Below are 57,671 nucleotides of genomic sequence, written 5' to 3'. Positions count from 1 at the left end.
CCCAGAGCGTCCAGCCCCTTCGCCCCCTTGGCCACGACATTATCCTTCTGCAGCATTTTATACTGATCGGACGTAATCGGCGCGCCCGGTAAAAAGCCGGTCAACCGCGCCAGCATCTTTGCGGCAAAATCCGGCACGTCGACAAACATCGGCTCGCGGCGTGTCATGTCGGCAATCCGCCGGTTGAGATCACCCATGCTGATCTGCTCCGGCCCGCCCAGCTCGTAAATCTGTCCGCCATGCCGGGCCGGATCGCCGAGCACTGCGGCGACTGCATCGGCGACATCCCCGACAAATACCGGCTGAAACTTTGTATCTCCGCCAATCACCGGAATGACCGGAGACAGCGCCATCATTCCGGCAAAGCGATTGATAAACTGATCTTCGCGGCCAAACACGATTGACGGCCGCAGGATGACCGCGCCGGGAAACGCTTCCCGCACCGCCTGCTCGCCCTGTGCCTTGCTGCGCCCATAGTCGGACGGCGATTGCGCATCCGCACCAATGGCCGACATCTGGATCAGCGCGGTCGCCCCCGCTTCTGCAGCGGCCTCCGCCACATTGCGCGCGCCTGTCACATGCACCGCGTCAAAATCACCCTTCAGCACACCGACCAGATTGATCACCGCATCACAGCCATGCACCGCCCGCCGGGCGCTGTCCTTTTTCGTCACATCGGCACTGGCAAATTGCGTCTGGCCCAGATTGCCCAGCGGCTTGATATGCATCGCACTGCGCACATGGCGTTCCGCCACCCGTATCCGGGCGCCCTGCGCAAGCAGCTTCTGAGCGATATAGCGCCCCAAAAATCCGCCACCGCCAAAAATGCAAATCAATTGTCCGTCAAGCGCCATTGTCTGTTCCGTATCCTAACCAGAGCCTGCCCCGCCTTTGCCGCAACCAGCCCGCGCACGCAATATCCAAATCGCCCGCCGCGCGGGTATGATGCGGGCCTGATGTGGGCGGGCCCGATGCGCGAAACCCCTCTCCCCGTTCAGCTTTGTAGCGGCCAGCCTGAATATGTTCACAAAAGTCCCACGCAGCGTGTGCGGCGCGGGGCGGGTCAGGGTGGAGAAACGCGCGGGGGTTCATGGGCGGAGCTTAGCAGGCGCGCGGGGTGTAGGACAGGGGGGGGGGTGGAGTGTCTTCTTCCGGTGCTCGGTCCTTCTTGTGCAATTACCGGTATGGCTTCGCTGTCTAAGCTAATACAGATATTCAATTCCTTCAGGGAAACTAGTCGGGTGTGTTGGAATTCAAGAGAAATGACTGAACCACCAGCGCAATCTGGTACGCCAACAACGGCGGCACTGCATTTCCCACCTGTACATATTGCTGCGTCCGGTTTCCCTCGAAATAATAATCATCCGGGAATGTTTGCAACCTCGCCGCTTCCCGCACTGTCAGGCTCCGGCGCTGCTGCGGATCGGGGTGGATGAAATAGTGACCGTCTTTGGCGATATGGCTGGTGATCGTGGTGGAGGGGTGGTTCCAAGTCTGGACACGGAAACGGTCGGCGAAATTGCCGGTGGTCCAGCTCGCGTGTTTGGGTGCCAGCGCCTCTGGATAATCTTTGGCCTTTGGTGAGCACTGGTAAAGCTCGGCGAAGGTGGCAGCAAAAGCATAACGGGCGAGGTCGCTTTCCATGTGTCCGCGCGTCGCGTGGTTGGGCAGGGTTCGGTTGCGGTTGCCGGACAGCCAGTTTCGCAACACCGGATCGCTGGCGGCGACGAACTCTTCACTGGTGCGCTTTGTGATGGCGCCATGTGCCTGCCGTTCTTCGGCATGCGCATCCAGCCGGATGGCGACCGGTTCCAGCAAGCTGTCATGGCTGCGACACGCGCGTGCAGCAGTGCGGAAAGCTTCCGTAACTGCGGTCTGCCACTGTCTGCCGCCGTCCTCGGACTTGCTGAGACCGCTACGCAGCGGGGGCAGGCCTTCCAGGACATCGGCGACCACGGTCTGACGTTCCACCGGGACCAGGGATGGCGTGATCAAGCTTTCGGCTGGTAGCTTGTTCGCAATGTCCGTGCGAATGCCCAGGACAATGACGCGGTGGCGTTTTTGCGGGATGCCATATTGTTCGGCGCGGATGACAAATTCGCCGTGCCGGCTTTTGCTGCCAGCGACGAGCGGGATCAGGCGGTAGCTGTCGGGCGCGCCGCCTGCCGCGCGCATGTCAGCGAGGACGCGGTCGAATATCGGTGCGCCATTGACCTTTGAGGATAGAATGCCCTTCACATTCTCCATGACAAAGGCGGCAGCGCGCAGGTGCTCCACGATCCGGATATATTCCTGATAGAGGAAATGACGATGATCCTTCGCCGCCTCATAGCCTGCAATCCCTCGGTTGCGCGCGCGGCCGACCAGCGAATAAGCCTGACAGGGTGGCCCTCCGATCAGGATGGTTTCAGAGCCGTGAGTCTCCGCGCTGTCCCGGATCGCGTCGAGGCGCTGGTCGATATCCTTTTTGGCTTCATCGGTGCCGAGCTCCAGCTGCATAGTTTCCTGTTTCGCAGCTTCCCATTGTTCCGGAAAACGGCGGGTGAGCTCGTCCTTGCTGATATCTCCGGCGATATAGGCATAATAATCATCAGGGGCGCGACCGGCAAATTGACGGTAGAAACTGCGCAGGCGGAGCGTTTGAAATGTGGATGCTTCTTTCTCAACCGATAAAGCAATCTCGAATACCGGCTCGCCACTTTCATCGCGCAGGGTCGAGAAACCTTCGGCCAGGCCGCCCGGCCCGGCGAAAAGATCTACGGTTCTAAATCGATTGGACTTGTGTTTAGATGCCAAGGTTCAGAATGTTCCGACGGTTTTGGCGATAAGCTAAGAGAGATTGGGTGATTGCGCTATAAGTGCATGCCAAAATGGCCGATACTGTCGAAAGCATCAAATATGAAAGCCCCCCCATCATACTTAACCGATTCGCTTCTTTAACCATTCCCGTTTAAGCTGTTAGCGAACCGACTCACCCTGTCATCGGGCCAATTCATCCGGGGGGGAGGTCGGCCAGGATTCAACCGGGGACGAGAATCATGAAACAGCTCAGCGCACTTGATGCCATGTTTGCTTATACGGAAACGGCGAACACGCCGATGCACATCGGGCAGTTGCTGATCTATGATCCGTCCACGGCGCCCGGCGGCCATGTCGGGTTCAAGGATATATTGGGCTATATTAAAGGGCGTCTCGATGGCGCGCGGATTTTCCGGCAGAAACTGGTGCGGGTGCCGCTGGATCTCGATCATCCCTACTGGGTCGAGGACAAGGATTTCGATATCGAATTTCACGTCCGCCATATCGCTTTGCCAAAGCCGGGTGACTGGCGGCAATTGTGCATACAGGCGGCGCGCATCTATGCCCGGCCGCTCGACATGACCAAGCCGCTGTGGGAATTTACGGTCATCGAGGGACTGGACAATGTCGAGGGCGTGCCCAAGGGCAGCTTTGCGCTGGTCCACAAAATGCACCACGCCGCGATTGACGGCAAGTCGGGGCTGGAGATGACGCTGGCGCTGCATGATATTGATGCGCAGATGAGGCCGCGCGATTTCGGGCGGAGCTGGGAACCAGAGGATGCGCCCAATGCGCTGGGTCTGCTGGCCAAGGCACAGTTTAACAATGTCGCCAATCCGGTGCGCGGGCTGCAAAACTTGCAAAAGCTGGTGCCGATGCCGAAACGGCTGCTCGACGTGCGCAAGGAATTTGCCCAGCGCTCCGATGCAAAGACCAGCATTCCCAAGACACGGTTTAACAAGAAGCTCAGTCCGCACCGCGTGTTTGACGGGCGCGAATTTGCGCTGTCCGATATCAAGAAAATCCGCGAGGGTTTTCCCGGTGCGACCGTCAATGACGTGATGATCGCGGTGACCAGCGGCGCGCTGCGCGGCTATTTGCTGTCCAAGGATGATCTGCCCGACAAGACGCTCAAAATTGGCGCGCCGGTCTCCGTGCGTTCCGATGACGAAAAGAGCAGCGCCGGCAATCAGGTGACAATGATGACCGTGGGTGTCGGAACCCATCTCGCCGACGCCGGCGAGCGGCTGAAGTTCATCATGGACGAGACCCAGCGGTCCAAGGCAATGACCGAGGCAATTGGCGCGAAGACGCTGATGGAAGTATCCGGCGCGATGCCCGCCGGTCTGACCGCTGCGGGGACCAAGATGATGGTGCGCATGGGGCTGGTCGAAACGCTCAACCCCGCGATCAACACGGTGGTGTCCAATGTCCCCGGTCCAATGGTGCCGATGTATTTTGCCGGGGCCGAGATGGTCAAGGGATTTGGCATGGGTATCCTCGCTGAAGGACAGGGCCTGTTCCATGTTGTGACCAGCTATAATGGCAACGTTATCCTGTCCTTTCTTGGTGACCGCGAATTGCTGCCCGATCCGGATAATTATGCGACCTGCATTTCGCGCAGCTTCGCCGATCTGATGGCAGCGGCGGTGGATGCCAGGAAAGGCGACAAGAAAAAAGCGCAGAAGAAGGCTGGCAAAAAAACAGCTGCGAAAAAATCTGCCGCGAAGAAGCCAAAGAAGCGGGTGCGCTCTTCTGCCGCTACGGCAGGCAGGGTCAGGCGCAAGGCCGCGGCGAAATAACCACGCATAATTTGTTGCCAAAAACGGCATGAACGCTCGCATTTGCGGTCAGGAATCTGGCACGCTGGCTTGACTCGTGGCGATTGATTGCCCATCCCTCGGCGCAATCAATTCATCAACCAGTTAAACCAGCAAAAAGGTTCTTTTCCCATGAGCACAGTAGAATTTAACGACCGCGTCGCCATTGTCACCGGAGCCGGCGCCGGGCTCGGCAGAGAGCATGCCCTCGAACTGGCCCGTCGCGGCGTCAAGGTTGTCGTCAATGATTTCGGCGGTGCGCGGGACGGCACCGGCGGATCTGCTGGCCCTGCCGATGAAGTGGTCAATGAGATCAAGGCGGAAGGCGGCGAAGCCATGGCTGCCGCCTGCAGCGTTACCGACGTGGACGCCGTTGAAAAGATGGTCGCGGACGCAATCAGTGCCTGGGGTCATGTCGATATTCTCGTGAACAACGCGGGCGTGCTGCGCGACAAAAGCTTTCACAAAATGACCATGGAAGACTTTGACTTCGTGATGGATGTTCATCTGCGCGGATCGGCGATTTGCACCAAGGCCGTCTGGGACCACATGCGCGAGCGCGGTTACGGCCGGATCGTGATGACGACGTCTTCAACCGGGCTTTATGGCAATTTCGGCCAGGTCAATTACGGTGCGGCCAAGCTGGCGCTGGTCGGCATGATGAACAGCCTCCACCAGGAAGGTGCAGGCAAGGGCATTCACACCAATTGTATCTCACCCGTCGCCGCGACCCGCATGACCGAAGATCTGATGCCCGAAGAAGCACTGAAAATGCTGGTCCCCGAAGCGGTCACCCCGGCCGTTGTCTATCTGTGCAGCGATGGCGCACCATCCAAGACTATCCTGACTGCAGGCGCAGGCGGTTATGCTGCCGCGAAAGTTCTGGAAACCGAAGGCATTTGGCTGCCGGTTGAACAGCGCAGCGCCGAAGCAATTGCCGAGAATATCGACACAATTCTCGATGAAACCGGCATGCAGGAATATGCCAATGGCGGCGGACAGGGCGGGAAATTCTTCCGCCGGATGCAGGAAGTCATGAAAGGCTGAAGCAACACTCAGCAACTTAGCCCACAAGAGGAGAGAGAATATGCCAATTATCAAACCCGAAGAACTGGAAGACTGGAAAGGCAAGGAAGTCGGCGTGTCCGAATGGTTCGAAGCAAGCCAGGACCGGATCAACAAATTTGCCGACTGCACCGAGGATCATCAGTTCATCCATATTGATGAAGAAAAAGCCAAGGCCACTCCGTTCGGCGGCACCATCGCACATGGTCTGCTGACCCTCTCTTTGATGCCGGCCATGTCCTACGGCTGCACGCTCGGTCTCGAAGGCACGGTCATGGGCATCAACTATGGCTATGACAAAGTGCGCTTCCTCAACCCGGTTCGTGCCGGATCGAAAGTCCGTGCGCGCCACGTTTTGTTCGATGCGGTTGAAAAACAGCCCGGACGCTGGCTGATGACCTATGATGTCACAGTGGAAATTGACGGTATTGAAACACCGGCGCTGATTGCCCGTTCGCTGGCAATGATCGTGGTCGGCTGAACCGGAACTGTTCCAGATTTAGAAGGGACTCCGGACCGGGTTCGGAGTCCTTTTTTACGAATATCGCATGACCGAACTATTATTTGAAGGAATCTCGCCGATGCAAAACCCTCTTTTTTCCATGCAGGACAAAATCTGCGTTATCACCGGTGGTTCGCGGGGACTGGGCAAAGCCATGGCACGCGCCTTTCTGCATGCCGGAGCCAAAAGAGTATATGTAACTGCTCGCAAGCCCGAAGAATGTGAACAGACGGCTGCAGAATTGTCTGACCTTGTCGACAATGGGGAATGTATTGCCTTGCCGGGCGACATGAGCAGCGGCGAGGAAATTGCGCGGTTTGCACGATCACTGGCGGACAGGGAAAGTCATATCGACGTACTGGTCAACAATGCCGGTGCCGGCTGGATGGCCTCGGTGGAAGAATTTCCCGAAATCGGCTGGGACAAGGTGATGGACCTGAATGTCAAAACGCCGTTCTTCCTGACCCAGCAGCTTTTGCCCCTGCTCAAGGCCAACGCGACTCCCGAAAGCAGCGCGTCGGTCATCAATATTGGTTCGATCGCCGGCATCATGGGCAGCGCCGGCAGCGGTGTCAGCTATGGCACCTCGAAAGCCGCCATTCACCAGCTCACACGAAATCTGGCCAGCCTGCTGGCCGAAGATAATATCCGGGTGAACGCCATTGCACCCGGGCGGTTTCATTCCAAAATGACCAGTCATGTCGAGCAAGACAAACAGCAATATGATCACGAAATCAAAATGATACCGCTTCACCGCTGGGGGCATGATGCGGATATTATGGGTCCGGCATTATTGCTGGCAAGCCAGGCTGGCGCTTATATGACGGGTGAGATCATTGCGGTCGATGGCGGGTTTCTGGTTACCTAGAGTGAAGCGGAACAGTCGGGCGGGTTCGCGCGCGGTTCGCGATCAGGGCGTTCCGGCAATTCGGATACATTGTCCGGTCACCCATTCCGAAGCCGGCGCGCTGAGGTAAAGCGTCAACGCGCCAATATCCTGCGGCGTGCCCAGCCGGCCGGCGGGCAAGCCCAGCGTATCTTCGAAACCGATAAAATCCTCGTCCTTCATGCTGAGCGCTTCCTTCACGGTCTCGGTCGGAACAAAGCCCGGCAGAATCGCATTGACGCGGGTCTTGGGGCCAAGCTCATGGGCCAGCGTTTTGGTCAGCATCAACACGCCCGCCTTGGCTGCGCTGTAATGACCGCTGCCCGGAAACGGATCCTGGCCTGCCATTGAACTGGTGTTGATGATCCGGCTGCCTTCACCAAAATGTTTGCACGCCGCGCGCACGCCATAGAAAACCGACGTCAGATTGACTGCAAGCGTCTTGTCCCATTCCGCTTCGTCCAGTTCGGTCAGCGGAGCCGAGACCAGCGAGCCGCCGGCATTGTTGACCCAGATGTCGAGCTTTCCAAATTCATCGACCGCACGCTGGGCGAGCGCTTCCATATCCTCTTCGCTGGTTACATCCGTGGCCTGCGCAATCGCGCGGCCGCCACTGTTGCTGGCGTTGATTTCGTCAGCGACGGACTGGATCTGGTCGAGACTGCGCGCGGCGCAAACAACATTGCACCCGGCATCCGCCAGTGTCCTGGCCATGCCTTCGCCAATACCGCGGCCGGCGCCGGTGATAACGGCGACTTCGCCTGTGAGATCAAAAAGCGGATTGGTCATTTTTTTTCCTTTTTCTTCGTCATGTCGGCCGGTTTTTCGTCATTCCAGCAAAGGCCGGGATTTCCTTGTCCGATGCGCCATCTGGCCGGAGATTCCAGTCTTCGCTGGAATGACGCAATGTGGATTTGGGCCAATGTTGCTACTCCGCCGCTTCGAGGGATTCCTGTTTTGCCCGCACGCGGATCGGGATGCTGCTCATCAGGGGTATTCCCGTACGCCTGTCAAAGTCGCGATCGTTGAACGAGAGCCTGCCAGTGTTTCCACCTTCGCCGAGCGGGTCTTCCTTTTCGTCGGGATTGGTGCCCCAGCTATGGGGTAGCGATACACAGCCCGGTTTGACCGTCTTGTCGGCTTTGGCGACGCAGCTGATAAAGGCGCGCGCGGATTCCACTTCAATCGGTTGGTCCTCGCTCAAGCCGAGTGAATCCATATCCTCCGGATTCATGAAGGCGGGATGATGCGGCACGCGTTTGCGCTGGACCGGATCTTCATGCCAGTTGCTGTTGTGAATTTCCGTCATCCGCCGTCCGATCATCCGCATCGGGAAAGCGGTTTCTTCCACGGGTTGTCCAAGGCGTGCAGCATAGTCCCCGAGCTCATCCATCATCGCGGCATTTCCGACCGACAGCTTGCCATGCCAATCGGCAGGCTTGGGCTGGACCATCAACGCCTGTGCATCGACGATCTTGCCCTTGTGCGCTTCCGGATCAGCGAAGACCTCGGCCACGGAAACCGGGGAGCCATTGAGAGCCGCGCTCCATGCGGTAACCGGATCGGGTGTTGCACCGGGCGCAAAGGTCGTGGCTTTTTCTTCCCGTTCATCGGGATGTGATACCAAAGCCCAGCTCTTGATTTTCAACGGCTTGTCCATCTCGGTGGCAAGCGTGTGGAGAAATTCATATTCCTCGCAAAGGTCTGATCCTTCCGGTGAATCCATGATTGGCGGGCTGGCCTGGGCATAGTTATTTTCAAATCCCCAGCCAGCGCCAAATCCACCATAAAGTTCGGGCGCGGCGGTATTGCCGTGCACCTCATAATGCAGCTTGGGCGAGATGACATAGTCGGCCAGCTCGGCGGTCTTGGACATGCGCGGATCGAGGCATACGAGCAAGTCCAGCGCTTTCATCGCTTCAAATGTCTTGAGTTGATCCGGCCAGGCAAGCATCGGATTGCCACCGAGACAGATCAGCGCTTTCACCTGTTTGTCTCCGGGGGTCAGGATTTCGTCTGGCAGCGCAGCAGTCGGCATGCCCGATATGCTCTGTTCGAGATCGCGGCTGTGCAGCTTGCGGCCAAAGCCCCAGGCTTCCATTGGTCCGGGCGAGGCCGCAACCGGCGGCGCGGGTTTCATGAAGACCCCGCTGCGCCGGTTGAGATCACCCTCGCGCAGCCAGTGACCCATAATCGAAGTCAGCGAAAGATTGAGATATTCCGTAATATTGCCGCCGCCAGCCATATTGGGACCGGTACCGACGCTGATACTGCCTTTTTTCCAGCTGCCATACATGCGGGCCGCCTGGACGATTTCCTCGGCCGAGACATCGGCGCGCTGGGCAGCAAGGGCCGGTTCGAATGGTGCGGTTGCCTTTTTGAGGGCTTCGAAGCCGTCGACATCATTGGCGACAAATTCCTTGTCGTACAGGCCTTCATCAATCACCACCTTGGCAATCGCGCCAAGGATAATCGGATCTTCGCCGGGGCGGCATTGCAGGTGCAGGTCGGCCTGTTTCGCGCTGTCCGTCTTGCGCGGATCAATCACAATCAGCTGCATTCCGCGCTTTTTCGCATCATGGAGTTTCTTGGCCGGATTCATGCCGAGACCGCCGTTCATCGAGACGACCGGATTGGTCCCGACCAGCATCAGCCCGTCCCAGTCTCCGACCCGCGGTGCACCGGCGAGCCAGGGTCCGACCAGCGCGCGGGCAATGCCCTTGCCGGGCTGGTCAATGGTGACGCTGTCATAAACGGACGTCGAACCAATCGCATCCATCAGCGCGAGCATGAACGCATGACCGTTGAGATTATTATAGCCGAATGTCCCGACATAAGAGGCAACACTGTCCGGGCCATGCTCGGCAACAATCGCTTCGATCCGCTGTGCGATTTCGCTGGCCGCCGTCCGCCAGTGTATCGCTTCTTTCCGGCCGTGCTTCATGCCTTTATAGCTGGTGAGCAGGCGGGTATCGAAACTGTGATAATTGGCGAGCTGGCGTCCCTTGATGCAGCTATAACCTTCAAATTCCGGGTTATTCTTGTCCCCATGGGTCTTGACCGGGACGCCGTCCTCAAAGTCGACAATCAGTCCGCAATGCGCATGGCAGGCCCGGCACATGACATGTTTCTGTTCGATAGCCACTTCTCTCTCCCAATTGGCATTTCTGACCATTGCTTTTTGGTTTTTAATCGTTCAATTAACTGGTCATTGATTCCCAAATTAGGGGAGGGTCGCGGATGCTGCCACTGCCCCTATTGATAAGAGTTTTACAGGAGCGATATGATGGCCGAGAAGCCCAGTGCAGCCGAACTGAAGGAATTTGGCGACGCCGCCGATGCCTGGTTCAAGGAAAATACGGTCCGTGATCCCGGCTTCATGCTGCCGCTGACGTTCATGGAAGTATCGACCGATCAACAATTTGACTTCCTGCGCGACTGGCAGCGCAAGGTCTACGAAGCGGGTTATCTGGGCGCGAGCTGGCCCAAGGAATATGGCGGCGGCGGGTTGCATAGCGAATATCAGCGTGTCGCCACCCGGGCGATGAAAAAATATGATGCACCGATCATGCTCAACGCGATCGGCAATGGCTGGGCCGGACCACTGATCCTCGATCTGGGAACGGAAGATCAGAAGCAAAAATATATCAAGGGCATGCTCAGCGCCGAAGATATCTGGTGCCAGGGATTTTCGGAACCGGAACATGGCAGCGATCTGGGCAACGCACAGCTGAAAGCCGTGCGGGATGGTGATGATTATGTGCTCAACGGATCGAAAATCTGGACGTCTTTGGGTGACCGGGCAAAATATATGATCCTGCTCGCGCGGACGGATTTTGATGCGCCGAACAAATATGCCGGCTTGAGCTTCTTTCTCAACCCCATGAAAGTGGAGGGCATCACCACGACCCGGATCAAGAAACTCACTGGAGAATATGGCTTCGTCCAGTGTTTCTTCACCGATGCGCGCGTGCCCGCTGACAGTCTTTTTGGCGAAGAGGGCGAAGGCTGGAAAATGGCGATGAAAACGCTTGAATATGAGCGCGGTGCCAAGGTCAAACCGGTGGGCGGTTATTTCGTCAAGGAACTGGATGTCATGCAGATTGTCGAGCTGGCGAAAAACTCGACCCGAGGCGGCAAGCCCTTGCTCGATGATCCGGTGATGCGGGACAAGATGACGCAGTTCATGATCGATATTCAGGCGCTGAACCTCAACAATACTCGCAGGCGGATGCCGCAGCTGATGCAGGACCGGCCGATGGGACTGCCGCTCATGAACAAGCTGGCGCGCACCGATCTGATTCAACGGCTGACCGAATTCTCACTGGAGTTTCAAGGATCGAAAGCCGGCTATTATGTCGGCGATGACAACGCGGTTGACGATGGTTATTGGCATCGCAGCTACCTGAACAGCTTCTCCTCCACAATTGGCGGCGGGACATCGCAAATTCAGCGCAACATTGTCGGCGAGCATGCGCTTGGTCTGCCCAAGACAAGGTAATCAAACATACCGTTCGTCCTGAGCTTGTCGAAGGATAGATGGCAAAACTGCTTCGACAAGCTCAGCATGAGCGGGTTTGTGAAAGGAACAAGACAAACGATGGATAATCTTGGCACGCTCGGCACGACCGAGGAACAGATTGAACTGATGGACGTTGCGACAAATTTCTGTCGCGACAAAAGCCCGATCGAAAAAGTCCGCAAGCTGATTGATGATGATCTCGGCTATGATCCGGACATCTGGAAGGAAATCGGCGAACTTGGCTGGCTCGCCATTGCCATTCCCGAGGCGCAGGAAGGTGTCGGCTTGTCGATGGCGGAAGTCGTCCCGATTGCCGAGCAGATGGGCCGCAATCTGATGAACACCCCCTTTGCCGCGACCACACTCGCTGCGCAGGCGCTGCTGGCCGGGGGAAATGAACAGCAACAGGCGGCGTGGCTTCCGAAAATAGCGGCAGGGGCGGCGGCGACGCTCGCGCTTCAGGAAGATAATGGCGACTGGGACCGCAACAATATCGCGGCCACCGGAACGGTCAGCGGCGATATCGTGACACTGGCGGGCAAGAAACAATTTGTGATCTGGGCACAAAGCGCAGAGCTGATCATCGCCAGTATCAAAGTGGAAGGCGCTGTGCAATTTGCCCTGATTGAACGCAGCGCGATTGACGATGCCGCCTTGCGCCGGGAATCGGTAATTGATGAAACCGTCCGCAGTTACGAGCTGGACCTTGACGGCCTGACGATTTCAACTGCAGCGCTTTTTGATGCGGCGCGGACGCGCGAAACCATTGACCGGATTGATCTGGCAGGCGGGCTGATCCATGCTGCGGAAATGACCGGCGGGACGCAGGCGGTGATCGATTACACGATCGAATATCTCAAGACCCGCAAGCAGTTCGACAAGATTATCGGCAGCTTTCAGGCGCTGAAACATCCGACGGTCGACAATTATGTCGAATATGAAAAATCACGGACGCATTTATATAGTGCGGCCCATTGTTTCAATGATCAGGGTCGCGGCGAGGTTGCAGTACACATGGCGGCATCGCAGGCCCATGGCAGCTATTCCCATGCAGCCGACCGCGGCATTCAGTTTCACGGCGCCTTTGGCTTCACCCATGATTGTGATGCGCAGCTATACCGGCGTCACGCGATATTCAAAGGCGCGCTGATTGGCGACGCTGCTTATCACCGGTCGAAGCTGGCCGGATTACTGTTTGACTAGAATTTTGACCGTCTGCCTGGCGGAAGCCGAGAGTTCATGCGTGAGGGCGGAACATATGAAAAGAGATTCCAGCCTGTGCTGGAATGACCAATGAGGAGAGAACCGATGTCAGAAGTACTTACCGATATTCAGGACGGCGTTATCATCGTCACCGTCAATCGGCCCGAAGCGAAAAACGCCATGACCCGCGCAGCGGCAGAAGGCATTCATGCCGCGATGCAACAGCTAGATGAAGATGTCAGTCTCAATGCCGGGATCATCACCGGCGCAGGCGGAACCTTTTGTTCGGGCATGGACCTGAAAGGCTTTTTGAAAGGCGAATTGCCGTCGGTGAAGGGCTATGGTTTTGGCGGAATTACCGAAAAGGGCCCGGAGAAACCGATTATCGCAGCGGTCGAAGGCTATGCGTTGGCAGGCGGCCTGGAACTGGCACTGGCTTGTGATTTGTGCGTGGCCAATGACAAGGCGAAATTCGGCATTCCCGAAGTCAAGCGCAGCCTCGTGGCAGCGGCTGGCGGCGTGCTGAAACTGCAACAGCTGGTCGGCAAACGGATCGCCATGGAAATGGCTCTGACCGGCGATTTCTTTACCGCGCAGCGCGCTTATGAAGTTGGGTTTGTCAACCGCCTGACGGATGGCGCGGCTCTCGATGCGGCAATGGAACTGGCAGCGACCGTGGCGGCCAATGGCCCGCTGGCACTCAAGGCGACCAAGAAGATCATCAACGAAAGCTATGACTGGACCAGCGAGAATATGTGGGAGAAGCAGCAGGAAATTTCCGGCCATGTGTTCACCTCGGCTGATGCCCGTGAAGGGTCGATGGCATTCGCAGAGAAACGCAAGCCCAACTGGCAGGGGAAATAAGCATGCCCGATATCGAACGGATCAACCCCGATACGCTGCCCGATGCAGGCAAGATGGGTTATTCACAAGTCACCACCTGCACGCCCGGCAAGATGATTTTTATCTCCGGGCAGGTGGCCTGGACGCCCGGCGGAGATCCGCCGCCCGATAGTCTTGCAGATCAGGCGCTGATGGCCGCGGGCAATCTCGAAAAGGCTCTTGCTTCGGCTGGTGCCGGTCCGGAAAACATTGTCTCGTTGCGTGCTTTCATTGTCGACTATACCGAAGAAAAAGGCGGAGCGGCCTTTCCCCCGGTGATGGAATTTCTGGCAGGCAATCAGGTCGCCTTTACGGTGATCGGTTGTTCAGCTCTCGCTGATCCCCATCTGCAAATCGAGATAGAGGCGATAGCGGTTGTCTGACAATATGACGACGGGGAGCGCCGATATCGTCGATCTTTGGGCCACCGGTCAGGATTTGCCCGACTGGTTCACCGAAGCCATGGCGGTCCCGCGCGAAGAGGCCTTTGTCGAGGTCGGTGGCCAAAAGGTCCATTATTTCCGCTGGGGCAAGCGCGGCAATCCGCCGTTGCTGCTGACTCACGGTTTTCTTGCTCATGCCCGATGCTTTGCCTTTATCGCACCGTTTCTTGCCGAAGAATATGACATTGTCGCCTATGATCTGGCCGGCATGGGCGAAAGCGAAATTGGCGCCGAGTTTGAGGGTGATCAGCGGGCAGCGGACATGGTTGCGCTGGCTGATGCACTGGATCTGTTTTCCGGTTCGGTGAAACCGAAGATCATCGCCCACAGTTTTGGTTCTGGCGTCGCGTTGACTGCAATGGAACTGGCCGGAGAGCGGTTCGGCGGGCTGATCATTTGCGACCTGATGATCATGCGCCCCGAAAAGCTCATGCAACATTTCAAGGGCGGCGGCGGGCCTCCCGGATCTGGCAAATCCGACAAACCCAATAATATCTATGCCGATTATGAGACCGCGCGCGGCCGTTTTGTGCTGGCGCCGTCTCAGGGTGTGCAGACGCCGTTTCTGCTCGAATATATGGCCTATCATTCGATGCGCCGGGTTGAAGATGGCGATGAAAAAGGCTGGAGCTGGAAATTCAATCCCAAAGTCTTCCATCGCAGCGAGAATGATCAGGCCAAATGGCTGCAGGCGCCGCAACGGATTGCAGATTTGCAGCACCGGCTGGCGATAATTTACGGTGAGAACAGCAAATTATTTGATGGCGACAGTGCCGCCTATTTGCGGGAACTGGGGGGAACGCATATCCCGATGATCGCGGTGCCGCATGCGGAACATCATCTGATGCTCGATCAGCCGCTTGCATTTGTGACCGCGCTGCGCTCTGTTCTGGCTTTGTGGGATATCCCCTGAGCCAGCAAGAGGTGAAGCCGTGAGCAGCAATAGCAAAACCCGTATCGTTTCGGTGGTTCAGTCCGGTTCCGATCCGTTTGACACACCGGCGACTCTCGCCCGGTTCGCCGATTTGTTGTCCGATGCAAAAGCGGCGAAAAGCGAGCTGGCTGTGCTGCCCGAAGCCTTTGTCGGCGGCTATCCCAAGGGCATCGATTTCGGTGTGCGGGTCGGGTCGCGCGATGATGCGGGCCGCGAGCTGTTCCGGCTGTATTCGGACAATGCGATCGAACTGGGCTCGCCGGAATTTGAAGCATTGAGCGAAGCGGTCGCGGCCAATGATATTGCGGTCGTGGTCGGGGCCATCGAACGCAAGGGCGCGACGCTCTTTTGTTCGACATTTGGTTTTGAACATGACGGAACGTTGCTGGGCGTCCATCGCAAATTGGTGCCGACAGCCATGGAACGGCTGATCTGGGGACAGGGTGACGGCAGCGATCTGCCGGTCATGGACAGCAGCGCCGGACGACTGGTCAGCGCGATTTGCTGGGAAAATTACATGCCGCTGCTGCGGAGTTTTTACTATGACGCCCAACCCGATTTCTATTGCGTCTCCACCGTCGATGATCGCCCGGTCTGGGTGCCGACCATGCAGATGATTGCGCTGGAAAGCCGCGCTTTTGTGCTATCTGCCTGCCAGTATCTCGAACGCGGAATGATCGGACTGGATGCCGGACAATTTGATGCGATGCAGGGCAATGCGAATGACACGGTCCTGATCAGCGGCGGCAGCTGCATAATTGCACCTTCGGGAAAAGTCGTGGCCGGGCCGGTCTTTGGCGAAGAAACAATCCTGACCGCAGAGATTGATCTCAACGACCGCACCAGAGCCAAGTTCGATCTGGACGTCGCCGGTCATTATGCACGGCCGGATGTGTTTGAACTGCAAGCGCATGTCGAGCCGCAGAAGAACGTGAAGACGGGCTAGAATCGTCTCGTTGACAAGTCTGTGCTAATATCTGCTTCACAACCGGATCGATTCAGGAGGGACCCATGGCAGAGTCAGCGCAACCAGAGATTGTCACGCAGGAAGAATGGCAGGCGGCGATCGACGAGATCCGCGTGAAAGAGAAAGAACTGACGCGAACAACGGATGCCATCAACGCCATGCGGCGGCAATTGCCGATGGTGAAGATCGAGAAAAATTACACGTTTGATAGCGACAAGGGCACGGTCAGTTTGCTCGACCTGTTCGACGGTCGCAAACAGCTGATTGTCTATCATTTCATGTTTGCGCCCGAGGCTGATGCCGGTTGTCCGGGCTGTTCATGGGTCACCGACGCAATGTCCCATCCCGCGCATCTCAATGCGCGCGACACGTCGCTTGTTCTGGTTTCACGCGCGCCACTGGAAAAGCTCGACCGGTATAAAAAGCGCATGGGCTGGACCTTGCCGTGGGTGTCTTCGTTCGGCAGTGATTTCAATCATGATTTCAACGCCACCAATGCCGAAGGCGAAAACCATGTCGCCAGCGTCTTCCTGCGCGACGGCGACGATATTTACCGAACCTATTATACCGACAATCGCGGCGTCGAACATCTGGGCAGCCACTGGACGTGGCTGGACCTCACACCTTATGGCCGGCAGGAACCCTGGGAGGTTACCCCCGATGGCTGGCCCAAGGGAGAAATGTTCTGGGACAAGCGGCACGATGAATATGAAGCGTGACGGCAAATGATTTTTCTACTGGATACCGAATTCAATGGTTTTGGCGGTGAACTGATCTCAATAGCGTTGGTTCCATTGGAAAAAGATTATCCACCGTTCTACGAAGCACTGGTTTGTGAATCGCCAACGGAATGGGTTGCGCAAAACGTTTTACCCGTTCTTCAAACAAACCCTGTTGCGAGGAAAGTGCTGACGGACCGAATTTGCGAGTATCTGGATGATGGCGACGATATTACTCTTGTTGCGGACTGGCCTGAAGATATAGCCCACGCAGCCGCACTGTTATCGTACAAAGGCAAGCGACATATATTCAAACAGCGAATTCGTTTTGAATTGATAGACGGTACCGGTTTTGATTGTTCGAAGGAAAGCGAAGTGCCGCATAATGCCTACTATGATGCTTTGGCACTTCGCGAATTTTTCGAAAAGCAAATCGCGCGTTCTTGATCAGAAGGAAAATACCATCGTTTCGCGCCCATCTTTTTTCATTGCGGCCTGATAGGATGGCGTTGCTTCCATCTGTTCCAGCCAGCGCAGGCAGCCGGGGCGGCTGTCGTCGACAAAGCCTTTTTGTTTTGCTGATGCCATGCAGTAGCTCATCGTAATATCTGCGGCGGTCAGCTCGTCACCGGCGAGCCACTTATGCTGCGCCAGGTCATGTTCCAGCCGGTCCAGTATCGTCTTCATGCGGGGCTGGACGAGCAATTGATTGGCCTGTCCGAGCACGGCGCTTATCAGCGGGCGGATGAAGAATGGAGAGCGTTTCTGGAGCACGGTGAAAATACCGTCCATGAACTGCATCGGCATCATGCTGCCGATCGAGGCGTGGAACCAGAACAGATAGTCGGCGCGGTTCGGGCTGCCGGCTTTGGGCCGCAGCGGGCTGTCCGGATGCTGGTCCAGAATATAGTCGATGACGGCATTGCTTTCTGCCAGCACAAGGCCGTTTTCATCGGTAATCACGGGCGCGGTGCCGAGCGGAGAGAGCGCCTTATAGTCATCAGGCGCGAGATTATTGTCCGCGTTGCGGTTGTAGAGTTTCAACCCATATTCATCGCCCAGTTCTTCGAGCAGCCAGAGGACACGAAAAGACTGCGAATATTCGAGATGGTGAAGTGTAATCATGGATTTGGCTCCTTCAGGTATCGGTTATATGCGGCAATCAGGCATTCTTGATCGTCAATCCGCCATCGACAGGGATCACGGCTCCGGTCAGAAAACTGGCAGATGGCAGCACGCAAGACAGGGTCATGTGCGCGACTTCTTCGGGGATAGCATAGCGGCGCAGCGGGACGCGGCGCTTGGCATAAATGGTTTTATGCTCTTCGGGAATGCCGTCGGTAATGCCGGTGCGGATCGGGCCGGGGCAGATACAGTTGACGGTGATACCCTCGCGTCCGAGATCAACCGCGAGGCCGCGAGTCAGACCGATCACGCCATGTTTGGCAGCGACATAAGGGCTGTTGCCGGGAGATGCGCCCAGGCCTTCGGTGGAGGCGACATTGACGATGCGCGGATGCTCGGCTGCCCGAAGATGCGGCAGTGCAGCCCGGATCATCCGTTGATGGGCCGAGAGCATGACTTCGATGGTCGGGGTCCAGCTGTCTTCATAGCTTTCTTCGGCGACATCTGCGGGGATGGCGAAACCGGCATTGTTGACGAGAATATCGATGCCGCCAAAGGACCCGGCAATCTCGGCGACAACCGCTTTGATCACATCCGGATTGCTGACATCCAGCGCCCAGGCTTCTGCCGATCCGTCATAACCGGCATCCGCAATTTCCCGAACCACGGCGTCGCATTTTTCCTGATCGAGATCCGTGACGGCAACCTGCGCCCCTTCCGAGGCGAACAGATGTGCAGTGGCCCGGCCCATGCCGCTTGCGGCGCCGGTGACAATTGCTTTCTTGCCCTTGATCGAGCGGCTCAGCGATTGATAGGACTCCATGATCAGGCAGCCAGGAAGCCTTCGAGACGGCCACGAATAATCTCTTCAGCGTCTTTCATGATGCCGCTGATCAATTCATCACAGGTCGGGATATCGTTGATCAGACCCGCGACCATGCCGCAGCTCCACGCGCCAATGTCCATGTCGCCTTCCAGCATGATTTTTGGATAGACACCGGCAACCTGCTCGATGACATCGGTAAACTGCAGGTCAGCGCCCTTTTCCTTTTCGATTTCGAGCAAACGCTCCACCGCCGGATTGTTCAGGACACGCTCGGTATTGCGCAGCGGGCGCATGACCAGGCGAGTGTCACGTTCGCTGGCGGCAACGATGGCATCCTTGACATTCTGGTGCACCGGAGCTTCTTTTGTCGCGATAAAGCGTGTGCCCATATTCATGCCTTCTGCGCCCATCGCGAGTGAGGCAACCAGCGACCGCGCATCGGCCTGGCCACCGGAAGAAACAAACGGAATTTCCAGTTCATCAGCAGCGCGGGGCAGCAGGATCATGTTCGGAATATCGTCTTCGCCGGGATGGCCGCCGCATTCGAAGCCATCGACGGAGACCGCGTCACACCCGATATTCTGTGCTTTCAGGGCATGGCGAACGGCGGTGCATTTGTGGATCACCTTGATGCCGGCACCTTGCAGGGCGGGCAGGACTTGCTGGGGATTGTTCCCGGCGGTCTCGACGACTTTCACGCCGCCATCGATAATCGCCTTGACCATGCCTTCGTAATCCGGCGCATTGACGACCGGCAGGAAAGTCAGGTTCACCCCAAACGGCTTGTCGGTCATGTCGTTGCACTTGGCAATTTCATTGGCCAGCGCTTCGGCAGAGGGCTGGGTCAGCGCGGTGATGATGCCGAGGCCACCAGCGTTGGAAACCGCGGCGGCGAGTTCGGCAAATCCGACATAATGCATGCCGCCCTGAATGATCGGATGCTGGATACCAAACATTTCGGTGATACGTGTCTTCATGGGATTTGCTCCTCGCTTTATGGGATGACCGGACAGTGGTTTGCCCAGTCGAGAATCGATTTAATCGGCCAGTTAAATAGCCTGCCACGCGCCGGTTGTCACGCCTTTCCAGATTTGATCGGGAGACGCTACGGCAAGCTCGGCACCGAGCCGCCGGGACCAGTGATGCTCATTGCCCAGCGCATCGCGCCACGCCCAGAGCCGCCGGGTATAGTGGTGCAGATCATATTCCATCGTATAGCCCATGGCGCCGTGAACCTGATGAAAGGGCACGGTCACGGCTTCCACACTATGACCAATCTGGACTTTGGCGATCGCGGCTTCGTGCCAGGCCTGCTCGGGGTCATTGGCATGACGCGCCATGGCGCTGGCAGCCTGGGTGGCGGCCATGGTCGCGGCAGCACTTTCGGACGCCGCGACGGCAAGCTGATGCTGGATGGCCTGAAACTTCGAAAGCGGCCGGCCAAATTGTTCGCGATCGGAAACATAGTCGATAGACAGGTTCAACGCGGCTTCCATCGACGCCGCCATTTGCACGGCACGAACCGTCAGGACCAGCGCTTCAACGGCCCGGCGAGAAAGATTGGTCGATGACTTGGCAATTGGTGCGGCGTTCGAGAAATCCAGCTTGCCATCTGCATCAGGTGACAGGGGATAAGCTTCATCGGTCGCCGCATCGCTGCGCTTGTACAAGGCAATGACATTCTGCTTCGCGTCATAAATGACGACATGTTCCGCGACCCCGGCAAAGGGAACGATCACCTTGTCTCCATCCGCGAGAGCAAAGCTGGATGGTCCGTCGGGAATAGCAATTCCTGCATGGTCCAGCAGCCAGTTGGCGATCAGCGTTTCGGCAAAGGGAACAGGTGATGCGGCCTGAGCCGATACCCAGATCGCGCCGAAGACTTCGTCCGGGCTGACATCAAATCCGCCATTTTCTTCACTGACCCAGGCAAGCGGCAAGCCGTTTTCCTGCAACGCATCCCAGAGAGCTTGCGGATAATGCCCGGCTTCGGCTTCATGCGGCACTTCCCGGCCACATAGATCGGTGAATATTTTCGCTGCGGTTTCGGCAATCATGCCTTCGGTATTGATCATGATCGCCTCCTATCTCAGGCCCAGTTGCCGGGCGGTAATCCCGCGCATGACTTCGGTTGTGCCGCCGCGCAACGTGTTGGGCGGCGAACGCAGCACGCCGATATTGACGATCCTGCGCATCTCGTTGGACAGCTCTTCATCCGGCAATTCGCTGAGCATGGCGCGCACTTGCTGGGTCAGATCATTTTCCAGCCGATTGCCCAGATCCTTGACCAGCGCCGCTTCGGTTTCCGGAGACACGCCCTGATCAAGCAGATTGGCAATGCCCCAGGACATGCCGCGCAAAGTCCGCAGATTGGCAACCAGCTTGCCGAGCCGAGCCTGTGAATCCGAACCGAGTTTGCCGGCCAGTTGATAGAGCGCCGTTTCCAGCGTGATGTAGCTCGACAGAAACCGCTCCGGGCCGGAACGTTCCATGGCCAGTTCGCCGGTTACCTGTTTCCAGCCGCCACCTTCTTCGCCGAGCAGGCAATCATCCGGGACGATCACGTCCTCGAAATAGACTTCGTTGAAATGCGCGTCGCCGGACAGGTCGGTAATCGGTTTGATGGTGACGCCAGGTAGCGTCAGGTCGATCATGATCTGGGACAGGCCGACATGACGATTGCGGCCATCCGCTGGTGACGTCCGCAACAAAGCTACCATATAGTGGCAGATATGCGCGCCGGACGACCAGATTTTCTGGCCGTTGATTTTCCAGCCGGCATCGACCTTTTCGGCTTTGGTCTTGACGTTTGCAAGATCGGATCCTGCGCCCGGTTCGCTCAGGCCGATCGCGAAATAACAGTCACCTTCCGCAATGCGCGGCAGGATATCCAGCTTCTGCTCTTCGGTGCCATGTTCGAGCAACATCGGTGCGTGCTGGCGATCGGCAATCCAGTGCGCGCCTACGGGAGCACCGGCTCGGAGCATTTCTTCGGTTACGATATAGCGCTCCAGTGCGCTTTTGTCGTGGCCGCCATATTGGCTAGACCAGGTCAGGCCAATCCAGCCGCGCTGACCCATTTTTTTCGAGAATTCCGGATCTGCTGATGCCATCCAGCATTCCGGTTCGGGACGGAAATTTCCGGCATCGCGTTCCTGTTTCAGAAACGCCTGCAACTCCGCGCGCAATTCCTCAAGCGCGGGATCGGGCTGGACGACAGGAAAGTTAAAGCGTTGCATCGGAAATAAGCCTGTTCAGGGAGTGACAATATTAAACTGCGGGTCAACGGGATCCAGTGCGCCGAACATCCGAGCCATCAAAACGACATTGCCGAGCACGCGCATTTCGCCGGAGATGATCAAATCCTGGGGCTGGACCTGACGCATCAGGATGCGTGTGAAATTGGTACGGCTGATGGTGACCTGGGTGGATGACAGCTCGCGTGTGCCTGCTCTGGGAAACATGACGCTGCTGCCCAGATCGACACTGACGCTTTCACCACGGTCAGGAAAGCTGAACTGGATAACGCCGCCAGCACCGCTCATCCGTGCCGGATTGAAACGTGCGGCCATGGCATCGAACAGGTCGATAGCCGGAATGCTGTTGAGTACACGTTCGTTGGATGTGGCCACCACGTCACCGCGTTCATTGCCTTCGCGCAATTCTTTTGCACCGCTCAGGTAGATGTTCCGCCACGTGCCCGCTTCGGCCTGAAAACCCAATTGTTCATAGCTGGACGCCAGCCATTTTTTGGCTAGCTCATCGGCTGGATTGGCGAAGACCATATGATTGAACACAGTTGCGGCCCAGCGAAAATCGCCGCTGTTAAAGGCAGCGCGCCCCACTGCCAGTGCCTTGAATGCGCCGCCCATGGCCGCGACATATTTCTGCGATTCCTCAGCAGGTGGCAGGCTGTGATAATGGGCGGGAATACCATCCCACCAGCCAAAATAGCGCTGATAGACCGCCTTGCTGTTGTGATTAAACGTGCCGTAATAGCCGCGCACGCCAAAATCGGTCAGGGCAAAATCAGGCTCGCCGATATTCTCGGCAATTTCGTGCATTGTCGCCCCCTGATTGGCCTGCCGCAAGGTCTGGTCATGAACATAGCGATAGAGTCCGCGCTGGTTTTTGAGCGCAATCTCAACATTTTCCGCACCCCAGGTTGGCCAGTGATGTGATGCCAGCAGGACTTCCGACTTGTCGCCATATCGGGCGAGCATATCGTCAATAATCTTGCTCCATTTCAGCGTATCACGGACCAGCGCACCCCGCGGTGTCAGGACATTGTGGAAATTTCGTGTCACGACCTCCGCCCCGTGCAGCGCTTTGAACGCCGGCATATAGAAAACCAGTTCGGCTGGCGCTTCGGTTTCACTGGCGTCCATGAATTCGAACCGGATGCCGTCCAGCTCAATTGTTTCACCTTCTTTGCCAATGGTCCTGGTCGGCGGCATCAACGACAGGCCACCTCTCGAGATAACCTGTCCCAGACCGGTCCCGACATGGCCGGTCGCACTGGCCGGCAGATTGGTGCCGAATTGAAACTGCACCCGCCTGTTCATTGCGGTGCCGGCCAGCACATTTTCGCCAATGGACTCACGCAAAAAACCATGTGGTGCGATAATAGGAACCTGCCGCAAGCGCTGATCGGCGGGGGTCAATACCCCGCTGACTCCGCCAAAATGATCGCCATGACTATGGGTGAAAATGACGGCTTGCACCGGGCGTTCACCCAATGTGGCATTGGCAAGGGCAAGGCCCGCTCTGGCCGGGGCGGGCGTCGTCAGAGGATCAACGACAATCCAGCCGGTCGTGCCCTGGATCAGGGTCATCTGGGCCAGATCATAACCGCGAATCTGGTACACGCCCCTGGTGACTTCGAACAGGCCGTGAATGCTGTTGAGTTTGCTCTGCCGCCAGAGCGATGGATTGACCGTGTCAGGCGCCGCATCCTTTACAAAATCAAACTGACCAACTTCCCAAGCAACGCTTCCGTCTTCATTGAGAATTTGCGCATCTTCAATCTTCGCGAGAAATCCGCGATTGGCATTGCTGAAGTCCAGCTGGTTTTCGAGTGGCAGGCGGGAAGCGACGGCCGCATTGGCAGCGCGTGTGGCATTGGTCGCGACGCCTTCCGGGGGCAGATAGGCCGGGGATGGGGTGGCTGGGGAAGGCCGGGCAACCGGTGCGGCTGTTGCCGGTTGCGGGGTCGCTGCGGACTGCGGCGCCGCCGTTTGCGTGGCGTCCGCCGGATTGCCGGGCGATTGCGTATTGGCCGATTGCACCGCAGCGGGCTGAGCGGCAATGGATTGTGCCGGGGATTGTGACGGGGATTGTGACGGGGATTGTGCCGGAGCCTGCGTGACATCAGACGCCGCGATCGGAGTTGTTTCTATCGCAGACGGCTGGTCGGCGGCTTGCTGGCTGGCTGCGACCAGCAACGGCACCACCGCAGTCAATGCACCGGTGGTGCTAAGTCTCTTGGACATGTTCATTTCCCCTTGAACACTGGTTTTCGTTTTTCCAGGATTGCATCAATGGCTTCCTGATGATCATCGAGCTGCTGCAACACACCCTGAAACAGGGCGGCCTGGTCGAGATTTTCCTTCAGCGTCACGCTTTGTGCCGTCCGCACCAGTTCCTTGGTCTTGCGTATGGCGAGTGGCGGCAGTCCGACTACCATCTCGGCCAGCTCATAGGCGCGGGCGAGCAGCGTGTCATTGGCCACTACTTCAGAGACCAGACCATAATCGAGCGCCTTGGCGGCATCGATAAACTCGCCCGTGAACAGCATCTGGTTGGCGCGCGCCTGACCGATAATACGCGGCAGCAACCATGCGCCGCCATCGCCCGGAATGATACCCACGCGCAAAAAGCTTTCGGCAAAAATCGCATCTTCCCCGGCAATACGGATGTCGCACATCGTTGTCAGGTCATTACCCGCACCAATGGCATGGCCGTTGACCGCTGCGATAACCGGGACGGAAAGCTGCGCCATCGTCAGCGGAATTCGCTGGATACCGGTCTTGTACCATTGTTCGATTTGCAGCGGCGTCATGTTCTGTTCGGCGGTCATCGCCTTGATTTCATGCAGGTTCCCGCCGGAAGAAAAGCTTTTGCCATTGGCGTTCAGAACAACGCAGCTCACGCTTGCATCCTCATCCGCCTTGATCATCGCATTGACCAGCGCCTCGCACAGATCCTTCGACAACGCATTGCGTGTCTCCGGCTTGTTGAGGGTGATCGTGACGATCCGGTCTTTCTTGTCGTACAGTACGACTTCACTCATCTTGTTTTCTCCACGGCATTGCGGGTCCCCGGGACTCCTGAAAAGTGTCATTGCAGGCCCGCCGCTGTTCTGCAAGAGAGGGATCAGGATGACAGGATTTTGATGACATGATTTCCCGATCCCGACAACATGGCTGCAAGGGCAGAGAAGTCGGCTTCACGCTGGTGGAACTGATGATCGTGCTGGTCATTTTGGGACTGACCGCATCGCTGGTGGTTCTCACCATGTCAGATGGCGGCGGCGATCTGGAGCAGGATGCGCAGCGTTTTGCGGCGCGCACTGCTGCCTTGCGCGACAATGCGATATTGCAATCCCGCCCAATGGCTGTGCAGGTCACCTCTTCGGGGTACAGTTTTCTCGAACGCCGCAAAGGATCGTGGTCGGTGCTGGAAGACAAACCGTTTGTTTCAACCAACTGGTCGACCGGGGTCGCCCCATCTCTGGAAAATCGCGGTTCCATGCTGATTAGCTTTGAATCGACCGGCTTGCCCAGTGACCAGAGCGAAATTCTGTTGCGCCGCAATGATCAGCAACGGAGCATCATCATTGCACCGATGGGCGACGTCCGGCTGGGTGATAATTTGAAAAGCCGCGAATTGCAGACCAGTGATTCGCAGGGCGGCACGCCATGAGGTGGCTACGAAAATACATGAAAGCTGCATCCGCCGAGCGCGGTTTTACGCTGATCGAGATGCTTGTGGCGCTGTCCGTATTCAGCCTCGCCGCGCTGGCATTGATCCGGCTGCAGGCGTTTACCACCCGCAACACCGCCGAATTGGAATTGCGGGTAATTGCACAATCGGTGGTTCGCAATCGGGCGGTGGAGATATTTACCGATCCGCGCCCGCCCGCGCTCGGCGAAACCAGCGGTGAAAAGCAAAATGGCGGCCTGACGTGGCAATGGACACAAAGCGCGAAACTGACCGAAGACGGACGTTTCATTCAGGTTGATATCACGGCGCTGGAGCCGCGGACCGGTGCTCCAGCGGCCCTGACAATCCTGCGTCCGGCCGGTCTGGTTCTGGACGTCCCGCCGCCACCTCCGACCCGGGACCCGTGACGATATCCGGTTCCGGCCACATCGTTTAGCGGAAAACGACCGTACGATTTCCATTGAGCAAAATCCGGTGTTCACCCGCCCACTTGACGGCTTTGGCCAGCACCTGAGCCTCGATATCCCGACCGGAACGGATCATCTCTTCGACACTGGCACGGTGATCGACACGCTCGACGGCCTGCTCGATAATCGGTCCTTCATCGAGGTCAGCGCTGACAAAATGCGCAGTGGCTCCGATCAGCTTGACACCGCGTTCATGGGCCCGATGATAGGGTCTTGCGCCCTTGAATCCCGGCAAGAAGCTATGATGGATATTGATACACCGCCCGGCCAGCCTGGTGCTGAGATCATCTGACAATATTTGCATGTAGCGGGCCAGAACGAGGTAGCTTGCCTGTTGCTGTTCCATGATATCCAGGATTGCCCGTTCCTGTTCGACGCGGTTGTCGGCGGTGACCGGCAGATGGTGAAAGGGTACGCCATGCCATTCGGCGAGATCGCGCAGATTGTCATGATTGCCGATAACGCCGGCGATATTGACCGGCAGGCCTCCCGTTTTCCAGCGATGCAGCAGATCATTGAGGCAGTGGCTGCCCTTGGAGACGGCGACAATGATATTCGGTTTTTCGGCACCGCTGACCAGTTCCCAGTCCAGTGCATATTGTGTACCAACGGTTTTGAATTTGGCCGTCAGTTCGGACAGCGAAACCGGAAACCGGTCGCCTGCGCCTTTGAATTCGACTCGCATGAAGAAGCGGTTCTGGTCGAGATCCGCATATTGCTGGCTGTCGAGAATGAACCCGTCATGTTCTGCGAGAAACCCCGTGACCGCAGCGACCAGACCGGTGCGGTCTTCGGCTGTAAGTGTCAGAATATAGTTTTGTGTCATTGCGTTCATCACCTTGTCGCACTCCAATTGACGCAAACTATCCGGTTTGAAAAGCAGGATTTACCCTTGTGCTGAATTTTGCAGCGATTAGAAGCCGGGGAGAACGGAAACGGAAGATATTATGAGCGAACTGGACGATTGGGATACGGACGATTTACCCGAAGGCGAAGATTCCCAACTGGAATGGTGGGATTTTGAAGATTCCGCAGAAATGGTGGAAGCCGTCGCGGGTGATATCCAGTTCATTATCGAAAGCGCGCTTGATGCCCGGGGCGAAGCTTTGCTTGCGCTGCCCGTGAGCGACGAAGCGATGCCGGTGCTGGAAGCCCTGGCTGAAAAACAGATCAAATGGAAATATGTGACGATCATCCCGACTCACGATTACCTGGTTTCGGTCGACGATCCGCGCAGCCATGTCAAAACGCTGGCACAGATGTTTCTGACTCGCGGTGCCCGGGTGCTTCCGATCGCGACCGAGAATGACGACTATCACATGGCCGGTTCGGCTGCAGATGCCCGCTTGCAAGACACGAAATGGCCACCTGACCTGGTCTGGTTGGGCATGGGTGCGGATGGCAGCACTGCCGGCATCATGGAAAGCGCTGATATGGAAGAAGCGCTGGATGGCTCTGCGGAGAAACGCGCTGTGGGTATCATGCCGGATGAGGGTGATACGCCGCTGGTCACGATCACCAAGGCTGCGATTTGTGAAGCGCGAACGGTGTTGGTCCTGTTGCAGGGTGCGGCTTCGCAGGCGGCTCTTGAGGCAGAGATTGAGCAAGGTGCCACCAGCATGGCACCGATCGGCCGGGTGTTTGCGGACTTGAGCGTGCCTGTCGATATCTATGTAGAAAATTAAACGAAAGCTGCGCCTGTCCGTTGGACGCCAGATTACCAGCGACTGGCGCCGAGATATCCAAGCTGTGCAGCCTTGAACACAGTCTGGGTGCGATTGACAGCACCCAGTTTCTCGCTCGCGCGGCTGACATGATAGCGCACGGTTGAACGACAGACTGACATGATGGCCCCGATTTCCTGATCGGTCTTGCCGATCGATGCCCATCTGATGCACTCGACTTCCCGCTTGGACAGTCCGCAATCAATCGGAATGATCTTCGAACGGGTCATCACCGATACATAGCTGGAAATTAACCGCCGGGTGAGCGCGCTGATCACCGAAGCATGGGTTGCAAAATACGCACTCAAATCGGTCTGATCGGGGTCAATAACCGGAAAGCTATTGGCCGAAATCTGTCCGAATGGCAGGTGGACAGGTACGATCAGCAATGCGCGATAGGATTTTGCCACCCGCGCAAAATAGGCTGTCAGATCGATATCTTCGAGAAACATGTTTGAAGAAAAACCGTGAAATCCATCCTTGTCGCACCAAAATGGTTCGCTTTCATAGCGACAGGCGCGGGGAATGGGCGAATGGAGTGCGTATCGCGCGTCTTCCCACCATCTTTCGCGATCTTTCACCCAGCCGAAAATATCCGCGTTCAGCGAGTTTCCTTCGGCATCCATCATTGGCTTTCCCGAGGCAATGTCGGAGCAGAGGGCGACCCGCATGCCACGTTCTTCGGCGATATGACTAAGATTAATGGCGGCGGTCCGAATTTCAGATGCGGAAGCTATCGATACTTTTTCAAGCAATGCGGGCAGATCCGTTTCACTGCACAAGTCGTCGATCATTACCATTTCGCTCGGCACGGCATCTTCCCCTCCTGTCACCGGCGAAATTGCCCGGAGCAATGGCCGGAATCAAATCCCGGCCTGAGCTTCAGCGTGGACGGTTGAGCTGTCTGTTCCCGATTCAGAAAACCGGGCCAGACTGCGCGGGATCAAGCACCATAGAATAGCAGGGGCCCCCGAATGGCTACTGTCATTTGTGGCATGGGGTGGTCCGGAAACCGGGCTAGCTTTTTTCAGGCGGACCAGCAGGCCAGAAAAAAGGCCGGACATCACATCCGGCCCTTATTCACATTTTTCCGATTTCGTGCCTAGCGCTGCGGCTTGTAACCCGCGTTGCCCATTTCGTTGCGGCCCACGACCATATGGTGCACTTCATCCGGCCCGTCGGCGAGGCGAAGTGTTCTTTGACCGGTGTACATGCCGGCGAGCGGTGTCCATTGGGAAACCCCGGCTGCGCCGTGGATCTGGATGGCCTCGTCAACGATCCGGCAGACGATTTCCGGGACGTAAGCCTTGGCCATGGACACCCAGACGCGAGCCTGCTTGTTGCCCATCACGTCCATCGCCTTCGCGGCTTTGAGCACCATCAGGCGCATCGCTTCGATATCGATCCGCGCACGGGAAATCACTTCGAGATTTTTGCCCAGCAAGGCCAGAGGCTGACCAAATGCTTCCCGGCTCCCGCCGCGATGAACCATGAGCTCCAGGGCTTTCTCGGCAACCCCGATCGAGCGCATGCAGTGGTGGATACGGCCAGGCCCAAGCCGAAGCTGTGATATCTCAAAGCCGCGACCTTCGCCGAGCAGGATATTTTCTTCAGGGACACGGACATTGTTGAATTTGATATGCATGTGACCATGCGGGGCGTCGTCCTCTCCGAACACATGCATCGGTCCGACAATCTCGACGCCTGGCGTGTCGATAGGGACGAGGATCTGGGATTGCTGGGAGTGGGACGGACCATCAGGATTGGTGCGAACCATGGTGATCATGATTTTGCAACGTGGGTCGCCGGCACCGGAAATATAGAATTTTTCGCCGTTGATGACCCATTCGCCCTTTTCGAGAACGGCCTCGGTCCGGACATTGCGCGCATCCGAGGATGGGTGGCCGGGTTCTGTCATGGCAAAGGCAGAGCGGATCTTGCCTTCGAGCAATGGTACAAGCCATTCCTGTTTTTGCGCAGGTGTTCCAACCCGTTCCAGCACTTCCATGTTACCGGTGTCGGGTGCGCTGCAGTTCATGCATTCGGACGCCAGAGGGTTGTGTCCCAGGACACTGGCGATGAACGCATAGTCCAGGTTTTTCAATCCTTCTCCAGATTCTGCGTCCGGCAGGAAGAAATTCCACAAACCCTGTTCTCTGGCCTTGTCCTTTACGCCTTCAAGCAATTCCAGCTGTCCCGGAACATAGCTCCAGCGGTCTTCGCGGCCTTCTCCCATGGAGAAAAACTGCTCGGTTATCGGATCAACTTCTTCGGTGACAAAGCGTTTGACCTGATCATACAAGACCCGGCCTTCGTCCGACATGCGTAAGTCATTCATTTCAGAATCATTTGGATCATGCATCATGTGTAATTCCTCTTTTTCGTTATTCAGCCATATTCTCTCGACAAAGTACGAGTCGATAATTGTTTCAGATGTGAAATATATCATATCGGAAGAGAATGACAATATCGAATAATCTGGCCCGTTAGGCGCTTCATGCAGGCTTCTGATTCTGTCCTTTAAACGAAATATACCTCAAATACGCACTAGTTTTCATTCACAATCACGGGTGGATTTGCTATTGTGCCGACATGACCGCAAAAAAACTCAGATTCTATTCCCGGCTGCAAATTGCCGCGCATAAGCTCAAAAAGGACTCAGATCGCCAATTGCTGGAAGTGGCGGGAGTGACGACCGCACAAATATCCGCGCTGGCGATTATCGCATCCGAAAAGGCGGTGACGCAGACCGTGCTGGCCAAAGAGCTCGGCCTGAATGATTCGGCAATCACCGCAATGGTGCGCCGACTGATTGACCAAAAGATGGTTCAGCGGACGCGAGATGACAGCGATGGCCGGGCATGGTTGCTTGAACTGACCGGCACCGGTGCGGAGGCGGTTGATCGTGCGGCATCGATCATGAACCAGACTCATGTGAAAGTTGACGAGCTGCTCGGCGAAAAAACCATCGCCACGGTGGTGGCCGCGCTGGAACTGGTCATCAACGATTCCGATTGATGTGCCTGTATAAAGCAGTTTTCAGATTGATTGTGCCTGCCAGCGACAATCACTGCAGGTGATGTGATCCGGGGTAGAAAACTGGTGCGCTTAGAGGACTCGTTTTTGGCAATTAAGCATTTGATACTATTGAGTATAATGAATTTGCTCGAAAGAGTGGCCCCCAATTTGGCCCCCATTAATTTGCGTTGGGGATTTGGGCCTATAGTCAATTGATTCTGCTAAACTCTAAATAGAACTCAAAGAACTGACATTCCAAAAGCCCAATTCGGAACAATGCAGTCGCAATGCTAATGACCGCTTTATCCCCAAAGCGGACATTAGCATTGGTAGTTTTGAACGGCCGCAATTGGGCGGAAAGTCGCCATCCAAAACAACCAGGCAGATGCTGAGTTGCTTGCGCTGAGCGCAAGTTTCGCCCATGCGGGAAACCGGCATGGGGGATTCATGACAGAAACTAAAACATTACCGCGCACAATGGGTTTTTGGGCACAGCCTTGTTGACGGTAAATGGCATGATCGGTCCGGGAACTTTCGCCTTGCCCGTTATCATGTTTGCGGTGGTTGCCGTAGCGTGACTTCACCAGCCAGCAATGAAACCGCATTCTTCGGTCATCCCAAGGGTCTCGGCTATCTTGCCGGCACCGAGGTTTGGGAACGCTTTTCATTTTACGGAATGCAGGCGCTGCTGATGCTTTACATCACCAAACATTTGTTAACGCCGGAAGTCGCTCCAAGTGTGATCGGCTTAGCTTCGTTCCGGAAAGTGGTGTCCGCGCTATTCGGGCCGATGACCGACTTCGCTTTCGCGGTGCAGATTTTCGGGCTCTATGGCGGCTTCATACTCGTCACACCGCTCATCGGTGCGTGGCTTGGTGACCGGGTCTATGGGCGGACCCGCATGGTAACAATCGGAGTGCTGTTGATGGCGGCCGGTCATTTTGCGATGGCAAGTGAAGTGACTTTCCTCTTAGCGCTACTTCTGCTTATTTTAGGCGGGGGCTGTATTTCAGGTAATATGAAGCCGCAAATCAGTGGCCTTTATGCGTCAGAAGATAGCCGCAGGACCCGAGCTTTCGTGATATATCAGATCGCGATTAATTTTGGGGCCTTGGTTGCGCCGCTCATTATCGGAACACTCGGTGAAAAGATCGGGTTTCACTGGGGATTTGGCGCGGCCGGTATTGGCATGCTGGTGGGTCTGGTGATTTACTTAGCCGGACGGCGTTACTTACCGCCGGATTTGGGCGCCGAGCGTGAGGCAGTCCCGCCACTAACGCGCGCGCAGTGGATATCCATTGGCACTTTGCTGCTCGTGCTCATCCCTGTCATTTTCGCTACTACTACAGCAGTTCAAGCTTACGGAATCATGATAATCTGGGCTGAAACCGCAGTTGATCGAGAGGTTTTCGGATTTGAAATGCCGGTTTCCTGGATATTCACTATCGAAGCTTTCATGACCATTGCCTGGTTATTCCTTTGCAATCGTCTGTGGGCGCGCTGGAAACGCCAAGGGCGAGAACCGAATGATCTGACCAAACATGGTTTCGGAAATGTGCTGGTGGTACTGAGCTTCCTGATTATCGCGGCGCTGGCGACAATGCCGAAAGTTCCGTTGCTCGGATGGTTTGGATTTTACGTCATCCTGACATTTTCATTTGCGTGGTATGGGCCGCCTGTGCTTTCACTCATTTCGCGCTTTGCACCGCCTTCGGTCAACGGGGTGATGCTGTCCATGTACAGCTTTGCGGCTGCATTTGGCTTCTTTTTAGTCGGCTATATGGGGCGCTTTTACGAACCGCTTGGTCCTCCGCTGTTTTTCTTGGTGAATGCCATGCTCCCCGTCGGCGGAGCACTGATGTTATTCCTGTTTAATCGCCCGATTATGCGCTTGCTGGAAACCGCAGAGCGAGAGCAGCTGGCCAATGGAATACCTTAAGACTTTGCGTCGGCCAGCGTAGACAGGTTCTTGGCGTGTGAATTCCGGTCAATTTTGTAGAACCGCAGGCAGACCAATGACCCAAGAAAGATGATAAATATCGCGGGTACATAATATGCGCCGAGGCGGAAGAGTGCGTCTTCCGGTACATCTCCAGGAGAAACGCCCGTTGGAAACTCCGCCAATGTCAGCACCGTTGTAGCGGCGAGCAGCCCTAAGCCCTGAACTGCTTTGGTCGTAAACGTCGTCGCGGCGAAAAATACGCCTTCGCTTCTCCGCTTTGTCCGCACTTCGCTGTCCTCGGCTAGGTCAGCGACCATGGACACAAGCGTCATCTGAAAGGAGATGACCAGACTGGTGCTGATAACACTGAGAGCCAGTTTGACCGGGAGGAGCATTGGGTCCCCATTTTCCGGAAACAAACCGAATAGGCGGAGCAGCATTGGTAAGGGAAGCGCTAAGCAAGCAGCAATGCCGACAATAATCGCTGCGCGTTTCTTACCCAGGCGCCTGGAAATTCTGGGCGTGAAAATCAGCGCCAGAAGCGCCGAAAGCAGGCCTGACATAGAAATAAGCGCCATCTGATCTGTCGTAAATTCAAAGAAGAAACCATTGAAATAAAAGTTAAGTCCGCCCACTAGTCCGGTTGCAATAGCCAAAAATAAAGCAGTGCCGAAGACGGCAAAGAACGAACGATTGGACAGAGTTTCCTTTATCTCACCAAATATTCTTCCCACGCTCATAGGAGCTTTTGGTGGTGGAGCTTTCAAGTGTGGGATGAGCCTATGTGTGCTGAGCGCGCAGACAGACATGGACAGAAAGATAAGTCCTGAAGCCCAGAGTCCGTAGGTTCCATAACCGCCTGCATTCATGAGACCATTGGCGATCGTGTCAGTCGGAACAAGGAACGTCGACAAAGCAGTTACCGCAATCGTGATTCCGCCGAGCCACCCGAAAAATACCCGAAAACTGACTAAAGATGTTCGTTGATCATAATCATCGGTAATTTCAGGAATCAGGCCAGAGCAGGGTATCTCATAGAATGTGATTAACAGTCTGATGGTGATGGAAAGGACCAACAAATATGGGAAAAGTTCATTTCCAGTAAGGCCATTCGGCGGAGACCAAAGAAAGTAATATGCAAAGGTTATGGGTATGATTGCAGCATACATCCACGGATGGCGGCGGCCCCAGCGTGAATGGGTATTGTCGCTAAAATAACCGACCAAAGGATCCGAGATGGCATCAACCGAGAGGGCTATTAGCAGGGCGAGGCCGACCAACGGCGCATCAACGCCCAATACTTGAGAATAGAAAATCAGCAGAAAATAGTCGAAACCATTATTTTTTACCCCATAAGCGACCGAACCAAAACCAAACCCTAATTTGGTTGCGAGCGAGGGAATCTTTGGATTGCTGATATTGCCGGTTCCTTCCGTTTTACAGGTTCAAACTGTATTGGCCCTCCTCGCCCCGGAAAGATGGAGGCACCTTAGCGAAACATTTGAAAAATCATAGATAAACAAGTTGCAGCTATGTAATCGGCCAATGCCGCTATTGTACTGCCTTGCTCCAATGTCCGCTTTGCGCCCTTAGCGGACGTTATGCCAAAATCATCAAAAAGCGAATGAATGACATGATCAGTTGACGTGTGATCATCGGCGGGATGCAAGTCTCGACCCGATATTTGGTCATTAGAGTAACTGACTAGAAGCACCGGATTTCTACCAAAGATACTCCCATGCTCTCAGATTTTTTTCTTCAGTCAATGATATTCAATCAACATGTAACAACAAATCTGTTTCTTTCGAACTCTGCTGTGGAAGGTCATGAAGTTGGAAAGGTCAATCGATGGTTATCAATGGCATTTTTTGAGCCGATAACAGGTTGAATATCGCAAAGCTTCAACAATTGGCATCGACGTAGTCTTCATGGAACGAGTTAACAACTTACGGGAATCAAACAAATGATATTGGATCTAGGGACAGGCAATGTACCCAAGCAGATTGACGCTGATCTGTGCATTGTCGGCGGCGGGGTGGCCGGTCAAATGCTCGCAGAGGTATTGAGCACACCAACTCGTGATGTTGTCCTCGTCGAAAGCGGAGGGCGTGATTTTGACCCCAGCGTTCAATCGCTGGCACACGGTCACAATGTAGGCATGCCATATTATGATCTCGATGAAGCGCGCTTGCGGTTGTTCGGCGGCACAGCAGCCATATGGGGAGGACGCTGCGCGGAATTGGACAAGATTGATTTTGAGAAACGTGATTATTTGCCCCATAGTGGCTGGCCGATTTCCAAAGCAGACCTCGTTCCCTATTACCGAAAAGCCTTTGACCGATTGGGTTTGAAACAACCACGTGCGGAAGGTCTATGGTCAGACATCGGTAGAACTCCGCCGCCTTTTGATCCCGCCAAGCTGGATAGCAATCTATGGGTGTTTGATGAGATGGGGGAACGTTTCACAAACCCTGATCGTGAATGCTTTTCGCACAGCCGTATTTTGCTGAATGCGACCGTGACCGACATTGATGTGAATGTACAAAATGCAGTGCAGCATGTGCGTGTCGAAAGCGTAACGGGGCATTGTGCCAAGATAAGTGCCAAAGTATTTGTTCTCGCGGCAGGAACTATCGAAACGGTTCGTCTGTTAATGGGTGCCGTTGGTAACAGACCGGATGGCCTTGGCAATGATCGCGACCTTTTGGGCCGATTTTTCATGGAACATCCGCATGCACGTGGGGGTGAATTCATACCTAACAACCTGGCAAAGACATTATTGGCTTTGCCACGTGCCATCCGGCATGGCGGCAATCGCTATGCGGCATATCTGCGTCCGGCGGACATTGTGCAGAAGAAAAAGGGCATATTAAATTCATCCATCAGCATCGCACCTCGATTGAGAGAGGGAGAAAAAATGGAGCTGTTTCGTTCAGCTACCAGTAAACTCAAACATGAACTTCCTTCCAGTCGTTTCTGGCGCTCAAGCTATCATGGGCTAAAGAAAATGGCCGTCAAGGGGCTGGAATTGACCGATCCCTGGTCTTCGATTTTGAATATGAAGCTCAACCGGGATAAAATGGGAGTCTTTGCTGTAGTCCGTGCAGAGCAGGCCCCGAACCCTGATAGCCGTATCATGCTGGGTAACGGAACAGATAGGTTGGGTACACGTCAGGTTGCGCTAAACTGGCAATTGTCCGAAATCGACAAACACAGTGTAAAGGTTCTAATGGATACGGTCGGCAGTGAATATCGTCGTTTGGGATGGGGCGATGTGACGGCATCAAGTTGGCTCTCAGAAACTTCGACGCGTTGGAAGTCGGATCCTTTAATCTCAAGTCATCCCATCGGAGGATATCACCATATGGGCGGTACTCGCATGAGCGATTCACCTTGTACGGGCGTGGTGGACAAAAATTGCCGGCTGCATGAAAGCCCCAATCTGTACGTGGCGAGCAGTAGTGTGTTTCCAACAGGCGGCTGGGCGAATCCTACTGTAACAATTGTCGCCTTGTCACTGCGGTTAGCGGAACATCTGAGAGCGGTTTTGGACGAACGTCCAGTTCGGCGTACTCAAAAAATGGACACCCAATCACAAGTTATCGCGCAACAGTCATTTTGAGCACGATACAAGCATCGATAGGGTTTTCATTTTCACAATTAACTCCACCGGCTTGGGTTGTGAGCCAGTATTAGAAGGCTGGAATATCAACGTATGCCATAGCCGTGATGTGAGTTACAGAACAACGTTGTGCACCTAAAATGCATGAGCTTTGTGGACGGTATCTAGATCAACTTCCAATCCCAGAGTTGCGGCGTGAATTGGCGGAAGGCCAGCACGTTGAAGCTTTTTTCAGTGGTGCTGGCTTTGCTGTGCCAGACAGGAGCAAGAGTAGATATACGGTGATGCTGACTAATATCTGCAACCAGCACCGTGCCGATCCTGGGGATCATATGCAGATTAAGCGGAGATATGATCACCGCCTAGCTTTTCCATCATCTTTCAGTTGCGCCTTGCGAGCAGAAAAACAGCTTTCGATGTCAACCTCCAATGTCATCGGCTTTGCAGACTGTTTGTGAATCATCCGTTCGATAATAGGATCGATTTCTTGTCGAACCTTTTTACGCGCCTCTGAGGCTGGTTCTCGCGCTTCTGCAATCGATACGTCGGACCAGGCTCGATCTCTCGTCTGTCACTGCCGATCGTCAGGCGCAAAATCCACTTCCCTCCTTGTTTGTTGCGTTTGATCAGCGACAAATCCTGTCCATTGGCATGTTTGCCTGCCTGGAGGGAACGCGCAGCCATTTGATCGAGGACATGATATTTTGTCAGCTATCCAATTTTTGGATTGCAGATGATTGTTTAGCTCAAAATAACCCAAAGGTTTACCCAACAATCCCACCTTTGAATCGGCGAATACATGGATAGCAATGTTCTGTTATGAGAAATGAGATTTACAGAATACGCCTATTCCTTATGGGTTTGTGGAGAATAGGGAACTGATATGTTCCGATGACCTGGTGCGGTCGAGAAGCACCGTAATGAATATTAGGTAATTGATATAATTACTTAATAGATATGAATTGGAATCTGATCCACCTATCAGTCCACCTATTTTGTGCCGTTGTCAGGTCGCCTATTTTTTTTAGGATTTTCCAGCGTCCGCTTTATCCCGAAAGCAGACATTGGCTTTGACCTTGTCGGATGACCGACACTGGGGTGAAAAACGGGCGTTCGACATCAACTGCACGGCATGCGAGTGATCGTTTGCCAGCTGATGGCAATCGACCAAACTACTTATCGCTGTCTTTCGCGAGAGTCGCCGCCGTCGGATCGCTAATGTGCAACCACCATGTTTCGGTTGCCCCCAGCCCCTTAATTTCAATCGAACCGCGCCGAGTTAGCTCAAAACTGTCTTTCAACAACATTCGAGTGGCGTTGGATACCTGGATGCGACCTGGTTCTGAATGATGCTCCATCCTACTTGCAGTGTTTACAGTGTCACCCCAGACATCATAGAACGGCCTTGTCACGCCAACAACGCCAGCGACGGCAGGCCCAGAATGGATGCCCATCCGCAATTGAATCTCTTCGCCGGTCTCCTCGCTCATTCGGGCCACCTCATGTTGCATTGCTATGGCCAAACTGGCAATTGCTTCTGCGTGGTCCGCTCGCGCGTCTGGCAATCCAGCGCCAACCATGTATGCGTCACCAATCGTTTTGATCTTCTCGAGCCCGCGCTCGGTGCTCAGCATATCGAAACGCGAAAACATTCGGTTTAAGAATTCGACGAGAATCTCTGGATTCAAGTTTCTGGCTTTGGATGTGAAGCCCACGATATCTGCAAACAGAACCGTAATAGCTGGTAATGCATCTGCAATAAGTTCACCGGGCCGCTCTTTCAAACGCTCGGAGATTGCGCGAGGCACCAAATTACGAATGAGAGCCTCAGATCGTTCATGCGCAGCGGCCAGTGCCTTTTCAGTATCAGCAATGCGTTCGATGAGTGTGCGGAACGTAGTTACCATTTGACCGATGATCGCTACAACCACGATCACAAAAACTATGTTGGTGAACGTTTCATCGGCCTCCACCAGACCTGAGGGCGACTCAAACAGAATCTGGCAGATCAAAATTCCGCCTACTGTTAGAAGGCCTGCCAATGCTGCTTGAATTCTTGGGCCGTTTCCCATGTGCAACAGGCCGTTCGTCAACCCCAAAATTAGGGTCAGATGAAGGCCTGAACCCGTCCCAAGCAAATAGGTGATCCAAAGGGTAAATAGTGTGGATGCCGGCGCGACGACTGCAAAGTGGACAAGGTCTCCAAAGCGCTGCAGGAGGGGCGCAAGGGGAATTAAAAACCCGGCCACGAGCGACCATTCAAGGTAGTTGAGTTTGCCGCCGCCCAGCACGATGCTGTCGTACAGCATGACAAATACCAGAAAGCAGAGGCATATTAGACCTGAAAAGATGCAACCCTGAGTGAAAGCAAAAAATCGGGCAACGTCGCTCTCTTCGATGCCGGGACTACACGCTCTTGCGTAGCGTTCTGTTTGTTCGTCAAAGAGTTGTTTCAGACTCATCGGCATTGCTCCAGTAGAGAGAGTTTGATGACCATCATTTGTCGACGTTCCTAGCCCAATTGCGAATGTCTGCAAATGGGGCGCTTGCAGACCAACAGCTCTTGTTTTCCTAATGTCCGCTTTTGCGCCCCTAGCGGACGCCAGCGTTATGTCCGTTACATCCCGAAAGCGGACATTAGCAGCTCGAATTGCGCTGGAGTGGACCGAACATTTATGATCCGCACAATATGGCTGACTCTCTAATACTAAACAAACTCCTGGATCGACCGTTAGCCCTTATAGCAAATGACAAAGTGGTGGCAGTGTTCCAATGCATTTCGATACGGATTTTATGGATGAAGCGGCTAGAATATCGGCTCTCAATCGCTATCAGATTCTGGACACTGTGCCCGAGGAGCGTTTCGATAGAATAACGAAGATAGTTCAAATAGTTCTCGATGTTCCGATCACGGCAATTTCTCTGGTTGATGAGAAGCGCCAGTGGTTCAAATCGAAGCTTGGGCTGGATGTTACAGAAACCTCCCGGGAAGTGGCATTTTGCGCTCATGCCATACAGAATACAGATCCGTTCGTAATCGAGAATGCATCTACAGATACGCGCTTCAAGAACAATCCGCTGGTGACAGGGGATCCCAATATTCAGAGCTATTTAGGCATCCCGCTTGTATCTCCCGACGGCTTTAAAGTTGGTACTCTTTGCGCGATTGATACAGTACCACGAGAGTTTGATGCCCAGAGTATCGAATTGATGAAGCATCTCTCCCAGTTGGTAGTTCATCAATTGGAATTGCGTCAGCGGATAGATCGGGATCCTCTCACCGGGGCATTGACCCGCAGCGCATTCGCCAATGATGTAAAACAAGCAATTTCGATATTCCTGAAGCAGAAGATTCCCAGCACACTTGTGGTTTTGGATCTTGAAAACTTTAAAACATTGAACGACACTTTTGGTAACATCATTGGCGACGAGCTACTGCGCTGCGTATCGGAAAGCGTGACCGAAACCCTCAGGCTTTCTGATTCATTCGGGCGTATCGGCGGAGAAGAATTTGCGATCCTGATGACCGGAATTTCGGCGGAACAAGCCGCCAAGAAACTTGACCAAGTAAGGGATTTGATCGAAACTGGTACCTTCGGCCGGATCGAGGCATTGAGGATATCCCCGAATTTCGGCATCGCGCAAATATCAAACGATACAGATGCAGTCCACAAGTGGTTCAGAAATGCAGACACAGAACTGCGTATCACAAAACGCAGGCGAATCAGTATCTCGAACAGCTAATGTATGGAATTCCTGACTTCTCATCATGAAGTGGCGCAATGACCGCATTATCCCGAAAGCGGACACCGGCGCATAAAAAAATGCCCCGCCGGATTACTCAGGCGGGGCTTTGAAACTATCTTGGTGAGCGTTGATTAGGTGTAGCTAACTTTCACATTGACTTTGCGCTGACGCCGCATCGCTCCGCCAATCGCGCCAAAGCCAAAGATCATGAAAGCCCATGTTGCTGGTTCAGGAACGGCACCGAACGCTTGATTAATGGTCAGATTATCCAAACTGAAGCCATAATCGAGAAAATCGGTTAGAGTTGCTTCGGCAAATTCAATCGAAACAAGATTATCAAAGCCAGACAATGCATAAGGTGAAAATGCAGCGCCCACCTGATAGCTTTGAGTGATTGTTGTCGAATCCGCAAAGGTCCCTGTAATATCAAGAATACCGGATGTATTCGAAGCTGCTGCTGCGCCATCAAAACCTGTAAATGAAAACGTTCCCCCGCCCGTTTGCGTTATTAGTACGCGTCCCGGCCCGTCTCTTTGGCCTGATGCCAATAGACGCCTAGTTCCATTCTGGACATATGTGCCAGCATCGAAACTGTCATCCAAAACGCCCCAACCCGAAGCTGTAAAAAGGAAGTCATAACCATCATAGGATTGAGAGTCTGCGAAATCATTGCTACCCGCTGCAAAATCGATCACAAGTGCATTTGCTGGCGCTACGAGCAAAAAAGTTGCTGCGGTAGCCAATATATATTTTTTCACGCTATACCCCCAATACCTAAATCTTGACATTTGGAACGTTCCACACCGCTCCGGATTTTGCGAACCCTAACAAATTGTTAACATTCGACGCCTGCAACAGCAAGACACTTCTGTTTGCCAGTGTTTTTGTCTCTTTCTAGTACAACACTAATGTCCGCTTTGGCGCCCAAAGCGGACGCTAGCGTAGTGGCAGGTTTATCCCGAAAGCGGACACTAGCTTAGGTCGTTTTAACGACAGCAAATGGGCCGAGAGCGGACTGTCTGGTTCTGTCTGCTTTGGGCGCAAAAATGACATTAGCTACAAGCGAAACAAGTGGCCGAACTTGCTCAACCTGTGAACTTACCTACAACTCAAAAAAGGAGCGAGCGACCCCAGCCACTCGCCCCAGATAATCCAGCTGATCCTGATTCAACGGGAGGAAGTACCAGAACCAGTTAGATACTCTTGCAATGCAACACGCACTATTCCTTCAAATTTCTGACCATTTTCTCCATTGTAGATCGCAAGGTCGCAACATCTGCCTTTGAGATGCCCTTGAACATAATTTGATATACGCCGCTGGCCTCCTCTCGGAGCTCGGGTATGATATCGAGTGCCTTTTGACGCAGGAATATGCGCCAGACACGCCTGTCTTTTTCTGCTGGCCGACGTTCGACAAAATCCAGTTTTTCGAGCCGATCAATCGTCAATCCGATTGTTGCTCGTTCCAGTTCGAGGCATTTTGCCAACTCGGTTTGCGTCATTCCCTCGGTCTTGATCAGATATGCCAGCGCTCGCCACTGGGTAAGAGAAAGGCCAAAACGGGCAATCGATTCATCGAATGACTTGCGCAAGACGCGAGGTACTTCCTCCAGCAAAAATGCAAATTCATCGGTCTCATTCAAGAAACCATCGCGCACGTGGTCACTCATTGTCGCTGCTTCGATTGTCATGGACAGATCATATCATAAAGCGAATATAATATAAAGCGCTTTACTGTCTATTGTTTTACAGACTATAAAATCAGAATGAATCACGAAGAATTATCTTTCGAGGGCCATAACGGCTTGAAGATTTCGGCAAGCAGGTCTGGGCCTCAAAACGGTTTTCCGGTCATGCTCGCGCATGGTGGAGGTCAAACCCGTCACGCTTGGACAAAGGTACTCGATGAACTGTCCGGTGCCGGTTTCCGTGCCACGGCCATCGACATGCGCGGTCACGGTGACAGTGAATGGGCGTCCGATGGCGCTTATGATATGCGCGACTTTGCGCATGATATAGTCGCCGTTTCTTCTCAACTTGATAGCCCTCCAGCCTTGGTCGGCGCATCTCTGGGCGGAATAGCAGGAATGATAGCTGCCGGTGAACAAGCCCCCGAACGTTTCGCATCACTTACTCTGGTCGATATTGCACCCAAAATGGAAGCGGCGGGAGTGTCACGGGTTATTGGATTCATGCAAGCTCATATGAAGGATGGCTTTTCCTCGGCCGAGGAAGCTGCCAAGATAATTGCTGAATATATGCCGCAGCGTTCGGATCGCAAGACTACGGGCAATCTAGATCGGTATTTGCGCAAACAAGAAGATGGCAGATATTATTGGCATTGGGACCCCAACTTCATCCACCATGTATTGCGCGTCCAAGAGGACGCGCGCGAGTCAAATGAGGATCGCTCTACCCGGCTGAGCGAAGCCGCTGCAAAGTTGGAACTGCCCGTTCATCTCATTCGCGGGGGCTCTAGCGATATGGTTTCAGAAGAGGCAGTATCACACTTCCGCACGTTGGTGCCGAAGGTGCATTTCACTGACATTGCAGATGCCAGTCATATGGTCGTCGGCGACCGCAACGATGCATTTTGTTCGGCGATAATATCCTTCCTGAACTCAACCCATAAGCGAGACGTTGTGGCATGACCCATGATACCGAGAAACTTTCCGAGTTGCTGCACATTGCTCCTTTTCATCGCTGGTTAGACTTGAAAATTATCGAGCAGAACAAAGATTACCTAAAATTGGAAATGCCTTGGCGGGATGAAATGGTTTCCAACCCTATGATTGGTGCAGCGCATGGCGGTATTTTGGCGTCACTCATTGATCTAACCGGGCTGTACACCATTATTGCTGCCGGTGGCTTAGCTAAGGCAACCGCCGATTTGAGGGTAGATTATCATCGACCTGCTACCAAAGGCCCCTTCCATGCAATCGGTCAGGTAATCAAGCTGGGCAAAACAATAAGCACCGCAGATACGCGCATTTTGGATGCTGATGACCGTTTGGTCGCCAGTGGGCGCGGGACGTATCTGAGCGCGTAAATGTGTATCAAAAATATCATATTGCTCTCGTCTCCAGTCATGTTGGGATTGTTATCTGGCTGTGCGAACGACGATGCCGAAAACGAGAATGAAAGTAGCATTCAAAAAAACGCAATAGTTGAAGTCGACATTCTGACCGCGAAATCCGAGCCTTTGGCCGACCCCATAGAGGCTTTTGGCACGATAGCGGCCAAGCAAAGCAGCGCAATTGGAGCGCTTGTCGAAGGACCGCTTGAGACCATGTTTGTGACTGTTGGTGACAGGGTCAAGAAGGGACAAGCGCTTTTTCAGATCAGGCAAGCCGACTATAAAAGACGTGTTGCAGAAGCATCGGCAGCGCTCCGTTTGACGGAAGCGCAGGCTATACAGGCCGAACGACAACATGGCCGCGTAATCGCGCTTGCGCCGAGAGGTTTCGTGTCGAAAGCGCAAGTCGAACAGGTCGAAACAGATTTGGCGGTCGCCAGAGCACAAGTATCGCAGTCGCAATCGGTATTGGCCACCGCTAAACAAGCCCTTCGCGATACCATTGCACGTGCTCCATATAACGGCGTTGTGACAGCTAGAATGGTCGACGAAGGGGCCTATCTCAACAATCGTTTTTCAATGGGCGAACAATCCTCAGCTTTGCAGTTACAGGAGCTCGGAATAGTTGCGGCAATCGTCAGTGCTCCGCAGGCGCGGGTTGATGATTTTAAGCGCAACCAAAAGGCAAAGGTCTACGTTGATGGCTTTGATGAACCATTCGATAGTTTCGTTTACATCATTAATGACCGGGTCAATCCAGAATCTCGGACGGTCGAATTGCGGTTGCCCATTAGAAATCCTAACTACCGGATCAGCAGTGGACTTGGAGCGCGCGCACTAATCGAGACGCCTCCAGAAAATGCAATCATTCTGCCTAGATCAGCAGTGAAAGGCGACAGTGCTGCTGCCTATATATTCCTTTTTGACAAAGGCATTGCGCGTCGTCGAACCGTAAAGACCGAGAGCATTGATTTTGAACGCGTCAAGGTCATTCAAGGTGTCCAGAACGGAGAAAAATACATTAAAAATCCACCATCCACTTTGCGCGATGGGCAAAAAGTAGAGCACAAACAACGAAAGCCTGCTGAGTAAGCCGATGTGGATTTCCAATGTCTCGATCCAACGTCCGGTTTTCGCCACGATGGTAATCGCCTCGTTAGTCGTTCTGGGCCTCTTGAGTTTTGGCAGGCTTGGTGTTGATCTTTTTCCCAAAATTGAGTTTCCATATGTATCGGTGACAACGACTTTGCCGGGTGCCTCACCAGATACGGTCGAAACTGAAATTACCGACATTATCGAGGAAGAGGTCAATAGCGTTTCTGGTATTCGGCAAATGCGTTCAGTCAGTGCGGAAGGCGTCAGCCAGGTTGTTCTGGAATTTGAGTTGTCAGAAGATGCCGATGTGAAGGCTCAGGACGTCAGGGACAAGGTTGCCAGCATATTAGGTAGCTTGCCGGAAGATTCTGATGCACCGATTGTTGAAAAACTTGATCCGGACGCAGCACCGATCCTGTCTCTTCTGATTGCTGGAGATGCGCCTGTCCGGGAACTCACGGTTTTTGCCGATGACGTTGTCAAAGAACGGTTGCAACGCATTCGCGGAGTAGGTTCCATTTCAATTGTAGGTGGGCGCGAAAGAGAAATGCGGGTCTGGCTTGACCCGGCAAAGATGCGCGCGAGCGCTGTCAGCACGGAGAACATAATAGCCGCTTTGAGGAACGAAAATGCAGAATTGCCGGGTGGTCGTCTTGAGATTGATGGTCGCAGAAAGCAATATGGCACCCGGACATTGGCAGAAGCCAACACGGCTCCGGAATTTGGAAACCTCGCAGTAGAATATCGGCCCAACGGACAAGTTACGCGCATCCGTGATATCGGGCGTGTGGAAGATTCCGTCGAGGACGAAGCCAGCTATGCTCAATTAAATGGCCGGCCGGGAGTTGTGCTGGAGGTTCGCAAGCAATCTGGAAGCAATACCGTTGAAATGACGAAGGCAATAAAGGCGGAAATCGAGCAGATAAAGGACCGGTTGCCTAGCGGAATTGAAATTGTTGTAACAAGAGAAACCGCGAGATTTATCGAATCCGCCATTGGCGATGTACTTTTTGATTTGATGATCGCAGTAATATTGGTTGTCCTGGTCACCTTCTTTTTCCTGCTCAGTTGGCGAGCGACTTTTATCGTTATGTTAGCTATCCCAACTTCGGTAATTGCAACTTTCGCTGCGTTTGCCGCGTTTGATTTTACTCTCAATTTCATGACATTGTTGGCGTTGACGGTTGCGATTGGACTCCTTGTCGATGATGCTATCGTGGTTGTCGAAGCCGTGCAGAACGATGTTGACGAAGGTGCTGATGCGATGGAAGCGGCGCCCAAAGCAACCAAACGAGTTGCGTTGGCCGTGCTGGCCGGGACATTTGCTACACTGGCCGTGTTTGTTCCCATTGCCTTCATGGAAGGGATAGTTGGACGCTTCTTTTTCCAATATGGCTTGGCGATTGTATTTTCGGTGAGCGTATCTCTTCTGGTTGCACTTACCCTGTCGCCCATGCTCGCTTCACGATTCCTGAAATCGGAAAAAGAGAAAAAGGGGTGGCTAGGAAAAATTGAAACCTTCCATGAGATCATGCGGAAGCGTTATGAAAAGCTTGTAAGTTGGTCGATCAGGAAACGATATTTCGTCTTAATGGGGGGAATTTTGAGCCTGTTGGTTGGCGGTCTTTTTGCAGCGATGGTACCGGCAACGTTCATGACACTCACGGATAGATCAGAGTTCCTCGCAAGTGTTGAACTACCTTTGGGAACTGGAATTGAAACCGCCAAAGAGGCGTCATTACGCGCCGACGAAGCGTTGCGCCAACTTGAAAATGTAGAATATGTGTTTGTTACCGCTGGGGCCGGAACAAATCAGCAAACCAATTTGCTGGAATTTTATGTAGATCTTACACCCAAGCAGGGTCGATCCGTCGAACAGGGCGAAATCATGGACCAAGCCCGTGATGCCCTTGCAAAAGCGCTACCCGAAGCCACGGATATTTCCGCCGAGGAAGTTCCATGGGTTTCCGGTGCAGGTGTCGGATCAAGCCAAATTGAACTTATAATGTCTGGTTCTGACCTTGGAACCATCAATGAATATGCATTAGTCATAGCAGAGGAAATGCGTTCAACTCCGGAATTAGTGGATGTCGCTTCTACCTACGAAGGCGGCAGACCGGAATTGCAGATTAGGCTGGATCGAAACAGGGCAGCGGATTTAGGTGTTACAGCACGCGATGTCGCCGCAACATCACAAACATTAATTGGCGGGAGAGATGCGGGAACGTTCGAAGCGGAAGGTAGACGTTATGATGTAAGGGTTCGTGTGGAGGAAGATAAGCGGCAAAAGTTGAATGACATTAGTCGGCTCCCGGTTCGAACAGGGAGCGGGAGTTTGGTCGACTTGGCGGCAGTCGCAGATATTGAAGTTGCAGACAGTCCGTCTCAAATTGATCGCGTTGATCGAGCGAGGCAAATTACAATTAAAGCAAACACGCCGCCCGGCATAGCACTGAGTGTCGCAGTTGCTCAGGTTGACAATATATTGGCCAATCATCCTCCGCCTGAAGGAATGTCGACCAAAATGGAGGGTATGGCGCGGAGATTGGCAGACACAACTTCTGCCATATTGTTGGCATTCGCGCTTGCCTTTGTGGCCTTGTACATTGTTCTCGCCAGCCAATTCGACAGCTTTGGTCAACCCGTCCTGATAATGCTTACGGCCCCTCTTTCCTTTTCCGGGGCATTTTTTGCACTTTGGCTATCTGATCAGGAATTGAGCATGTTCGCCCAGATTGGGTTGATTGCGTTAATGGGAATTGTGATGAAAAACGGGATTCTTCTTGTGGATCTGGCCAATGATTATCGAAGCAACGGTATGAGTGCGGCAAAGGCCATGCAAAAAGCCGCTCCCGAACGGCTCAGACCAGTGCTTATGACAGCTTTGGCAGCTATTTTTGGCATGATGCCCGTCGCTTTTGCTCAGTCGGATGGAGCTGAGTGGCGCAATGCCATGGGCTTCATCATTATGGGCGGATTAGCAACATCAACCTTTTTGACCCTATTGGTTGTACCGGCTGCTTATGCATTGCCCGATGACTTTGCTCGGCTCAAAACTCGTGTTCGCCCGAAATTATCGAGAGGATTTTGGAGAACGCGACGCGCTTAGATTCCGCAGATAAATTCTGAGTTTTGCTTGGCAGTACCAATAATTCGATCATGAACAAGTGTGGTCGGCAGCGCGACAAAGAGACTGCGCTAATGTCCGCATTCGGGATGAAGCAGAAACCGATTGAATGTCCGCCAGTGGGGCGCAAATCCGACCGACAACTTCCGTATTCATAATGTCCGCTTTTGCTCCCAGAGCGGATACCAGCGTTGTGTCCGCAATATCCCGAAAGCGGACACTAGAAACAATCGCCGCGTGCCATAAAACGGTCACCAAAACTCATATGAACTGGGCTACCATGACGCTTTGTGTTTCCATCCTCGACGATGGTTTCTGCATGAATATGTAAATGCGGTTCAATCGTATTGCCGGAATTGCCTATATGCCCAATCTTCTGACCTGCTTTTACGGTCTCTCCGAGCTGTGTCTGTACACTGCCGAGTTTCAAATGGTGCAAATGAACATGATGCATTCCACACTTTAATACGACACCGTTCCCTCCTGTGTTGATTTTATCTGATTCACCTATGGCTTGGTCTGGCGATCCATTCTCATACTCCACGACCTGACCGTCACAAGGTGAATAAACAGCCGTATCGAACATTGCATAGTGCCGCATATCCTTAGGTTTTGGATCAAGTCTGTGCTCAGGCCGTGTTCTGAATCCATTGGGGCCGACTCTGATAATGTCTAGGCCATATGTTTGTGCAATGTCTCTGGCACTGTCGCTGGGAAAATTGTGAAAATTCAATAGTGGAGATAACCCGCCAGATAAAACGCAAATTCCTTCTGCCGACTTGAAAGGAGAGTTCAAAGCGATCACATCGCCTTTTGGTTCAAAGCGCCCCGCAGTGCCTTGCCAGAGTAGAAAGCTGCCTAAAGGTATCATTATCAACAAAGGCGCGTTGCCTATGATACTGCGCAAAAGAGTTGTTTGTGATCGGGTTTTGCGGAGATGAACTATAAATAGGCCTACAAAAAACAAAGCGGCAATCAATAGTCCACTCAAAGGTGGGTAAAACCACACTCCGCCCACGCCTAGACCTGCACAAAACAATATTGTCGCAATTACCTTGATGGCAGTATCTGCAGTTGTTCGTCGTTTAGAAAATGTAATCCATAAACCCGTCAAGATCAGCAACGCAATTTGAGCGTATATGGCATTCAGTAGCATTCGACCCCCTGTCAAGCATGTGTGTTATTTCCATAATACACATGAAGCAAGAGCTGTCAAAACATCGGTAATATGCAAGAAGGCTGAAGCCGCTTATCAAACGTCCGCTTTTGCGCCCAAAGCAGACATTAGAATCGTGACTGTATAATCGCCAAAAACCGACATTGCGTTTCAGTGATCAAGATTTCTCTGGACGGTTGACTGATGAAAGCAGTGGTTTTGACGGGGAAACTAATTGCGACTGCGTTTTTTTGTTCGAATGATGTAAGCTCAATATCTCTCAAACACACTCCGGCATCCAGCATCCATCTGTAACAGGTATAATCCCAGGCGACTTTAGAAAAGAGAAACAGCTATGAAGAATCTCCTCCTCTTTACGACTAGCATGTTATTGATTGTTCAACCTGCCAATGCGCAGGACAAGCACATTCCTGTCAAAGAACCAGAGACGCTTGACCTCAATCATATCGGCCTTGCAGTATCAAAGCTGGACGCGACGGTATCATTTTTTATCGACACTTTGGGTTGGAAGGCGGCGGGTGAGCAGCCTGACTATCCAGCCAGGTTTGTAACCAACGGGAAAATGTTCGTCACGCTATGGCAGGTGACCAGTCCAGATACCGCAGTGCCCTTCAATCGTAAAAATAACGTGGGTTTGCACCATTTGGCGATCACGGTTCGAGACCTGCCAACCCTGCACAAACTACATCGCAAACTTGTTGTGAGAGATGACGTATCGGTTGAATTTGCACCGGAGTTTTTGGGCGATGGTCCTGCAACACATATGATGGTAAGGGACCCTTCGGGCCTTCGGATCGAATTTATCGTTCCCACCAGTCGAGTAGTAAAAGAGAAATAGCGCTGGCGTCAGTGACCCTGACCTTCAGGTTTGCTCTTGTTCAGTTCTATCCCTCAAGCGCGCCTGACTTTTAGCTATACCGAACATCTGCCATCGGAGCGGGCTTGCCGTCCACGCCTTCTGCAACCACTTTCACACTCGCTGCCAAATCTTTAATATAGTCGTCGATAAATTCGGAGTGTCGCGGCGAGAGCATCAAGTGAAGACTTGGCGGCTCTTTGGTTGCTGATGTGATCCAGCCTCTCCGGTACATTTCACCATAAATGGCAAATGCATTATGCTCTGGATGCTGAAATGCAATCAGGCCGAGAACGGGATTGCCGAGTACTTCAAAGCCCAGGGCCTTGACGCCGGCTTCCACTTTTTCTCTGGTGGCACATACTTCTCCCTGAAGACGGCAATATCCGTCAACACCAAGATAGTTCATGATTGCCCATGCAGCAGAGATGGCACCGCCGGGTCTTGTGCCTGCAAGCGTCGGGGTTTTCATCGGTGCACCCGACCAGCAGGAAAGATCGAAAGGCATGAACTCGGATAACTCCTCCGAGCGAAATAATATGGTTGATGCTCCCTTTGCAGCATAGCCATATTTATGCAGATCGGCGCTCATCGACCGAACAGCAGGTACCTCAAAATCAAATGCCGGAACGAGCACGCCGTTCATTCGGGCAAAGGGAGCGAAATAACCACCGACGCAGGCATCCACATGAAGCCAGACATTTTTGCGTTCTGCGATCGCGCCCAGCTCTGTTATCGGATCAATCACTCCATGCGGAAAATTCGGCGCGGAACCTACGATCATCACGGTCTCAGCATCACACGCCATTTCCATCGCATCCGGATCGGCTTCGAACGACCCATCAATTTTGAGGGCTATGCGGCGCACCTCGATGTCCATCAACTTACATGCCTTGTCGAATGCCAAATGTGCAGATCGGGGCAGGACAATGTTGGCTTGCTCCGGTGCCTGCCCACTCGCACGCGCATAATCGCGAGCCGTCTTTATCGCCATCGTGATGGAGTCAGTACCGCCAGACGTCATCGCGCCGGTTGATCCGGCGGGGCCGTTCAAGAGGCCCAGAGCCATTGAAATGACATCCGTTTCCATTTTTGCCAAAGAAGGAAAGGCGACCGGACCCAGCCCGTTTTCCGACATATAGGCCGTGTAAGCTTCTTTCTGGATATTCGCTATTTCTTCGCCCGCGTTAAAAACATAGACGGCGGTCTTGCCTTCACGCCAATTGACATCATCACTTCCGCGATCAAGCAATTCCGCTTTTACATCAGCCCATTGTCGTCCTTTTAGCGGCATTTTCATTTGATCACTCCATGGACGATTTGGTGTGCGTCATTGTGTCAATAATCCAGCTACGCCGCAATGATTGATTGTTATGGGCCCCAAAGACGCCAGGGCAATTTTGGAGCCGAGATCAGAAGCCAACCTTTTCGCTGCTTGGTTTCGAAGGCGGACATGAGAAATCGCGTCTGGCTCCGAACTATGGAATGGATTTGCTTAGTCGAATATTTCAGTTTCGGCTTTGTTCGATAATAGAAAAATACTTTGCGTCCAGAGCCAAACAAACAACACATACCAACCATATTGCCGAGCCACCAATTCCCATCGTTGGGGCGATCAATAACCGAATCGTGAGGGCTATCGCTATTGGAACAAAGCGCGGCCTTTGCTTTTTGATACTCAAACCACATTTACTGCATTTCTCGATGGTCTTGTGGCCTTTAATGGCAGCGGAAAGGAGCGATATTGGATGCGCAATTCGGGCATTTTCCTTTGGCAGTAATTTGATTGTTCATAAGGCCTTATTGTTCGCATTGAACAAATACGTAAAGTTGACCATGTCGAAAGCTGGAGCGTCCGCTTTATCCCGAAAGCAGAGTTTTACGCTTTTCAGCTTCGCAGGTTGATAGGGTCTCTGTTGGATCAATTTTTTTAGAAGTTCTGTTTTTGTGTTGACTCTGAAATTGGATCGTCTATCTATATATGTATAGATAAAGATAGATTGTTATGGTAGACATTAAGGCAAAAATTACGCAATCTTGTAAATCCGCCGATCATTTCCAAGGTGTTGCAAATTTATACCGAAACTAAGTCTCTTTTTCCGGCTCTATCATCTATTTATATATAGATAGTTCAAAAGGAAGCAATGCAAATACTTTACCCTCCATTGCCTGTCGCTGTGCTGATGTTGCTGCCGGTGACCGGTGCCTATTCCCATATCCCAAATGAAAGGACTACCAATATGTCAAATACTGAAACAACTATAGTAACAAAGGCTGACGAAGCACAAAGCTTCGCAGAATATACAGCTGTTGCAAAAGCGTTATCGCCATATATCGATGCGGCCAAAACTGGCGATGGCGAACTTAGCCGGACTGCGTTTTATGACCATGCAAATATTGTAGGTTCGATTAACGGCGAACTTTCCTACCCCGATGCCGATGCGTTTGCAAAAAATGTAAGCAAAATTGGCCCATCACCAGACGTTCAAAGCCGGATTGTCTGGATCGACATTGCTGGTCCAGCCGCTGCCGCGAGAGTTGAGTTCCTCAACTGGAGCGGTCTGCGTTTCACCGACCTTTTCGTTCTCTATAAAGCCGACGGTCAATGGAAGATCAGCGGCAAAGTTTATGATTCCCACGCTAATAATTAAAACCCAACTCTCCACGAAAGAAAGATATTGTAATGACTGATTCTACAGAAAACTCACAAGAAGCTCCTAAGGGCTCACAGCGCACCGTCCAAATGGAAGAAATGTCTGTTGTAAGTTTACAGATAACAGACACCGTCGACTTTGGCACCACTATGGAAGACGTGATGACAGGTACCGTGACACCGCCGTCATCTGGCACGCGTTTGAATATCGCCTTTGAAGGCACGACCGCAGGCGTTTTGGCTGGCACGATGGCTGGCGTAGACTATTCGAATATTCGTGCGGATGGCCGCCTCGAGCTCAACATTCAAGCTGTGATTGTGACGCCTGAGGGTGAACAGATTTCTTATGAAGCAAATGGCGTTATCGTTCCGCAGCCAGATGGCGTTGGTGTTGTTCGCGAGGCAGCTAAGCTGACAACGACTTCGCCGAATTATGCTTGGGTGAACGGCCTTACCTTCCTCTCTGAAGGCACCGTCGATACAAGCACCGGCAAAATTGACCTAATTTTATACAAGTAAACATCCCACGCGGATGTTGGTACCTTTGCCGTAGACAAAAGCTTTGGCGGTTTGCCCCCACACAATTAAAGCCGCCTTGTTTTGATCTAACCCTCCCGATCATTTGTCTCGGCAAAGGTATCAATCAACCGAACGGCCAATGCTTTACCGATTGCTCTGCTCTCAAAAGCATTAAGGTCATTCGCAAAAATTATGAATCCAAACCAAACCATTACCCCCAAATCACAAAAGGAAAGATTATGACCAACTATACAGTACATTCCCAAGATACCGCTCCGGAAGGCAGCAAGGCAATCTTAGAAAGCGTAGAAAAGGCTTACGGCTTCACCCCCAACCTGATGGCAGTTATGGCAGAATCCCCTGCTGCCGTTGAAGCTTATGCCACGGTCGCTGGCATTTTTGAAAAAAGCGCATTTTCGCCAACAGAGCAGCAAATCATCCTGATGACCAATAATCGGCTGAACGGCTGCACATATTGCATGGCGGCACACTCTACTATTTCCGGCATGCAAGGCATTGCTGCTAACGTGATCGAGGCTCTGCGTGATGGCACTGAATTAGCAGATGCGAAACTTGAAGCACTCCGCGTTTTTGCTGTTCAAGTTAACACGCAGCGCGGTGTGCTTGAGAATGCCCAAATCGAAGCCTTCCTCGCGGCCGGCTACACCAAAGCAAGTATCCTTGATGTCATCATCGGTACCAGTTTCAAGTTGATGTCAAACTACACCAATCATGTTGCCCAGACACCTCTTGATGATGCTTTCCAAGCCAATACTTGGACCGCCGACCAAAGCGTAGCCGCTTAACCAAGCTAGGCCTGTCCTTTCCCCCGCAGGGGCAGGCCAACTTTCTCCCACTTATATAAAATTTCAAGGAGCCAGATGATGGCCGTAATAAACCTCCCAAATCGCCCCTAACCGAATCTTGTTCGCAATGCTGCGTGTATCTATGCGCAGAGGTAGACCTGCTCCCGCCCAATCAAGCCTCAATCGATTTTCATATTGCAATGGGTTTTGCAAGCGCAGGCACCGGGCGTTCGAAGAACAAGACTGTGCAATATTTTGCTAAAGCCGTTTGAAGACGGTTTCATTATATGTGGCGTCTCAGGCTCCTAAAACGATTCGATCAAACTAACGATCAAGCTTTTGCTCTTCGGAGACGCTAGTTTTCGCGACGCATAGTCTGACGGCTATCGCTCCATCATAGGCGAGACAAAATGCACCATAAGCCAAAGGTATTCCTGTTAACTGCCCCGGTACCCAAATATCAGATAGCAATTGGGGATCAAGCTCGTGAACAACATCCCACAATCCGTGCCCTAGATAACCAACGACCACTGCAAGGCGAATAAACATGCCGGCGACGGCCAGCGCAACAAAAATCGCAATGGCAATGAGTTCATTAGACCATGATACTCCATCCGATAAATGTGCCGTAAAAGGTATGTAAACGACAGCGATAAGCGGCAATAATGCCGCATTGTAACGTTGTTCGCTAAGATTGTCCTTCAGCACAAGCTGATGAAATGAAATAGCTCCAAGAGCGGCGAATAGCCCAATGCTAGCGTAAACTAAAAATATAAAAGCAAGTGGAAGAGTGAGCGTCATGGGTTCCAAAATTCCTATAGAATTAGTTGAGTGCCTTGAGAGCTTTTTTATCCGAATGCCAAGTAGATTTTCGGCGGTTGATTTAGTTCTAAAAACGAAACTCAAGGCGCTGTGTTTATCCGAATAACATCACTTTCCTTGAAGAGTGTCACATCCGACCCGACAGATTCCACTACACCTGATGCATCATAACCAATGATTCTCGGTGTTTTTTCTGTCTTAAGGTATCAAACTTGGTGCTCACTAAGTTGTCCTTTCAATTTGAGTTGTCGGCAGGTTTGGCCTGGACAGTAGCATCCGATTTGCACTCCCACAGCGTGGACCGGGAATAAGCCGGATCAGAAAATCAGGTATGATGAAGGTCCAGCGGGTTTTCGACGCCTTCATCCCGGATGTCGGTGGTCAGCAAGAAGTTGTTGCGAGAGTCCGCGTGATGCTCGGCCTTGCCGACATGAGCAAAAAGATCGTCGAGAAACCCTTCTCTGGGATACGCTTTCAGTACACTGTCAATCGTTGAGGCCGACAGGCGATGGTAATGACGGCCAAAGACATCGAAATGCGCCCCAGCCCCAACAAGTCTGGCTTCTGGCCCATGGTCGCTTGCTGAAATATCACTGTTCAGGTGCAGACTGACGATATCGTAAACTTTCTCGGCACGAGGTTCCTCCCAACCGTTTTCGGAAACAAACTTCTTAGCCTCCCGAGCACCGACAACAGCAAAGCAGCAACGCGGAGCTTCGTGGATATGGGGTTCCGTCAATCCCAGATCGTGGAGAACGGCCGACACGTACATGAGCTCTGGATCTGGAGACAGACCTTCAACGCGACCGACAAGCGAACCCCAAGCATAGGTCCGAAGACAATGAAGGTTGAGCGGCGTGCTGTAAACGTCCTGGGCATATTCTTCGGCGGCCTTGGCCATTGCGCTGTCCGGGATGACTAAATTCTCGACATCAAAGTCAAGCAGATTGGCCGAACCGGCCTTGATCGCCTCAATAGCTTGCTTTTCCTGCCTGCGCATTTCAGCATTCTGTCTGCTTATGACCTCTTTGTCTTCCGGGCTCATTACACCATTGGTGCGTCTGGCCCATGCCGCCGTGCCAAGTGCTGAATATACGTCGGTTGTCGGGGATAGATATCGGGTTTCGGTTTTCATAATCATGCTCCGTTGACGGTTTCGTAGGCAAAGGCGGCCTTACCAATTACTTCGGCGCGCTTTGCGCGCGTTTCCGGCGTTGTTGCATCGCGGATTCGTTTGACAATCTCAGGGCGAGCCGTCTCTGGAATGCCGCCAGACAAAGGCGCCGGGTCGTACTCGATGCCCAGCAGCAATGTTTCGGCCACGTCCCGGCCCAAACGCTGCTCTACAATGCGGAACCCAAAATCGATCCCGGCTGTCACACCGCCAGCTGTGATACGGTTGCCATCAGTGACCACGCGCTCGCGAACCGGTGTCGCGCCGAATTTCTCAAGATGGTCGATCCAAGCCCAATGACACCCGGCCCGACGGCCTTCCAAAAGGCCCGCAGCAGCGAGTATCAGAGAACCGGTGCAAACGCTGGTAATATATTGCGCGGTTTCCGCCTGTCGTCTGAGCCAGTTGAGCGTTTTTGTGTCTGTCATGACGTCCGTGCAGGACACACCACCTGCCACGCAGATCATGTCGTATATGTCCTCGTCGTCTATCGTCCTGTCGGGTACGAAAGCCAACTTGTTGCTTGCCCGCACCGAATCCATGGTCTTAGCGACCACGACCACTTCGGCATCGGGCATCATGCCCAGTACTTCCGCCGGTCCAGTGAAATCGAGCTGTGTCATGCCTGGGAAAATAAAAAATCCGATTCTGAATTTTTTGTCTGACATGCTCTTCTCCTATCTGATCATATTTACATAGATAGGGAATTACCATCTGGCGTAAATGACAAAAAAGTACTAAATTGCGCCAATGACAAAACGGATAACTCTCTTCGCATCTCATGGCGTGCAAGCCCTTGATATCACTGGCCCAAGTTCAGTGTTCACCTCGGCTAACAGAATCGTTAACGGAACTACGCCCTATTCAGTCGAACTCGTATCCCCTAGTGGCGGCCTCCTAGAAACACTCTCAGGTGTGTCGCTTGGCTCTGCCTCGATCGCAGACACCTCGCCGGAAGCCATCGATACCATCCTTGTCATGGGTCACGACACACGAGGCATCGAAGCGCTCGTTGCGCAGGACCGGGCCCGGGAATGGGTAACACAGGCCGTTGGCGGTTCCCGTCGGTGGGGATCTGTCTGTCTGGGTGCATTTGTGCTCGCATCCTGGGGGTTGTTGGCCAAGCGGACAGCGACAACCCACTGGGCTGCCGCCGAAGATATGGCAAAACAGTTTCCAGATACATCATTTGATTCCGATTCCATTTTTGTGGTCGATGATGAGTTATGGACATCTGCGGGCGTGACAGCCGGAATCGACATGTCACTGGCGATGGTTGAAGCAGATCTGGGAACCGATGTTGCAACCCGGATCGCCCGACATCTTGTCGTGTATCTTCGTCGTCCCGGCAGCCAATCCCAGTTTTCAGGGGCCCTCAAGGCGCAGTTTGCCAACGCGTCCCCGTATCGGGATTTGATCGAATGGGTGGAAGTAAACCTTAATGACGACCTGTCTGTCGGAGCATTGGCCGCACGGGTCGGGCAGAGTAGGCGAACCTTTCAGCGACACTTTACAGAGCAGATCGGCCGAACCCCTGCCGCCTTTGTCGAAGATTTGCGGTTGGAGCGCGCAAGGGCTTATCTCGCCTCTGGTCTGGCACTTCAGCCCGTGGCCAGAGAAATCGGATATCCCAATACGAACCGTCTGAATGTAGCGTTCCAGCGCCGTTTTGGAGTGTCTCCAAGCGTTTGGAGAACGATGCATGGCTGATGTGATCAAGGTGAAGCCGTTGAAGGGCGCTGTCAGACTAACGTGACAATGCAAGTGGTTGGCTAGTGGCAGCGGCATATGAGCCGCAAATCACGAGCCGGCAAGGCAACTGCCGATAGGCTTCGACTTTGCTTGGGAAGATAGGCTGATCGGGTGCGCCCTAGTCGATCTAAATATCGAATAAGACACACCCGTCATCCAAGCGGGTGTCAGGGGCGGTTTTTCCGATCAGATCAAGAAACTCAGAAAGATATTCTCAATTAGGTTTAGATCGAAAGTAACTGCAACTGACGTGGTATTTTCCTTTTTATTTTAATCAATTAATTCACTTAGGCAGCCACGGACTGTGTGTTTAAATCCGGATAGTCGGTGTAGCCCTCGCGTCCGCCGCCATACAAAGTTGCTTCGTCGACAGTGTTTAGCTGCGCACCTTGCACCAATCTCTCGACAAGATCAGGATTGGCGATAAACGGACGTCCAAAGGCAACAAGATCAACG

The 57,671-nt window shown here is 53.5% G+C and carries 52 protein-coding genes and 1 pseudogene (1 of these 53 running past the window's edge); 28 read left to right on the top strand and 25 right to left on the bottom strand.

From position 1 onward, the window contains the following. Window positions 1-854 carry the 5' portion of a complex I NDUFA9 subunit family protein gene (locus ABJI30_RS04345; protein ID WP_348015963.1) on the bottom strand. 94 nt of this gene lie to the left of the window's left edge, so the window shows 854 of its 948 coding nt (coding positions 1-854); the start codon lies at window positions 852-854; its stop codon lies off the left edge, out of view. 379 nt (window positions 855-1,233) lie between these two features. Further along, a complete protein-coding gene (locus ABJI30_RS04340; RefSeq protein ID WP_348015962.1) occupies window positions 1,234-2,796 on the bottom strand; it encodes a DNA cytosine methyltransferase in 1,563 nt (520 codons plus the stop codon). Window positions 2,797-3,038: 242 nt separating this feature from the next. Between ABJI30_RS04340 and ABJI30_RS04335 the strand changes: the two genes are divergently transcribed. The 4 genes from ABJI30_RS04335 (at window position 3,039) to ABJI30_RS04320 (ending at window position 7,054) form a co-directional block, all read left to right on the top strand. After that, window positions 3,039-4,601, top strand: coding sequence for a wax ester/triacylglycerol synthase family O-acyltransferase (locus ABJI30_RS04335; RefSeq protein WP_348015961.1), 1,563 nt, complete (start codon window positions 3,039-3,041; stop codon window positions 4,599-4,601). 150 nt (window positions 4,602-4,751) lie between these two features. Next, on the top strand, window positions 4,752-5,666 hold the full coding sequence (locus ABJI30_RS04330; RefSeq protein ID WP_348015960.1) for an SDR family NAD(P)-dependent oxidoreductase: 915 nt from the start codon (window positions 4,752-4,754) through the stop codon (window positions 5,664-5,666). 40 nt (window positions 5,667-5,706) lie between these two features. After that, window positions 5,707-6,165 carry a MaoC family dehydratase gene (locus ABJI30_RS04325; protein WP_348015959.1) on the top strand — a complete coding sequence of 153 codons (459 nt, stop codon included), beginning with the start codon at window positions 5,707-5,709 and terminating at the stop codon, window positions 6,163-6,165. Window positions 6,166-6,265: 100 nt separating this feature from the next. Beyond that, entirely contained in the window at window positions 6,266-7,054 is a 789-nt protein-coding gene (locus tag ABJI30_RS04320) for an SDR family oxidoreductase (protein ID WP_348074327.1), read from the top strand. A gap of 42 nt (window positions 7,055-7,096) precedes the next feature. On the opposite strand, the gene ABJI30_RS04315 is transcribed toward ABJI30_RS04320, so the two are convergent. Then, window positions 7,097-7,861, bottom strand: coding sequence for an SDR family oxidoreductase (locus ABJI30_RS04315; protein ID WP_348015957.1), 765 nt, complete (start codon window positions 7,859-7,861; stop codon window positions 7,097-7,099). Between the two features lie 139 nt (window positions 7,862-8,000). Beyond that, window positions 8,001-10,217: a molybdopterin-dependent oxidoreductase gene (locus ABJI30_RS04310; protein ID WP_348015956.1), complete on the bottom strand. Its 2,217-nt coding sequence runs from the start codon at window positions 10,215-10,217 to the stop codon at window positions 8,001-8,003. 141 nt (window positions 10,218-10,358) lie between these two features. Here ABJI30_RS04310 and ABJI30_RS04305 point away from each other — a divergent pair, with 141 nt between their 5' ends. The 8 genes from ABJI30_RS04305 to ABJI30_RS04270 all read left to right on the top strand — a co-directional run bounded on the left by ABJI30_RS04305 (window position 10,359) and on the right by ABJI30_RS04270 (window position 17,189). Continuing rightward, window positions 10,359-11,573, top strand: a complete 1,215-nt coding sequence (locus tag ABJI30_RS04305) for an acyl-CoA dehydrogenase family protein (RefSeq protein ID WP_348015955.1) — start codon at window positions 10,359-10,361, stop codon at window positions 11,571-11,573. A gap of 99 nt (window positions 11,574-11,672) precedes the next feature. Continuing rightward, entirely contained in the window at window positions 11,673-12,797 is a 1,125-nt protein-coding gene (locus ABJI30_RS04300; RefSeq protein WP_348015954.1) for an acyl-CoA dehydrogenase family protein, read from the top strand. 105 nt (window positions 12,798-12,902) lie between these two features. Then, window positions 12,903-13,661, top strand: a complete 759-nt coding sequence (locus tag ABJI30_RS04295) for a crotonase/enoyl-CoA hydratase family protein (RefSeq protein WP_348015953.1) — start codon at window positions 12,903-12,905, stop codon at window positions 13,659-13,661. A 2-nt stretch (window positions 13,662-13,663) separates the two neighbouring features. Beyond that, window positions 13,664-14,062, top strand: coding sequence for a RidA family protein (locus ABJI30_RS04290; RefSeq protein WP_348015952.1), 399 nt, complete (start codon window positions 13,664-13,666; stop codon window positions 14,060-14,062). After that, window positions 14,055-15,035 (top strand): alpha/beta hydrolase, encoded by a 981-nt coding sequence (locus ABJI30_RS04285; protein ID WP_348015951.1) that lies wholly within the window; start codon window positions 14,055-14,057, stop codon window positions 15,033-15,035. The genes ABJI30_RS04290 and ABJI30_RS04285 overlap by 8 nt, the downstream gene beginning before the upstream one ends. A gap of 19 nt (window positions 15,036-15,054) precedes the next feature. Further along, window positions 15,055-16,002 (top strand): carbon-nitrogen hydrolase family protein, encoded by a 948-nt coding sequence (locus ABJI30_RS04280; protein WP_348015950.1) that lies wholly within the window; start codon window positions 15,055-15,057, stop codon window positions 16,000-16,002. A gap of 65 nt (window positions 16,003-16,067) precedes the next feature. Continuing rightward, window positions 16,068-16,742: a DUF899 domain-containing protein gene (locus tag ABJI30_RS04275; protein WP_348015949.1), complete on the top strand. Its 675-nt coding sequence runs from the start codon at window positions 16,068-16,070 to the stop codon at window positions 16,740-16,742. Window positions 16,743-16,748: 6 nt separating this feature from the next. Next, window positions 16,749-17,189 carry a hypothetical protein gene (locus tag ABJI30_RS04270; protein ID WP_348015948.1) on the top strand — a complete coding sequence of 147 codons (441 nt, stop codon included), beginning with the start codon at window positions 16,749-16,751 and terminating at the stop codon, window positions 17,187-17,189. On the opposite strand, the gene ABJI30_RS04265 is transcribed toward ABJI30_RS04270, so the two are convergent. The 7 genes from ABJI30_RS04265 to ABJI30_RS04235 form a co-directional block, all read right to left on the bottom strand. Beyond that, window positions 17,190-17,867, bottom strand: coding sequence for a glutathione S-transferase family protein (locus tag ABJI30_RS04265; RefSeq protein ID WP_348015947.1), 678 nt, complete (start codon window positions 17,865-17,867; stop codon window positions 17,190-17,192). A gap of 37 nt (window positions 17,868-17,904) precedes the next feature. Beyond that, a complete protein-coding gene (locus tag ABJI30_RS04260) occupies window positions 17,905-18,690 on the bottom strand; it encodes an SDR family NAD(P)-dependent oxidoreductase (RefSeq protein WP_348015946.1) in 786 nt (261 codons plus the stop codon). A gap of 2 nt (window positions 18,691-18,692) precedes the next feature. Beyond that, window positions 18,693-19,670 carry a nitronate monooxygenase family protein gene (locus ABJI30_RS04255; protein ID WP_348015945.1) on the bottom strand — a complete coding sequence of 326 codons (978 nt, stop codon included), beginning with the start codon at window positions 19,668-19,670 and terminating at the stop codon, window positions 18,693-18,695. Between the two features lie 72 nt (window positions 19,671-19,742). Beyond that, complete coding sequence (locus ABJI30_RS04250; protein WP_348015944.1) at window positions 19,743-20,768, bottom strand: acyl-CoA dehydrogenase; 1,026 nt, start codon at window positions 20,766-20,768, stop codon at window positions 19,743-19,745. A 9-nt stretch (window positions 20,769-20,777) separates the two neighbouring features. Next, complete coding sequence (locus ABJI30_RS04245) at window positions 20,778-21,932, bottom strand: acyl-CoA dehydrogenase family protein (RefSeq protein ID WP_348015943.1); 1,155 nt, start codon at window positions 21,930-21,932, stop codon at window positions 20,778-20,780. A gap of 15 nt (window positions 21,933-21,947) precedes the next feature. Beyond that, complete coding sequence (locus tag ABJI30_RS04240) at window positions 21,948-24,185, bottom strand: alkyl sulfatase dimerization domain-containing protein (protein WP_348015942.1); 2,238 nt, start codon at window positions 24,183-24,185, stop codon at window positions 21,948-21,950. A 2-nt stretch (window positions 24,186-24,187) separates the two neighbouring features. Then, window positions 24,188-24,985 carry an enoyl-CoA hydratase-related protein gene (locus ABJI30_RS04235; RefSeq protein WP_348015941.1) on the bottom strand — a complete coding sequence of 266 codons (798 nt, stop codon included), beginning with the start codon at window positions 24,983-24,985 and terminating at the stop codon, window positions 24,188-24,190. Between the two features lie 107 nt (window positions 24,986-25,092). Here ABJI30_RS04235 and gspH point away from each other — a divergent pair, with 107 nt between their 5' ends. Together gspH and gspI are read left to right on the top strand one after the other, a co-directional pair. After that, window positions 25,093-25,617, top strand: coding sequence for a type II secretion system minor pseudopilin GspH (gene gspH, locus ABJI30_RS04230; protein WP_348015940.1), 525 nt, complete (start codon window positions 25,093-25,095; stop codon window positions 25,615-25,617). 17 nt (window positions 25,618-25,634) lie between these two features. Next, window positions 25,635-26,045: a type II secretion system minor pseudopilin GspI gene (gspI, locus tag ABJI30_RS04225; protein WP_348015939.1), complete on the top strand. Its 411-nt coding sequence runs from the start codon at window positions 25,635-25,637 to the stop codon at window positions 26,043-26,045. 25 nt (window positions 26,046-26,070) lie between these two features. On the opposite strand, the gene purU is transcribed toward gspI, so the two are convergent. Then, a complete protein-coding gene (gene purU, locus ABJI30_RS04220) occupies window positions 26,071-26,940 on the bottom strand; it encodes a formyltetrahydrofolate deformylase (protein WP_348015938.1) in 870 nt (289 codons plus the stop codon). 112 nt (window positions 26,941-27,052) lie between these two features. Between purU and ABJI30_RS04215 the strand changes: the two genes are divergently transcribed. Continuing rightward, complete coding sequence (locus ABJI30_RS04215; RefSeq protein ID WP_348015937.1) at window positions 27,053-27,790, top strand: 6-phosphogluconolactonase; 738 nt, start codon at window positions 27,053-27,055, stop codon at window positions 27,788-27,790. 32 nt (window positions 27,791-27,822) lie between these two features. Here ABJI30_RS04215 and ABJI30_RS04210 read toward each other — a convergent pair whose 3' ends face one another. Both ABJI30_RS04210 and ABJI30_RS04205 read right to left on the bottom strand, forming a co-directional pair. After that, window positions 27,823-28,641: a LuxR C-terminal-related transcriptional regulator gene (locus tag ABJI30_RS04210; protein ID WP_348015936.1), complete on the bottom strand. Its 819-nt coding sequence runs from the start codon at window positions 28,639-28,641 to the stop codon at window positions 27,823-27,825. A 290-nt stretch (window positions 28,642-28,931) separates the two neighbouring features. After that, complete coding sequence (locus ABJI30_RS04205; protein ID WP_348015935.1) at window positions 28,932-30,194, bottom strand: acyl-CoA dehydrogenase family protein; 1,263 nt, start codon at window positions 30,192-30,194, stop codon at window positions 28,932-28,934. Between the two features lie 227 nt (window positions 30,195-30,421). Between ABJI30_RS04205 and ABJI30_RS04200 the strand changes: the two genes are divergently transcribed. Next, the gene (locus ABJI30_RS04200; protein WP_348015934.1) at window positions 30,422-30,847 is read left to right on the top strand and encodes a MarR family winged helix-turn-helix transcriptional regulator; all 426 of its coding nucleotides are present in this window, start codon (window positions 30,422-30,424) and stop codon (window positions 30,845-30,847) included. 574 nt (window positions 30,848-31,421) lie between these two features. Beyond that, complete coding sequence (locus ABJI30_RS04195; RefSeq protein WP_348015933.1) at window positions 31,422-32,786, top strand: oligopeptide:H+ symporter; 1,365 nt, start codon at window positions 31,422-31,424, stop codon at window positions 32,784-32,786. Here the strand turns inward: ABJI30_RS04195 and ABJI30_RS04190 are convergent. After that, complete coding sequence (locus ABJI30_RS04190) at window positions 32,783-34,192, bottom strand: MFS transporter (RefSeq protein ID WP_348016649.1); 1,410 nt, start codon at window positions 34,190-34,192, stop codon at window positions 32,783-32,785. The two genes, ABJI30_RS04195 and ABJI30_RS04190, sit on opposite strands and share 4 nt — an antisense overlap. A gap of 560 nt (window positions 34,193-34,752) precedes the next feature. On the opposite strand from ABJI30_RS04190, the gene ABJI30_RS04185 reads away from it, so the two are divergent. Continuing rightward, window positions 34,753-36,411, top strand: a complete 1,659-nt coding sequence (locus ABJI30_RS04185; protein ID WP_348015932.1) for a GMC family oxidoreductase — start codon at window positions 34,753-34,755, stop codon at window positions 36,409-36,411. A gap of 164 nt (window positions 36,412-36,575) precedes the next feature. Here the strand turns inward: ABJI30_RS04185 and ABJI30_RS04180 are convergent, their stop codons facing one another. Both ABJI30_RS04180 and ABJI30_RS04175 read right to left on the bottom strand, forming a co-directional pair. Next, window positions 36,576-36,770, bottom strand: a complete 195-nt coding sequence (locus ABJI30_RS04180) for a hypothetical protein (protein ID WP_348015931.1) — start codon at window positions 36,768-36,770, stop codon at window positions 36,576-36,578. 813 nt (window positions 36,771-37,583) lie between these two features. Continuing rightward, the gene (locus tag ABJI30_RS04175; protein ID WP_348015929.1) at window positions 37,584-38,873 is read right to left on the bottom strand and encodes an adenylate/guanylate cyclase domain-containing protein; all 1,290 of its coding nucleotides are present in this window, start codon (window positions 38,871-38,873) and stop codon (window positions 37,584-37,586) included. A 310-nt stretch (window positions 38,874-39,183) separates the two neighbouring features. Here ABJI30_RS04175 and ABJI30_RS04170 point away from each other — a divergent pair, with 310 nt between their 5' ends. Then, complete coding sequence (locus tag ABJI30_RS04170) at window positions 39,184-40,155, top strand: sensor domain-containing diguanylate cyclase (RefSeq protein ID WP_348015928.1); 972 nt, start codon at window positions 39,184-39,186, stop codon at window positions 40,153-40,155. A gap of 134 nt (window positions 40,156-40,289) precedes the next feature. Here the strand turns inward: ABJI30_RS04170 and ABJI30_RS04165 are convergent, their stop codons facing one another. Together ABJI30_RS04165 and ABJI30_RS04160 are read right to left on the bottom strand one after the other, a co-directional pair. Further along, window positions 40,290-40,916 (bottom strand): PEPxxWA-CTERM sorting domain-containing protein, encoded by a 627-nt coding sequence (locus tag ABJI30_RS04165; protein WP_348015927.1) that lies wholly within the window; start codon window positions 40,914-40,916, stop codon window positions 40,290-40,292. A gap of 462 nt (window positions 40,917-41,378) precedes the next feature. Next, complete coding sequence (locus ABJI30_RS04160) at window positions 41,379-41,849, bottom strand: MarR family transcriptional regulator (protein ID WP_348015926.1); 471 nt, start codon at window positions 41,847-41,849, stop codon at window positions 41,379-41,381. Window positions 41,850-41,924: 75 nt separating this feature from the next. On the opposite strand from ABJI30_RS04160, the gene ABJI30_RS04155 reads away from it, so the two are divergent. From ABJI30_RS04155 to ABJI30_RS04140, 4 genes are read left to right on the top strand one after another with little or no spacing between them, the layout of a single operon-like run. After that, window positions 41,925-42,809: an alpha/beta hydrolase gene (locus ABJI30_RS04155; protein ID WP_348033138.1), complete on the top strand. Its 885-nt coding sequence runs from the start codon at window positions 41,925-41,927 to the stop codon at window positions 42,807-42,809. Then, on the top strand, window positions 42,806-43,207 hold the full coding sequence (locus ABJI30_RS04150) for a hotdog fold thioesterase (RefSeq protein WP_348015924.1): 402 nt from the start codon (window positions 42,806-42,808) through the stop codon (window positions 43,205-43,207). The genes ABJI30_RS04155 and ABJI30_RS04150 overlap by 4 nt, the downstream gene beginning before the upstream one ends. Further along, window positions 43,208-44,326, top strand: a complete 1,119-nt coding sequence (locus tag ABJI30_RS04145; protein ID WP_348025388.1) for an efflux RND transporter periplasmic adaptor subunit — start codon at window positions 43,208-43,210, stop codon at window positions 44,324-44,326. Between the two features lie 4 nt (window positions 44,327-44,330). Beyond that, window positions 44,331-47,438 (top strand): efflux RND transporter permease subunit, encoded by a 3,108-nt coding sequence (locus tag ABJI30_RS04140; protein WP_348015922.1) that lies wholly within the window; start codon window positions 44,331-44,333, stop codon window positions 47,436-47,438. 238 nt (window positions 47,439-47,676) lie between these two features. Here the strand turns inward: ABJI30_RS04140 and ABJI30_RS04135 are convergent, their stop codons facing one another. Further along, complete coding sequence (locus ABJI30_RS04135; protein WP_348015921.1) at window positions 47,677-48,612, bottom strand: M23 family metallopeptidase; 936 nt, start codon at window positions 48,610-48,612, stop codon at window positions 47,677-47,679. A gap of 355 nt (window positions 48,613-48,967) precedes the next feature. Between ABJI30_RS04135 and ABJI30_RS04130 the strand changes: the two genes are divergently transcribed. Next, the gene (locus ABJI30_RS04130; RefSeq protein ID WP_348015920.1) at window positions 48,968-49,471 is read left to right on the top strand and encodes a VOC family protein; all 504 of its coding nucleotides are present in this window, start codon (window positions 48,968-48,970) and stop codon (window positions 49,469-49,471) included. 70 nt (window positions 49,472-49,541) lie between these two features. On the opposite strand, the gene ABJI30_RS04125 is transcribed toward ABJI30_RS04130, so the two are convergent. Next, complete coding sequence (locus tag ABJI30_RS04125) at window positions 49,542-50,789, bottom strand: aminotransferase class I/II-fold pyridoxal phosphate-dependent enzyme (protein WP_348015919.1); 1,248 nt, start codon at window positions 50,787-50,789, stop codon at window positions 49,542-49,544. Window positions 50,790-51,633: 844 nt separating this feature from the next. On the opposite strand from ABJI30_RS04125, the gene ABJI30_RS04120 reads away from it, so the two are divergent. The 3 genes from ABJI30_RS04120 to ABJI30_RS04110 all read left to right on the top strand — a co-directional run bounded on the left by ABJI30_RS04120 (window position 51,634) and on the right by ABJI30_RS04110 (window position 53,467). Then, the gene (locus ABJI30_RS04120; RefSeq protein WP_348015918.1) at window positions 51,634-52,140 is read left to right on the top strand and encodes a nuclear transport factor 2 family protein; all 507 of its coding nucleotides are present in this window, start codon (window positions 51,634-51,636) and stop codon (window positions 52,138-52,140) included. 32 nt (window positions 52,141-52,172) lie between these two features. Next, complete coding sequence (locus ABJI30_RS04115; protein ID WP_348015917.1) at window positions 52,173-52,661, top strand: DUF3237 family protein; 489 nt, start codon at window positions 52,173-52,175, stop codon at window positions 52,659-52,661. Between the two features lie 239 nt (window positions 52,662-52,900). Continuing rightward, a complete protein-coding gene (locus tag ABJI30_RS04110; RefSeq protein ID WP_348015916.1) occupies window positions 52,901-53,467 on the top strand; it encodes a carboxymuconolactone decarboxylase family protein in 567 nt (188 codons plus the stop codon). A gap of 324 nt (window positions 53,468-53,791) precedes the next feature. On the opposite strand, the gene ABJI30_RS04105 is transcribed toward ABJI30_RS04110, so the two are convergent. From ABJI30_RS04105 to ABJI30_RS04095, 3 genes are all read right to left on the bottom strand, one after another. Continuing rightward, window positions 53,792-54,268, bottom strand: coding sequence for a hypothetical protein (locus ABJI30_RS04105; RefSeq protein WP_348015915.1), 477 nt, complete (start codon window positions 54,266-54,268; stop codon window positions 53,792-53,794). Window positions 54,269-54,614: 346 nt separating this feature from the next. Beyond that, window positions 54,615-55,424: an HD domain-containing protein gene (locus tag ABJI30_RS04100; protein ID WP_348015914.1), complete on the bottom strand. Its 810-nt coding sequence runs from the start codon at window positions 55,422-55,424 to the stop codon at window positions 54,615-54,617. Between the two features lie 2 nt (window positions 55,425-55,426). Then, window positions 55,427-56,131: a DJ-1/PfpI family protein gene (locus ABJI30_RS04095; RefSeq protein WP_348015913.1), complete on the bottom strand. Its 705-nt coding sequence runs from the start codon at window positions 56,129-56,131 to the stop codon at window positions 55,427-55,429. An 82-nt stretch (window positions 56,132-56,213) separates the two neighbouring features. Between ABJI30_RS04095 and ABJI30_RS04090 the strand changes: the two genes are divergently transcribed. Further along, window positions 56,214-57,173, top strand: coding sequence for a helix-turn-helix domain-containing protein (locus tag ABJI30_RS04090; RefSeq protein ID WP_348015912.1), 960 nt, complete (start codon window positions 56,214-56,216; stop codon window positions 57,171-57,173). 329 nt (window positions 57,174-57,502) lie between these two features. Here the strand turns inward: ABJI30_RS04090 and ABJI30_RS04085 are convergent. Beyond that, window positions 57,503-57,671: pseudogene (locus ABJI30_RS04085) on the bottom strand (alkene reductase); the annotation flags it as partial.

It is taken from the genome of Parasphingorhabdus sp. (assembly GCF_039968395.1).
In the GTDB taxonomy this organism is placed as follows: Bacteria; Pseudomonadota; Alphaproteobacteria; order Sphingomonadales; family Sphingomonadaceae; genus Parasphingorhabdus.
This window is presented reverse-complemented; position numbering and strand designations above follow the sequence as displayed.

What these genes read in the sequence shown, in the direction of transcription:
- ABJI30_RS04175 (WP_348015929.1), bottom strand. Translation starts at nt 38,873, where the DNA reads ATGAGTCTGAAACAACTCTTTGACGAACAAACAGAACGCTACGCAAGA.
- ABJI30_RS04140 (WP_348015922.1), top strand. Translation starts at nt 44,331, where the DNA reads ATGTGGATTTCCAATGTCTCGATCCAACGTCCGGTTTTCGCCACGATG.
- ABJI30_RS04245 (WP_348015943.1), bottom strand. Translation starts at nt 21,932, where the DNA reads ATGCAACGCTTTAACTTTCCTGTCGTCCAGCCCGATCCCGCGCTTGAG.
- ABJI30_RS04125 (WP_348015919.1), bottom strand. Translation starts at nt 50,789, where the DNA reads ATGAAAATGCCGCTAAAAGGACGACAATGGGCTGATGTAAAAGCGGAA.
- ABJI30_RS04250 (WP_348015944.1), bottom strand. Translation starts at nt 20,768, where the DNA reads ATGATCAATACCGAAGGCATGATTGCCGAAACCGCAGCGAAAATATTC.
- ABJI30_RS04240 (WP_348015942.1), bottom strand. Translation starts at nt 24,185, where the DNA reads ATGTCCAAGAGACTTAGCACCACCGGTGCATTGACTGCGGTGGTGCCG.
- ABJI30_RS04295 (WP_348015953.1), top strand. Translation starts at nt 12,903, where the DNA reads ATGTCAGAAGTACTTACCGATATTCAGGACGGCGTTATCATCGTCACC.
- ABJI30_RS04335 (WP_348015961.1), top strand. Translation starts at nt 3,039, where the DNA reads ATGAAACAGCTCAGCGCACTTGATGCCATGTTTGCTTATACGGAAACG.
- ABJI30_RS04205 (WP_348015935.1), bottom strand. Translation starts at nt 30,194, where the DNA reads ATGATGCATGATCCAAATGATTCTGAAATGAATGACTTACGCATGTCG.
- ABJI30_RS04100 (WP_348015914.1), bottom strand. Translation starts at nt 55,424, where the DNA reads ATGAAAACCGAAACCCGATATCTATCCCCGACAACCGACGTATATTCA.
- ABJI30_RS04315 (WP_348015957.1), bottom strand. Translation starts at nt 7,861, where the DNA reads ATGACCAATCCGCTTTTTGATCTCACAGGCGAAGTCGCCGTTATCACC.
- ABJI30_RS04130 (WP_348015920.1), top strand. Translation starts at nt 48,968, where the DNA reads ATGAAGAATCTCCTCCTCTTTACGACTAGCATGTTATTGATTGTTCAA.
- ABJI30_RS04155 (WP_348033138.1), top strand. Translation starts at nt 41,925, where the DNA reads ATGAATCACGAAGAATTATCTTTCGAGGGCCATAACGGCTTGAAGATT.
- ABJI30_RS04120 (WP_348015918.1), top strand. Translation starts at nt 51,634, where the DNA reads ATGCAAATACTTTACCCTCCATTGCCTGTCGCTGTGCTGATGTTGCTG.
- ABJI30_RS04150 (WP_348015924.1), top strand. Translation starts at nt 42,806, where the DNA reads ATGACCCATGATACCGAGAAACTTTCCGAGTTGCTGCACATTGCTCCT.
- ABJI30_RS04135 (WP_348015921.1), bottom strand. Translation starts at nt 48,612, where the DNA reads ATGCTACTGAATGCCATATACGCTCAAATTGCGTTGCTGATCTTGACG.
- ABJI30_RS04200 (WP_348015934.1), top strand. Translation starts at nt 30,422, where the DNA reads ATGACCGCAAAAAAACTCAGATTCTATTCCCGGCTGCAAATTGCCGCG.
- ABJI30_RS04115 (WP_348015917.1), top strand. Translation starts at nt 52,173, where the DNA reads ATGACTGATTCTACAGAAAACTCACAAGAAGCTCCTAAGGGCTCACAG.
- ABJI30_RS04300 (WP_348015954.1), top strand. Translation starts at nt 11,673, where the DNA reads ATGGATAATCTTGGCACGCTCGGCACGACCGAGGAACAGATTGAACTG.
- ABJI30_RS04325 (WP_348015959.1), top strand. Translation starts at nt 5,707, where the DNA reads ATGCCAATTATCAAACCCGAAGAACTGGAAGACTGGAAAGGCAAGGAA.
- ABJI30_RS04095 (WP_348015913.1), bottom strand. Translation starts at nt 56,131, where the DNA reads ATGTCAGACAAAAAATTCAGAATCGGATTTTTTATTTTCCCAGGCATG.
- ABJI30_RS04320 (WP_348074327.1), top strand. Translation starts at nt 6,266, where the DNA reads ATGCAAAACCCTCTTTTTTCCATGCAGGACAAAATCTGCGTTATCACC.
- ABJI30_RS04260 (WP_348015946.1), bottom strand. Translation starts at nt 18,690, where the DNA reads ATGGAGTCCTATCAATCGCTGAGCCGCTCGATCAAGGGCAAGAAAGCA.
- ABJI30_RS04110 (WP_348015916.1), top strand. Translation starts at nt 52,901, where the DNA reads ATGACCAACTATACAGTACATTCCCAAGATACCGCTCCGGAAGGCAGC.
- ABJI30_RS04235 (WP_348015941.1), bottom strand. Translation starts at nt 24,985, where the DNA reads ATGAGTGAAGTCGTACTGTACGACAAGAAAGACCGGATCGTCACGATC.
- gspI (WP_348015939.1), top strand. Translation starts at nt 25,635, where the DNA reads ATGAAAGCTGCATCCGCCGAGCGCGGTTTTACGCTGATCGAGATGCTT.
- ABJI30_RS04185 (WP_348015932.1), top strand. Translation starts at nt 34,753, where the DNA reads ATGATATTGGATCTAGGGACAGGCAATGTACCCAAGCAGATTGACGCT.
- ABJI30_RS04255 (WP_348015945.1), bottom strand. Translation starts at nt 19,670, where the DNA reads ATGAAGACACGTATCACCGAAATGTTTGGTATCCAGCATCCGATCATT.
- ABJI30_RS04290 (WP_348015952.1), top strand. Translation starts at nt 13,664, where the DNA reads ATGCCCGATATCGAACGGATCAACCCCGATACGCTGCCCGATGCAGGC.
- purU (WP_348015938.1), bottom strand. Translation starts at nt 26,940, where the DNA reads ATGAACGCAATGACACAAAACTATATTCTGACACTTACAGCCGAAGAC.
- ABJI30_RS04305 (WP_348015955.1), top strand. Translation starts at nt 10,359, where the DNA reads ATGGCCGAGAAGCCCAGTGCAGCCGAACTGAAGGAATTTGGCGACGCC.
- ABJI30_RS04270 (WP_348015948.1), top strand. Translation starts at nt 16,749, where the DNA reads ATGATTTTTCTACTGGATACCGAATTCAATGGTTTTGGCGGTGAACTG.
- ABJI30_RS04145 (WP_348025388.1), top strand. Translation starts at nt 43,208, where the DNA reads ATGTGTATCAAAAATATCATATTGCTCTCGTCTCCAGTCATGTTGGGA.
- ABJI30_RS04090 (WP_348015912.1), top strand. Translation starts at nt 56,214, where the DNA reads ATGACAAAACGGATAACTCTCTTCGCATCTCATGGCGTGCAAGCCCTT.
- gspH (WP_348015940.1), top strand. Translation starts at nt 25,093, where the DNA reads ATGATTTCCCGATCCCGACAACATGGCTGCAAGGGCAGAGAAGTCGGC.
- ABJI30_RS04170 (WP_348015928.1), top strand. Translation starts at nt 39,184, where the DNA reads ATGCATTTCGATACGGATTTTATGGATGAAGCGGCTAGAATATCGGCT.
- ABJI30_RS04330 (WP_348015960.1), top strand. Translation starts at nt 4,752, where the DNA reads ATGAGCACAGTAGAATTTAACGACCGCGTCGCCATTGTCACCGGAGCC.
- ABJI30_RS04265 (WP_348015947.1), bottom strand. Translation starts at nt 17,867, where the DNA reads ATGATTACACTTCACCATCTCGAATATTCGCAGTCTTTTCGTGTCCTC.
- ABJI30_RS04275 (WP_348015949.1), top strand. Translation starts at nt 16,068, where the DNA reads ATGGCAGAGTCAGCGCAACCAGAGATTGTCACGCAGGAAGAATGGCAG.
- ABJI30_RS04105 (WP_348015915.1), bottom strand. Translation starts at nt 54,268, where the DNA reads ATGACGCTCACTCTTCCACTTGCTTTTATATTTTTAGTTTACGCTAGC.
- ABJI30_RS04160 (WP_348015926.1), bottom strand. Translation starts at nt 41,849, where the DNA reads ATGACAATCGAAGCAGCGACAATGAGTGACCACGTGCGCGATGGTTTC.
- ABJI30_RS04215 (WP_348015937.1), top strand. Translation starts at nt 27,053, where the DNA reads ATGAGCGAACTGGACGATTGGGATACGGACGATTTACCCGAAGGCGAA.